Source organism: Halobacillus sp. H74, assembly GCF_052246715.1.
In the GTDB taxonomy this organism is placed as follows: Bacteria; Bacillota; Bacilli; order Bacillales; family Halobacillaceae; genus Halobacillus; species Halobacillus litoralis_A.
The window spans coordinates 573,106-615,347 of sequence record NZ_JBQQCI010000002.1 but is presented as its reverse complement, the minus strand read 5'-3'; the positions used below and the strand labels follow the sequence as shown (position 1 = coordinate 615,347).

At 42.8% G+C, this 42,242-nt stretch carries 51 protein-coding genes (1 of these 51 running past the window's edge); 38 read left to right on the top strand and 13 right to left on the bottom strand.

Annotated elements, in window-relative coordinates; all coding sequences use genetic code 11:
• Positions 1-356 precede the first annotated feature (356 nt).
• Positions 357-1,913 (bottom strand): ABC-F family ATP-binding cassette domain-containing protein, encoded by a 1,557-nt coding sequence (locus tag ACTWPX_RS06495; protein ID WP_443118988.1) that lies wholly within the window; start codon positions 1,911-1,913, stop codon positions 357-359.
• A gap of 248 nt (positions 1,914-2,161) precedes the next feature.
• Between ACTWPX_RS06495 and ACTWPX_RS06490 the strand changes: the two genes are divergently transcribed.
• The 6 genes from ACTWPX_RS06490 to ACTWPX_RS06465 all read left to right on the top strand — a co-directional run bounded on the left by ACTWPX_RS06490 (position 2,162) and on the right by ACTWPX_RS06465 (position 7,201).
• Complete coding sequence (locus ACTWPX_RS06490) at positions 2,162-3,067, top strand: NAD(P)/FAD-dependent oxidoreductase (protein ID WP_443118987.1); 906 nt, start codon at positions 2,162-2,164, stop codon at positions 3,065-3,067.
• 138 nt (positions 3,068-3,205) lie between these two features.
• Positions 3,206-4,720 (top strand): potassium/proton antiporter, encoded by a 1,515-nt coding sequence (locus tag ACTWPX_RS06485; protein ID WP_443118986.1) that lies wholly within the window; start codon positions 3,206-3,208, stop codon positions 4,718-4,720.
• 339 nt (positions 4,721-5,059) lie between these two features.
• The gene (locus ACTWPX_RS06480; protein ID WP_443118985.1) at positions 5,060-5,521 is read left to right on the top strand and encodes a tetratricopeptide repeat protein; all 462 of its coding nucleotides are present in this window, start codon (positions 5,060-5,062) and stop codon (positions 5,519-5,521) included.
• 70 nt (positions 5,522-5,591) lie between these two features.
• Positions 5,592-6,017 (top strand): DMT family transporter, encoded by a 426-nt coding sequence (locus tag ACTWPX_RS06475; RefSeq protein ID WP_443118984.1) that lies wholly within the window; start codon positions 5,592-5,594, stop codon positions 6,015-6,017.
• A 17-nt stretch (positions 6,018-6,034) separates the two neighbouring features.
• Positions 6,035-6,715 carry a Crp/Fnr family transcriptional regulator gene (locus ACTWPX_RS06470; protein WP_443118983.1) on the top strand — a complete coding sequence of 227 codons (681 nt, stop codon included), beginning with the start codon at positions 6,035-6,037 and terminating at the stop codon, positions 6,713-6,715.
• Between the two features lie 12 nt (positions 6,716-6,727).
• A complete protein-coding gene (locus ACTWPX_RS06465; protein ID WP_443118982.1) occupies positions 6,728-7,201 on the top strand; it encodes a DMT family transporter in 474 nt (157 codons plus the stop codon).
• A 121-nt stretch (positions 7,202-7,322) separates the two neighbouring features.
• Here ACTWPX_RS06465 and ACTWPX_RS06460 read toward each other — a convergent pair whose 3' ends face one another.
• Both ACTWPX_RS06460 and ACTWPX_RS06455 read right to left on the bottom strand, forming a co-directional pair.
• On the bottom strand, positions 7,323-7,544 hold the full coding sequence (locus tag ACTWPX_RS06460; RefSeq protein WP_443118981.1) for a YuzF family protein: 222 nt from the start codon (positions 7,542-7,544) through the stop codon (positions 7,323-7,325).
• Positions 7,545-7,669: 125 nt separating this feature from the next.
• Complete coding sequence (locus tag ACTWPX_RS06455) at positions 7,670-8,176, bottom strand: peroxiredoxin family protein (protein WP_443118980.1); 507 nt, start codon at positions 8,174-8,176, stop codon at positions 7,670-7,672.
• A 141-nt stretch (positions 8,177-8,317) separates the two neighbouring features.
• On the opposite strand from ACTWPX_RS06455, the gene ACTWPX_RS06450 reads away from it, so the two are divergent.
• From ACTWPX_RS06450 to ACTWPX_RS06435, 4 genes are all read left to right on the top strand, one after another.
• The gene (locus tag ACTWPX_RS06450; RefSeq protein ID WP_443118979.1) at positions 8,318-8,947 is read left to right on the top strand and encodes a flavodoxin family protein; all 630 of its coding nucleotides are present in this window, start codon (positions 8,318-8,320) and stop codon (positions 8,945-8,947) included.
• Between the two features lie 445 nt (positions 8,948-9,392).
• Positions 9,393-9,818 carry a hypothetical protein gene (locus ACTWPX_RS06445; RefSeq protein ID WP_443118978.1) on the top strand — a complete coding sequence of 142 codons (426 nt, stop codon included), beginning with the start codon at positions 9,393-9,395 and terminating at the stop codon, positions 9,816-9,818.
• Between the two features lie 14 nt (positions 9,819-9,832).
• Positions 9,833-10,012 carry a hypothetical protein gene (locus tag ACTWPX_RS06440; protein ID WP_443118977.1) on the top strand — a complete coding sequence of 60 codons (180 nt, stop codon included), beginning with the start codon at positions 9,833-9,835 and terminating at the stop codon, positions 10,010-10,012.
• 99 nt (positions 10,013-10,111) lie between these two features.
• The gene (locus ACTWPX_RS06435) at positions 10,112-10,552 is read left to right on the top strand and encodes a GNAT family N-acetyltransferase (protein ID WP_443118976.1); all 441 of its coding nucleotides are present in this window, start codon (positions 10,112-10,114) and stop codon (positions 10,550-10,552) included.
• Between the two features lie 188 nt (positions 10,553-10,740).
• On the opposite strand, the gene ACTWPX_RS06430 is transcribed toward ACTWPX_RS06435, so the two are convergent.
• Complete coding sequence (locus ACTWPX_RS06430; protein WP_128526617.1) at positions 10,741-11,103, bottom strand: VOC family protein; 363 nt, start codon at positions 11,101-11,103, stop codon at positions 10,741-10,743.
• Between the two features lie 345 nt (positions 11,104-11,448).
• Here ACTWPX_RS06430 and ACTWPX_RS06425 point away from each other — a divergent pair, with 345 nt between their 5' ends.
• The 3 genes from ACTWPX_RS06425 to ACTWPX_RS06415 all read left to right on the top strand — a co-directional run bounded on the left by ACTWPX_RS06425 (position 11,449) and on the right by ACTWPX_RS06415 (position 12,459).
• Complete coding sequence (locus ACTWPX_RS06425; protein WP_443118975.1) at positions 11,449-11,664, top strand: MerR family transcriptional regulator; 216 nt, start codon at positions 11,449-11,451, stop codon at positions 11,662-11,664.
• Positions 11,665-11,697: 33 nt separating this feature from the next.
• Complete coding sequence (locus ACTWPX_RS06420; RefSeq protein WP_443118974.1) at positions 11,698-12,147, top strand: SRPBCC family protein; 450 nt, start codon at positions 11,698-11,700, stop codon at positions 12,145-12,147.
• 117 nt (positions 12,148-12,264) lie between these two features.
• Positions 12,265-12,459: a hypothetical protein gene (locus ACTWPX_RS06415; protein ID WP_443118973.1), complete on the top strand. Its 195-nt coding sequence runs from the start codon at positions 12,265-12,267 to the stop codon at positions 12,457-12,459.
• A 342-nt stretch (positions 12,460-12,801) separates the two neighbouring features.
• Here the strand turns inward: ACTWPX_RS06415 and guaC are convergent, their stop codons facing one another.
• Positions 12,802-13,785: a GMP reductase gene (gene guaC, locus ACTWPX_RS06410; RefSeq protein ID WP_443118972.1), complete on the bottom strand. Its 984-nt coding sequence runs from the start codon at positions 13,783-13,785 to the stop codon at positions 12,802-12,804.
• Positions 13,786-13,919: 134 nt separating this feature from the next.
• Between guaC and ACTWPX_RS06405 the strand changes: the two genes are divergently transcribed.
• Positions 13,920-14,468: a GNAT family N-acetyltransferase gene (locus ACTWPX_RS06405; RefSeq protein ID WP_443118971.1), complete on the top strand. Its 549-nt coding sequence runs from the start codon at positions 13,920-13,922 to the stop codon at positions 14,466-14,468.
• A gap of 60 nt (positions 14,469-14,528) precedes the next feature.
• Here the strand turns inward: ACTWPX_RS06405 and ACTWPX_RS06400 are convergent, their stop codons facing one another.
• Complete coding sequence (locus tag ACTWPX_RS06400) at positions 14,529-15,167, bottom strand: FusB/FusC family EF-G-binding protein (RefSeq protein WP_443118970.1); 639 nt, start codon at positions 15,165-15,167, stop codon at positions 14,529-14,531.
• A 316-nt stretch (positions 15,168-15,483) separates the two neighbouring features.
• Between ACTWPX_RS06400 and ACTWPX_RS06395 the strand changes: the two genes are divergently transcribed.
• The 7 genes from ACTWPX_RS06395 to ACTWPX_RS06365 all read left to right on the top strand — a co-directional run bounded on the left by ACTWPX_RS06395 (position 15,484) and on the right by ACTWPX_RS06365 (position 20,041).
• Positions 15,484-16,320: an alpha/beta fold hydrolase gene (locus tag ACTWPX_RS06395; protein ID WP_443118969.1), complete on the top strand. Its 837-nt coding sequence runs from the start codon at positions 15,484-15,486 to the stop codon at positions 16,318-16,320.
• Positions 16,321-16,385: 65 nt separating this feature from the next.
• Positions 16,386-16,676, top strand: coding sequence for a hypothetical protein (locus ACTWPX_RS06390; protein WP_443118968.1), 291 nt, complete (start codon positions 16,386-16,388; stop codon positions 16,674-16,676).
• 241 nt (positions 16,677-16,917) lie between these two features.
• Positions 16,918-17,367, top strand: coding sequence for an NUDIX hydrolase (locus ACTWPX_RS06385; RefSeq protein WP_443118967.1), 450 nt, complete (start codon positions 16,918-16,920; stop codon positions 17,365-17,367).
• Positions 17,368-17,494: 127 nt separating this feature from the next.
• Positions 17,495-17,764 carry a hypothetical protein gene (locus ACTWPX_RS06380; RefSeq protein ID WP_443118966.1) on the top strand — a complete coding sequence of 90 codons (270 nt, stop codon included), beginning with the start codon at positions 17,495-17,497 and terminating at the stop codon, positions 17,762-17,764.
• Positions 17,765-17,887: 123 nt separating this feature from the next.
• A complete protein-coding gene (locus ACTWPX_RS06375) occupies positions 17,888-18,592 on the top strand; it encodes a DUF421 domain-containing protein (protein ID WP_443118965.1) in 705 nt (234 codons plus the stop codon).
• Positions 18,593-18,667: 75 nt separating this feature from the next.
• Entirely contained in the window at positions 18,668-19,516 is an 849-nt protein-coding gene (locus ACTWPX_RS06370; RefSeq protein WP_443119008.1) for a manganese catalase family protein, read from the top strand.
• An 18-nt stretch (positions 19,517-19,534) separates the two neighbouring features.
• Positions 19,535-20,041, top strand: coding sequence for a DUF3231 family protein (locus ACTWPX_RS06365; RefSeq protein WP_128526628.1), 507 nt, complete (start codon positions 19,535-19,537; stop codon positions 20,039-20,041).
• A 65-nt stretch (positions 20,042-20,106) separates the two neighbouring features.
• Here the strand turns inward: ACTWPX_RS06365 and ACTWPX_RS06360 are convergent, their stop codons facing one another.
• On the bottom strand, positions 20,107-20,415 hold the full coding sequence (locus ACTWPX_RS06360) for a DUF3243 domain-containing protein (protein ID WP_128526629.1): 309 nt from the start codon (positions 20,413-20,415) through the stop codon (positions 20,107-20,109).
• 279 nt (positions 20,416-20,694) lie between these two features.
• On the opposite strand from ACTWPX_RS06360, the gene ACTWPX_RS06355 reads away from it, so the two are divergent.
• The gene (locus ACTWPX_RS06355) at positions 20,695-21,396 is read left to right on the top strand and encodes a DUF5694 domain-containing protein (protein WP_443118964.1); all 702 of its coding nucleotides are present in this window, start codon (positions 20,695-20,697) and stop codon (positions 21,394-21,396) included.
• Between the two features lie 77 nt (positions 21,397-21,473).
• Complete coding sequence (gene uvsE, locus ACTWPX_RS06350; RefSeq protein WP_443118963.1) at positions 21,474-22,442, top strand: UV DNA damage repair endonuclease UvsE; 969 nt, start codon at positions 21,474-21,476, stop codon at positions 22,440-22,442.
• A gap of 65 nt (positions 22,443-22,507) precedes the next feature.
• On the opposite strand, the gene ACTWPX_RS06345 is transcribed toward uvsE, so the two are convergent.
• From ACTWPX_RS06345 to ACTWPX_RS06335, 3 genes are all read right to left on the bottom strand, one after another.
• Positions 22,508-22,660 carry a hypothetical protein gene (locus ACTWPX_RS06345; protein WP_443118962.1) on the bottom strand — a complete coding sequence of 51 codons (153 nt, stop codon included), beginning with the start codon at positions 22,658-22,660 and terminating at the stop codon, positions 22,508-22,510.
• A gap of 270 nt (positions 22,661-22,930) precedes the next feature.
• On the bottom strand, positions 22,931-24,124 hold the full coding sequence (locus ACTWPX_RS06340) for an acyl-CoA dehydrogenase family protein (protein WP_443118961.1): 1,194 nt from the start codon (positions 24,122-24,124) through the stop codon (positions 22,931-22,933).
• A gap of 11 nt (positions 24,125-24,135) precedes the next feature.
• Positions 24,136-25,323 carry a CaiB/BaiF CoA transferase family protein gene (locus ACTWPX_RS06335; protein WP_443119007.1) on the bottom strand — a complete coding sequence of 396 codons (1,188 nt, stop codon included), beginning with the start codon at positions 25,321-25,323 and terminating at the stop codon, positions 24,136-24,138.
• Positions 25,324-25,580: 257 nt separating this feature from the next.
• Between ACTWPX_RS06335 and ACTWPX_RS06330 the strand changes: the two genes are divergently transcribed.
• The 10 genes from ACTWPX_RS06330 to ACTWPX_RS06285 all read left to right on the top strand — a co-directional run bounded on the left by ACTWPX_RS06330 (position 25,581) and on the right by ACTWPX_RS06285 (position 36,249).
• On the top strand, positions 25,581-26,756 hold the full coding sequence (locus tag ACTWPX_RS06330) for an aminotransferase class I/II-fold pyridoxal phosphate-dependent enzyme (RefSeq protein WP_443118960.1): 1,176 nt from the start codon (positions 25,581-25,583) through the stop codon (positions 26,754-26,756).
• Positions 26,756-28,399 carry a thiamine pyrophosphate-dependent enzyme gene (locus tag ACTWPX_RS06325; RefSeq protein ID WP_443118959.1) on the top strand — a complete coding sequence of 548 codons (1,644 nt, stop codon included), beginning with the start codon at positions 26,756-26,758 and terminating at the stop codon, positions 28,397-28,399. Before ACTWPX_RS06330 ends, ACTWPX_RS06325 begins: the two co-directional genes overlap by 1 nt.
• A gap of 14 nt (positions 28,400-28,413) precedes the next feature.
• Complete coding sequence (locus ACTWPX_RS06320; protein WP_443118958.1) at positions 28,414-29,910, top strand: aldehyde dehydrogenase family protein; 1,497 nt, start codon at positions 28,414-28,416, stop codon at positions 29,908-29,910.
• Between the two features lie 25 nt (positions 29,911-29,935).
• Complete coding sequence (locus ACTWPX_RS06315; RefSeq protein WP_443119006.1) at positions 29,936-31,111, top strand: saccharopine dehydrogenase family protein; 1,176 nt, start codon at positions 29,936-29,938, stop codon at positions 31,109-31,111.
• Between the two features lie 251 nt (positions 31,112-31,362).
• On the top strand, positions 31,363-31,656 hold the full coding sequence (locus ACTWPX_RS06310) for a hypothetical protein (protein WP_443118957.1): 294 nt from the start codon (positions 31,363-31,365) through the stop codon (positions 31,654-31,656).
• Positions 31,657-32,271: 615 nt separating this feature from the next.
• Positions 32,272-32,754, top strand: a complete 483-nt coding sequence (locus tag ACTWPX_RS06305; protein ID WP_281975739.1) for a DUF2975 domain-containing protein — start codon at positions 32,272-32,274, stop codon at positions 32,752-32,754.
• Positions 32,755-32,763: 9 nt separating this feature from the next.
• Positions 32,764-32,979, top strand: a complete 216-nt coding sequence (locus ACTWPX_RS06300) for a helix-turn-helix domain-containing protein (RefSeq protein WP_128526636.1) — start codon at positions 32,764-32,766, stop codon at positions 32,977-32,979.
• A gap of 33 nt (positions 32,980-33,012) precedes the next feature.
• On the top strand, positions 33,013-33,783 hold the full coding sequence (locus tag ACTWPX_RS06295) for a DUF817 domain-containing protein (RefSeq protein WP_443118956.1): 771 nt from the start codon (positions 33,013-33,015) through the stop codon (positions 33,781-33,783).
• Between the two features lie 154 nt (positions 33,784-33,937).
• Positions 33,938-35,542: a DcuS/MalK family sensor histidine kinase gene (gene dcuS, locus ACTWPX_RS06290; protein ID WP_443118955.1), complete on the top strand. Its 1,605-nt coding sequence runs from the start codon at positions 33,938-33,940 to the stop codon at positions 35,540-35,542.
• Positions 35,539-36,249, top strand: coding sequence for a response regulator (locus tag ACTWPX_RS06285; RefSeq protein ID WP_443118954.1), 711 nt, complete (start codon positions 35,539-35,541; stop codon positions 36,247-36,249). Before dcuS ends, ACTWPX_RS06285 begins: the two co-directional genes overlap by 4 nt.
• A gap of 111 nt (positions 36,250-36,360) precedes the next feature.
• Here the strand turns inward: ACTWPX_RS06285 and ACTWPX_RS06280 are convergent, their stop codons facing one another.
• Positions 36,361-36,531: a hypothetical protein gene (locus tag ACTWPX_RS06280; RefSeq protein ID WP_443118953.1), complete on the bottom strand. Its 171-nt coding sequence runs from the start codon at positions 36,529-36,531 to the stop codon at positions 36,361-36,363.
• A 166-nt stretch (positions 36,532-36,697) separates the two neighbouring features.
• Between ACTWPX_RS06280 and ACTWPX_RS06275 the strand changes: the two genes are divergently transcribed.
• From ACTWPX_RS06275 to ACTWPX_RS06260, 4 genes are all read left to right on the top strand, one after another.
• Positions 36,698-37,879, top strand: coding sequence for an NAD(P)-dependent malic enzyme (locus tag ACTWPX_RS06275; protein WP_443118952.1), 1,182 nt, complete (start codon positions 36,698-36,700; stop codon positions 37,877-37,879).
• Between the two features lie 40 nt (positions 37,880-37,919).
• Entirely contained in the window at positions 37,920-39,248 is a 1,329-nt protein-coding gene (locus ACTWPX_RS06270) for a 2-hydroxycarboxylate transporter family protein (RefSeq protein ID WP_443118951.1), read from the top strand.
• Positions 39,249-39,459: 211 nt separating this feature from the next.
• The gene (locus ACTWPX_RS06265; RefSeq protein ID WP_443118950.1) at positions 39,460-39,897 is read left to right on the top strand and encodes a cell wall hydrolase; all 438 of its coding nucleotides are present in this window, start codon (positions 39,460-39,462) and stop codon (positions 39,895-39,897) included.
• A gap of 288 nt (positions 39,898-40,185) precedes the next feature.
• Positions 40,186-40,890 carry a DUF459 domain-containing protein gene (locus tag ACTWPX_RS06260; RefSeq protein WP_443118949.1) on the top strand — a complete coding sequence of 235 codons (705 nt, stop codon included), beginning with the start codon at positions 40,186-40,188 and terminating at the stop codon, positions 40,888-40,890.
• A gap of 191 nt (positions 40,891-41,081) precedes the next feature.
• Here ACTWPX_RS06260 and crcB (ACTWPX_RS06255) read toward each other — a convergent pair whose 3' ends face one another.
• Together crcB (ACTWPX_RS06255) and crcB (ACTWPX_RS06250) are read right to left on the bottom strand one after the other, a co-directional pair.
• Complete coding sequence (crcB, locus tag ACTWPX_RS06255; protein WP_443118948.1) at positions 41,082-41,453, bottom strand: fluoride efflux transporter CrcB; 372 nt, start codon at positions 41,451-41,453, stop codon at positions 41,082-41,084.
• Complete coding sequence (crcB, locus tag ACTWPX_RS06250; protein ID WP_443118947.1) at positions 41,447-41,830, bottom strand: fluoride efflux transporter CrcB; 384 nt, start codon at positions 41,828-41,830, stop codon at positions 41,447-41,449. Before crcB (ACTWPX_RS06250) ends, crcB (ACTWPX_RS06255) begins: the two co-directional genes overlap by 7 nt.
• Before the next feature lie 130 nt (positions 41,831-41,960).
• On the opposite strand from crcB (ACTWPX_RS06250), the gene ACTWPX_RS06245 reads away from it, so the two are divergent.
• On the top strand, positions 41,961-42,242 hold the 5' end (the start) of the coding sequence (locus tag ACTWPX_RS06245; protein ID WP_128526645.1) for an FtsW/RodA/SpoVE family cell cycle protein. 858 nt of this gene lie beyond the right edge of the window; the window shows 282 of its 1,140 coding nt (coding positions 1-282); the start codon lies at positions 41,961-41,963; the stop codon falls past the right edge of the window.

The following is a 42,242-nucleotide window of genomic DNA, read 5'->3' as shown; positions in this document are numbered from 1 at the left end:
TAAAATGTATTTTCTCCATGGTCAGGAAAAATACAAAGTACGATTACTCGTATGCGGTCTCTATGGACCAGTAATTATAGTTTACCATGAACGACCTACCTCAGTAAAAAAGTAAAACAACTGAGGTCTATTTCCTATGGAAAAAAATAAGAAGCAACTCCTTATCAGCCTATACTTGACTAATCGTAGGAAAGAGGATGGGTCAAAACTATAACAGCCACAGGAAAAGACAAACAATAGTGTAGAATAAATCAGATGTTGCCGGAGCGGCATAGGCTTTAATTTATTCATAAAGAAACCCGAACATATTGTTCGGGTTTTCTAGGGGGAATTCTTTTATCCAGCCTCTTCAACATTTAAAATACTTTCGTTGTCCAGTCCTCACAGTTCCAAACATCCGTAACGATCCCTTCGTAGAACTCAGGTTCGTGGGAAATGAGGAGGACGCTTCCTTTATATTCTTTCAATGCGCGTTTCAGTTCTGCTTTTGCATCAACATCCAAGTGGTTTGTCGGTTCATCCAATACGAGTAAGTTGGTTTCCCTGTTGATCAGCTTACATAGGCGTACCTTTGCTTTTTCTCCACCGCTCAGCACTTGTACTTTACTCTCGATGTGTTTACGGGTCAAACCACAGCGAGCAAGAGCTGCACGCACTTCATACTGAGTGAAATGCCGGAACTCTTCCCACACTTCCTCAATACAGGTGTGATTGCTGATTTCTTTCAATTCCTGCTCGAAATAACCGATATGAAGGTGATCACCTAGTTCAACGGAACCTGAAACAGGCTGGATTTCACCAAGGATACTCTTCAGTAATGTCGTTTTTCCGATTCCATTGGCTCCTGATAAGGCAACCTTTTGTCCCCGTTCCATAGACAAATTGAGAGGTCTGGATAATGGTTCGTCATAACCGATGACTAAGTCCTTCGTCTCAAACAAATACTTTCCTGGAGTACGCGCCTGTTTGAAGTTGAATTGAGGTTTAGGCTTTTCAGCATCAAGCTCGATGACATCCATTTTGTCGAGTTTTTTCTGACGGCTCATCGCCATTTTGCTTGTTGCTGCGTTCGCTTTGTTACGGGCAACAAAGTCTTTTAAATTAGCGATTTCTTTTTGCTGTTTTTTATAAGCGGATTCCAGTTGTTGTTTCTTCATATCATAAACGCGCAGGAATTCGTCATAATCACCAGGGTAACGAGTCAGTTCCTGATTTTCCATATGATAAATCAAGTTGACGACACTATTTAAAAACGGTATGTCGTGGGAGATGAGAACAAAAGCATTTTCATAATCAAGAAGGTAGGCTCTCAACCATTCAATATGCTCTACGTCAAGATAGTTAGTCGGCTCATCCAAAAGCAGAATATCCGGCTTTTCTAAAAGCAGTTTCGCAAGCAGTACTTTTGTACGCTGCCCGCCGCTTAAATCATGGACGTCGCGATCGAGACCGATTTCATCTAGTCCCAGGCCATTTGCGACTTCTTCGACTTTTGCATCAATGGTATAGAAGTCATTGTTTGTAAGAGCATCCTGCAGAACTCCTGTTTCTTCAAGCAATCTTTCCAACTCATCTGGCTCAACGCTTCCCATTGCAGCAAAAAGACCGTTCATTTCCTGCTCCATATCAAACAAATATTGAAAAGCGGTACGTAAAACATCGCGGATCGTCATGCCTTGTTTTAAATCTGCATGTTGATCCAAATATCCGATCCGGACACGTTTAGACCAGGTGAGACTGCCGGCATCGGGCTCCAATTTTCCTGTGATGATATTCATGAACGTTGACTTACCCTCGCCATTAGCTCCGATAAGTCCGATGTGTTCACCCTTTAACAAACGAAAAGACACGTCATCGAAAATCGCGCGATCTCCGAAACCGTGGCTCAAGTTCTTTACTGTAAGTAAGCTCATTTATTTAACACCTTTTCTTTCTGTATATTCATCTTCATTCATTATATAGGTCTTAAGCGTTAAGTGATAGGGATATACATAAAAAAAATGTAGCTTGTCCGGGGGAAGATATTTCATAGCACAATCCTCCCTGTGTCCATACCTGGTATGAAATGCACCAGGTCCCAGGTCATTTTCACAAAAGCAGGAGAAATGAGGGGTAAAACACCACAGAACAGGAGAAGGTAAGAGAAAAAGGAGCGGTGGGAATGACGATGGACTGTATCATTATCGGAGGCGGAATAGCCGGAATCCAAGCTAGCATTCAGTTAGGGCGTTATCACCGAAGTGTTTTAGTGATCGATGCGGGAGAAGGCAGATCCTCGCTTTGTCGTCAGTACAACAATATCCTCGGTTTTCCTGAGGGAGTAAGTGGTGAAGAATTACGTAAGGTAGGTTTCCAGCATGCAGAGAAGTTCGGTGTGAACAGAAGTACTCAAACAGTGATCCGGGTTCATAAAAGTAGAGATGTGTTCGTCGTTGAAACGGATCACGGGCAAATATATAAAAGCCTGACTCTCCTGGTAGCTACTGGGGTGAAGGATCATATCCCTGATATTCCTGGTATTAAACCGTGCCTCGGCCTCTCGCTGTATATTTGTCCCGATTGTGATGGATACGAAATTACTAATAAAAAAACCTTCGTGCTCGGCTCAGGGGATGCAGGTGCTCATATGGCAATCACCTTACTTTATTGGAGTGAAGATTTGACTTTTATCAACCATGGCAGAGGGGAAATATCACTTGAAATGCAAGGACAATTGCAGGAAAACCACATATCTGTGCAACAAATTGATGTCCATGAAGTGCTTCATAATGATGGGGTTTTTCAAGGCATCAAGACAGATAGTGGTCAGGTCCTCCAGGCTGATAAAGGGTTCTTGGCCTTTGGCGGGAATCAAGTACAGTCAGAGCTGGCTGATTCCTTAGGGGCCGAAACAAATGATAAAAACCATTTATTTACTGATTCTCGGACGAAAATGACCAATATTGATGGATTGTGGGCGGCCGGGGATGCCGCAGTGCATTCTGAACTGGTAACCGCTGCCATGGGAGAGGGAGCACAAGCGGCAATTTGGATTCATAAGTGGCTGATGAGAAAAGTACAAAAGTGACACACCTAACAGAGGTGCCAGCAAAGACGTCTGCTTTGATTTTATAGTTTTTTTACTATAATCTTAATGGTAGCAGTAATTTTCCTTCATCTTCCTCGTAAGGACTTATACAGAACTTTAAGGAGCATCCATATATCCATGTTTTCTGACGCTTTTGGTACAGATTCATTCTTATTACTTACAGCTTTATTATTATTCAGTGGCGTTTTTGTGGCTAAATTCTCAAGTCGCTGGGGCATCCCGGCGTTGATTCTATTTATTTTGGTTGGAATGCTTTTTGGTAGTGACGGGTTAGGGATCGTTTATTTCAGCGATGCCGGCACAGCTCAAACGATCGGGATATTCGCCCTTGTCATCATCTTATTTGAAGGTGGTTTACATACCAAATGGGATACCGTGCGTGCAGTAGCTGTCCCTTCCCTTTCATTAGCTACCTTTGGCGTTTTACTCACATCCCTGATGGTAGGTTTAGCTTCCTATCTTTTGTTTGATTTCACCCTTTTAGAAAGTCTTCTCTTTGGGGCAATCGTAGGTTCTACAGATGCAGCAGCAGTTTTTGCTGCATTGAAAGAGAGGAACATCAAAGCAAAAATGGGAGCGACTTTAGAGGCAGAGTCCGGAACCAATGATCCAATGGCAGTCTTTTTGACATTATCATTGATCGAACTGATCACTACAGAGGGTACTTCTGTCTGGTTCCTCATCCCCACTTTTTTCCTGCAAATGGGATTGGGAATCATAATAGGAATTATTTTAGGTAAAATCGCTTCCTTCTCAATTAACCGCATCAAGTTGGATTCAAGTGCTCTTTATCCTCTATTATCTGTGGCCTTTGCTCTTGCAACCTATGGAGTCACGGCTTTTGTAGGAGGTAGTGGTTTCCTTGGTGTGTATGTCGCCGCCCTTGTGATTGGAAATAGTGAATTGACTTATCGCTATTCCATTTTCCAATTTAATGAAGGTTTTGCCTGGATGGCGCAAATCCTCATGTTCGTCATTCTAGGTTTACTTGTTTTCCCTGGGGAGTTATTTTCCGCTCCTATCATGCTCAATGGTTTGCTCTTATCGATTGTTCTCATCGTTATTGCAAGGCCGATAGCAGTTTTCCTGTCGTTAATCAAAATGAATTACTCTGTGAAAGAAAAGTTATTCATATCCTGGGCAGGACTCCGGGGGGCTGTGCCGATCGTGTTAGCGACGTTTCCCATCGTTGAAGGTTTGGAAAACAGTCAGGCATTGTTCAACATTGTATTCTTTGTCGTGCTGACATCCGCTTTAGTACAAGGTTCTACAATATCCTTAGTAGCTAAGAAAATGAAACTTGTGGGTCCGAAAAAAGACGTCCCGCACCATTCGATTGAATTGATATCAATGGGAAATGCCAAAGCAGAAATGATTCAGTATCAAACCAACCAGGAATCAGCTGTCGTCGGGCAAAAATTACGTGATGTAAGCTTCCCGAACCGTGCTAACATCAGCGCTATCATTCGGGATAATGAAGTCATCACTCCGTATGGGGAAACTGAAATCCATGCTGGAGACTTCTTGTACATTCTTGTAGAAGATAAACATAAAGAAGATTTGAAAAAGACATTAGAAAAACGTGTAAAACGCAGTAAAGCAAAAAATAAGGAAAAAGGCGCTTATTTCTAGGAGGCTACTGAAGAACTGCAACATTAGAGTTATGCATCAAATAAAGAAGCCGAGTTGGACGATTTTATCGTCCATTCGGCTTCTTTTATCATTTTGATGAAACATTCGGGCCCCACTCCTCCATGAGTTTCTCTTTTTAGGTGACCCACTGTTGATTACACGGTGAGTGTTCAGGGGTGACGCCTGGGCAAGCACCCACCGACAAGCGATCCGTGAGAAGCGACAACAAACATTAACAGTTCCTCTGGATTGAGAAGGATTTTTCAGTGGTCCAGATTGCAGAGCATCTTTTTATTTTGCGGAAAAAAGATAAGGTATAGTAAGGAGGAGGTGATGAATATGGAACAAGCACGGCAGTTTAGGAAAGAGGGGAAAATGAGCGCTGCGCGGAACCGTTTTATAGAGCTGACAAAAACCTTTCCGAACGATGCTCTTCTCCATTTCGAGTGTGGACAGACGCATGATGCGATGGGAGATGAAGAGGAGGCTGTCGGTTATTATCAAAAAGCGATGGAACTCGGTTTACCTGATGAATACTTGAAAGATGCCTATGTATGTTTAGGAAGCACATACCAAGTCCTTGGAGAATATGAGCTTTCATTGGGAGTCTTTGAAATGGGCGAGCAACAGTTTCAGCAATATGCTCCTATCCAAGTATTTAAGTCATTGACCCTTTTTCATCAGGACCATCCTGAGCAAGCATACTCTGTCCTTCTGGATTTGTTGATTGAATGCTTGGAAGATAAAGACTTACATAAGTACAAACGTGCCCTAACGCACTACGCAAAAGAATTGAAGTAGGTTAGGACATATGTCCTTTCGTGGTCGGCGCTTATCCTTTTTAATAAGAGAAGGAATAGGAGGATAAGAGATGAAAGGTGCTTTATTTTCACTGCTTGGAGGACTGTGTATCACGATGCAGGGGATCTTCAATGCCAGAATGAGTGATGAAATCGGAGGCTGGCATACGACATCAATCGTCCACTTGGTCGCTTTTTCGATCTCATTTCTTATTTATATGAAAGTCAGAGACAAGAAAGGGAAAAGTTTTAAATCAGTACCTTTTCTTTATTTAATCGGGGGCACATTCGGAGTAGTCGTTGTATTCTCTGAATTGACAGCCATTCACATGATCGGTCCTGCCTCGGCGATAGCAATATTACTGGTTGCTCAAATCGGAACGGCTTTCGTAATTGAATCCAAAGGTTTATTCGGCGAAAAGAAAGTGCCGGTCACTTTTCAGCAAGGACTTGGTATTACAATGATGCTTCTTGGCGTCATTCTTTTCCAATTGTAACGAAGGAGTAAGTAAAAATGAAAGAAATACGGCAATACTTGCAAGAATATGAACTGGAGTATCTATTTCCGCCCAACTTCAAAGACCGGTTGAAGATGTATCGGTTTAGCAAAGGGGAGACTATTTGTACAATCGGGGATAAACTGGATGAGATGTTCTTTCTTGTTGAAGGTAAAATTAAAATTTATACGACATCTCCTGAAGGGAAGTCATTAATCAATCGCTTCAAACGTCCCCTCGCAGTCATCGGTGATGTCGAGTATGTGAAAGGGAGTGCCGTGCTCAACTCTGTTGAAGCCGTCGCGGATGGGGTGATGCTTGCAATTTCTTTTGAAGAATTGCAAGAGATTGAAAAAGTACATCCCCCATACATCCGTTTTTTACTTGAAACAGTAGCTCAGAAGTTTTATGCCGAATCCCATATCACGAGCATGCATATGCTTTACCCCGTGGAAGTCCGTTTAGCAAGCTATCTTCTCTCGATTTCCTCTGACGGGAAAGGAACCGTTTTTCATGAAGAGATGCGGACAGAGAATTTAACAGAACTTGCCGAATGGATCGGAACGAGCTATCGGCATTTGAATCGAGTACTTAAGAAAATGGCAGCAGATGGAATCATAGACAGAGCGAATGGTTCTATAAAAATCAAGCATTTAGCAGATTTGCGTGTATTGGCAAATGGAAACATTTATGAATGAGGAGGTGGCTCTATGACCGGCGCTTTATTTTCTATCGTGGCGGGGATTTTAATCAGTTTGCAAAACGTTTTTAACGCGAGGGTAAGTGAGAAGACAGGCGCATGGGCGACGACAACTCTTGTGCTTGGTCTCGGATTGATTTGTTCTTTGCCTATTTTTTATTCAGTTGAACAAACGAGCTTGTTTCAGTTCGGAGATGTAAACAAAATCTTTTTATTCAGCGGGGTGTTCGGTGTCGGCATCGTATTCTGCTTAATGCGGGGAGTAACTTTGATCGGCCCGGCTTATGCCATATCCATTGCTCTCATTTCTCAAATAGTGATCGCCTTCGTAATTAATACAATCGGGTTGTTCGGTTTTGAGTCTGCTCCGCTTTCTCTGAACAAACTCCTCGGGATTGCCTTCCTGATTGCCGGGGTACTCGTGTATAAATTAGAAAAACACCCGTCCGAAGAAAAGAAGAATGAACTTGCCAAAGAAGCGTGACCTCAATAAGGAGGCCACGCTTCGTTTGATGAATGGAGTAATGAAGAAGAGGAGAAACCTCGTGCACGATAGCTTTTCCTCCGCTTAATGAGAACTCTTCCATAATCATCTTTGAACCATACTATCTTTGATCAGGAAACGCCCAGATGATCTGATCAGTCCGTACATAAAAAGGAGTGCCCGTTACTTCGACTACTATATGGTCCGGCATCACCGTTTTTAATAATCCTCTCACAGAACCTTGTGTCGTTTGCACGACAGCAGAGCTTCCGTGGATCGAGATGAGTGTTTGGTACACATACGGATCGATAGCTGAGTTCTTCCAAGTGTTATGAGAGTTCATTCGGTCAGCTCCTCCACTGGTAATCTACTAAATATATATGTATAGAATTCGAAATAATGATGAATCAATTCTATTAATTTCAGGAAAAAAGAGCGAGTTTCCAATAAAGGAAACCCGCTGGGCAGCTATTTCAGGTTCTTTTTAATATATTGAATGATTTTGCGTATTTCATTTGGATGAGGACGACCGAACGGGCTTGTCTGCCTTTGTTGATAAAGAAGTTTTCCTTTCTCATCTGTCAAAAAGTAAGCAGGTTCCGCATGTGTGCCGTGGTCCTCATAAGGTGCTTGCTGATCATGGTAATGGACACCATAGCTGGATGTGAATTCAAGCTGATCATCCAGCAGTACAGGAAAGGTGAAATCATGCTTCTCCATCATTTTTTCTAAATCTTCTTTGTTCTCATGGGTCACGGTGATCAAGCGAACGTTTTGTTTCTCAAAATAACTCATACTTTCATTGAATTCATCCAGTTCGCTCATACAAGCGGGACACCAGGAGCCACGGAAGTAAACGATCAAATTCCATTTATCCCCGCCTTCTTCCAGGATGTCAGTAAAGCTGAATATCTCACCAGCTACAGTCGGCAGTTTGAAATCTGGAGCATCTTGATTCAATTTGAATGTCGTCATCAATCAACACTTCCTTTTTTTGTTTATGACATCCCATACCCTCTTTCTCGACAAATTAAATATTTTTCTAAGCTGACTTCCTTTTAAGTGAGATTGAAAGCAAAAGAAAATGGGAATGTTTTCATCAAAGGAGGTACAAACATGTCAGCAGTAAAAGCATTAGTTTTGAACGCATCCTTGAAGAATTCCGGGGAAACATCCAATACAGAAGGACTTGCAGAAAAAGTTGTGGAGATTTTCCAAAAAGAGGGCGCTGAAACGGAAATCATCCGTCTCTCCGATTATCATATCCCATATGGAATCAGTGCAGACCTTGGAGAAGGGGATGAATGGCCGGGGATTTTTGAAAAGGTGAAAGCAGCGGATATTGTGCTTATTGGTACTCCCCTCTGGTTAGGAGAAAAGAGTAGTCTCTCATCAATCGCAATTGAACGGTTATACGGAAGCAGCAGTGAAACAAATGAGAAAGGGCAGTCGATTTTTTATAATAAAGTAGGCGGCGTCATTATCACAGGAAATGAAGATGGGGCGAAACATGCCGCAGCCTCTGTCCTGTACGGCATGTCCAATATTGGTTTCGTCATCCCGCCAAACGCAGATGCCTACTGGGTTGGAGAAGCAGGTCCCGGCCCTTCCTATTTGGAGCAGGAAGGAGAAGAAAATGAATTTACTCAGAAGCATATCAAAATGCTTGCCTATAATACGTTGCATTTAGCCAGATTTTTCAAAGAAAATCCTATTCCGGCAGTTGGAAATACGATAAATGAATAAGAATTTTAAAAAGCGGGTCAATGTTTGGCCCGCTTTTTAAAATTTCTTCAGGTAAAATGAGCCTGGAGAACAATAGACGAGTCACAATCCATGCGTTATAAAAATTGTCTTCTTTTTGGAAGATTACCAGAATGATCAACCAAATTTTGGTATAGTGGTAGGAAGAAGTAAGCAATCCATCAAAAGGATATACATGGGGATTGAAGGATGTCTGGAGTCATGATTTTTTGCTATAGATATCACTCACCCAGTATGGCAGAAGAAGTTGGTCGAACATACATATATACAGCGAAAATTTCATTCCATTCAAGCCTTTAAACGTGAAATTGGAGCGGGAGATGAAGGAAGGGCAGAGGGACTTATCGAATTTATGTAAAGAAGCAGAAAGCGTTGTCAGAGCAAAAGGAGCGATCGGAATTGAAACGAATGGCTTAGGAGGAATTCTATGAAGAAGTTCGGCTTACTTTTGCTGCTTATTTTTCTGGTTGCTTGTCAAAACGCCCCACTGAATCAAGAGGATAAGGGAACAGTAGATGGAACTTTTGAGGCAGGTTCTTACAAGATGCTTGGAGACAAAGGGCGAATCGGGTTTATAGAATCCACCTTCTACGCAGGAAAGGACCAAAAATATATGTGGCATTTTTGGGGCGAATCAAGTGAACTGGATGGTTCGTTATTGGTGAAAGCCACTCACGAAAAAACAGGGCAGGAAAAAAAGGTTCTTCAGGTCGATGCATTAAGCGGTCCGAACAATACAGCGGATGCTCACATACCATCATTAATGAGTCTGCCTGAGAGTGGCATATGGCTGCTGGATGCCTACATTGGCGGCGATTACTTTGGGACAGTGACTGTAAAAGTGTACGAGTGAATAGGAGGAATCATATGAATCCATTGATTATCCTTATCATCATCCTTATCAGTGTAACCCTTGATTACCTTTGGTTCGATGTTGACCGGAAGCGTTGGGGTTGGATGAAGAAATGGCCCCGCTTTCAGAAGGGGCTGTTCCTGACTAGCTTCGTTATCGCAGCAGTGGTGATTTATATTGGTATCGCTCTTTAATGTTTTTATAGAGGAAAGCTGTAATTCAACTCGAAATGCACTTAACTTTTTTGTCCGATTGAATGGCTCAAAAAATGTTTGAGGAAGCAGGTGAAGTAAATGAAGATGGAAGTGAAAGAATTAACCACAGAAGAGGATGTTCTTTCGGCGTTTCCAATTATGAATGAATTGCGTACGCATTTGACGGAAGAGGAGTATGAATGTCTGGTGCTGGAAGCCATGACTAAAGATCGCTATCAAATGTTTGCCCTGTTTGTAGAGGAAGAAATTGTAGCAGTTACAGGTTTTAAACCGATGATCACCTTATATTACGGGCGTTACGTTTGGATTTGTGACCTTGTCACAAGTTCTGATCAGCGTTCGAAAGGTTATGGAGAAAAGTTGATCAGTCATGTAGAAAGGTGGGCGGCGGACCAGGGCTATGGAAGTGTAGCACTTTCTTCAGGGTTGTCCCGTACGGAGGCTCATCGTTTCTATGAAGAAAAAATGGATTATGACAAAGTAAGTTATGTATTCCGAAAGACCTGGGGCAGCACATGATACAATATTGGAGTGATAGAAAAGAAGGAAAAGAGGGGGGAGCGCCTCCCCTCCCTTAAGGTCTTGGTCCCGGGACGGTGTGGGGCAGTTCGGAGTTGCAATAGGTTCGCTTGTCCCTTTTCTTTAAAAATACGGTGAGTGGGGTCTTAAGCTTGCAGGGGTGAACAAGATGTTTGCGCTTTTATGCTTTAACCATTGCAGACCATCACGATATTACCATCCGGATCTTTGATATTGAAAAAAGCGATGTCGTCATATTTTTCCATATCTCTTACAATCTCGTAACCGAGGTCATGCACGTAACGGTAAGCTTCATCGATGTCTTCAGCATGAAAGTTGAATAGTGGATTTGGTGATGGTATGACATATTCAAGGCCGCTATCAAGGAGTACACCCGTATGTTGATTCATAGGCAGGTTGTAGATAGGTGGGGTGACTTTCTCCAAATCATACTCTTTTCCTAACAACTTTGAATACCATTTTACAGCTCTTTTTAAATCACTCACTGGTACGAATGTCGTGTTCAACTCGTTCAGGATAGGGCTATGCAACAGAATTCACTCCTTTGTAATGTTCCCTATATCTACCATACCATGGAAAAGTAGTCATTGTATGAAAATTCATACTTTTACAATGAAAAGTATGTAAAATGCATGGTTACGTGTATAGATGGCGAGATTACATAAGCCAAATACGAAAAGTATGTCAGGGGTAACCAGAGAGCTGAGGATTGTACGATTAAAGATATGTGTTTACGTTGGACTTCCTGAGTCCATTTCTTTTTGTCCTAAATTATGAGGGGCCGACTGAAAGCGAATGTGCTGCTTTTATGAGCAATATCCAGGTTGACTCTGTGGTGCACCCCAAGGTTTATTATAGAACTGGGAGGAAGGGCCATGTACAAAATCAGCGAATTTGCAGAACTGACCGGGTTGAGTAAAGAAACTCTGCGTTACTATGCGGAAGTTGAATTACTGGAGCCGGCCTATATTAATCCGGATAATCATTACCGCTATTATGATGATGGCAGCTTCTTCCTGGCACTTTTGTTAGGGAAACTGCGGGATTTCGGTTTCACAATCCATGAGATGATCTCGAATGGGAGAAATTGATGAGTTTTTGAAATCAGGGAAGGAGGACGTAGAATGATTCATTGGGAAGAGGAAAAAATCATAGATGCGAATATTGAACAGGTTTGGGAACTTTTTGCAGACCGGAACATTCAACGGATCATGCCGAAAGTTGAGGAACATGTACTGATTGAAAAGAGTGAGACCGAAGTCGGTGCATTACACAGACAAACATACCGGGAGGGAAAACGGCTTGAAACGTATACAGTGGAAACCCTTGCCTATGAAGACTCACCCGAAAAGAAACAAAAAACAATCACCTTCATCATTGGGAAAGCGTTCCAAGTCACAGCTTCATTCACTTTAGAAAAAGTAGATGAAAACCGCACGAAGCTGATTTATTCCGGTCAAAACAAAGGTGTGAATTTTGTGGGGAAAGCGATGATGAAGCTTGCGAATAAAAAAGGCAATGAAAAAGTGGTCCAGGAATTTCTGAATCGTGTCGATCAGGAAGCTAAAATATAAAAAGTATCTGACTGCAAGTTTTTATGAAACGTTGCTTGTTTGAACTTAATCACTTGCCGTACTATTTCTTATCAGGTTACTTATTGGGAAAAGTCTGATCTTACAACGGGGGCTCCAATGAAAAAATGGTTATGGCTTGTCGCCTTCATGTTTTTGTGTGCGTGCGCGAGCAGTAAAGATGACGTGGCGAAATATTATCCAGAGCTTATACCAGAGGAAACGGGGCATTATACACTCGTATCCATAGGCGATAATGTGGTATGGGGGGGATTTGGAAGAAAAGGGAGCTCGCAATGTGAATCCAATCATTAATAGGGATTCAGTGGAAGGTTTCAATAAAGCCTATCCACAAATAGAAGTAAAATCGGCCCCTGCTTATTTACTGTTCAACCAAGAAGGGCTCGCTCTTAAAACAACCTCTTTTGAGGAGGTCGTCAAGTTTCTGAATAATGAGGGAAAGTGACGGCTCTCAAGCTTCACCTTATACTCACTTCTATAAAGAACCAGCTCTCTTCACAGGCAGTGCTGTATATGAAGTTGAACAGGATAATATTTCAAGTATATTCTTCTTTATCTGAGACAAAAAGGGAGCCACCCGGGTTACGAGGTCGGCTCCTTTTTTTCAATAAAACAAGGCGTTTACGCATTTGTTCATTAGTAAACTTTGTCCCCATTGAATATGGAATTCTTTACGACTACATAGTCTACGTGACGAATGGCATCAAGCTCGGCGCCGCCTGCATAACTGATAGCTGACTGCAGGTCTTGCTCCATTTCACTCAAGGTATCTTTTAAGGAGCCTTTGTGTTCGACATACATTTTCTTACCTTCTACATTCTTCTTTTCACCTTTTTGAAATTCAGAAGCAGAGCCGAAATATTCTTTAACTAACTTTCCTTCTTTTTCAACGGTTTCCCCAGGTGATTCTTCGTGACCGGCAAAGAGGGATCCGATCATAACCATTGATGCACCGAAACGAATCGATTTCGCTACATCACCATGGGTTCGGATGCCACCATCGGCAATTATCGGCTTGGTTGCTGCCTTCGCACACCAGCGTAAAGCGGCTAGCTGCCAGCCACCGGTACCGAAACCTGTTTTGATTTTCGTGATGCATACTTTACCTGGGCCGATTCCCACTTTCGTAGCGTCTGCTCCGGCGTTTTCCAATTCACGTACAGCTTCAGGTGTGCCGACATTTCCAGCGATAACGAATGTTTCCGGCAAGGATTTTTTGATATGTTGGACCATTTCAATTACCGCCTGCGAGTGTCCGTGAGCAATATCTATTGTGATGAATTCAGGCTTTAAATCTTTCTCGGCAAGCTGTTGAATGAAATCGTATTCTTCCGGTTTGACCCCGACACTGATCGAGGATATTAATTGACGTGCTTTCATGTTTTGAATAAAATGCTGACGTGTTTCCGGGTGAAAACGATGCATTACATAAAAATAACCGTTTTCGGCAAGGTCTATGGCAATTGACTCATCAATAATGGTTTGCATATTAGCTGGGACAACTGGAAGTTTAAATGTGTGCCCACCTAAAGTGACAGACGGATCACACTGAGACCGGCTGCTTACGACACATTTTGCAGGAATTAACTGTATATCTTCGTAATCAAATACATTTTCCATATGATACACCCCTAAATACGAATGATTAATTTGTGTTTTGTTTGAAATGTTCGTACATTAGTAATCTACACTAATTTTACCTAAGTGTCAAAATAAGATGGTAAAATGAAAGGTGAATAGAAGGGGGAGATAAGATGTTTCTACATAAAATTGATGATGAATTGTCTTTGAAGCTGCCAGAAGAAAAGGATGCTGCTGCTCTTTTTTCATTGACAGACAACTCACGATTAACCTTAAGGGAATGGCTGCCATGGGTGGATGGTACGAAAACTCTGGAGGATACAAAGTCTTTCATAAATTTTGGCAGGAAAGGATTTACCGAAAACAAAAGTTTGACTGCATTGATTCTTTTTAAGGAAGAAATAGCAGGGACCGCAGGCTTTAACGAACTGGATCATACGAACAATGTTGCTAAAATCGGCTATTGGCTGGGGGCGGAATTTCAAGGGAAAGGGATTATGACACGTACAGTTACAGCGTTAGTGGAGTATGCTATTTCAGAGATGGAGATGAACCGTGTGGAAATACGAGCTGCTGAGGAGAACGAAAAAAGTCGTGCTATCCCCGAACGTCTAGGTTTCACAGAGGAAGGTCGGATTAGACAAGGAGAATGGTTGTACGATCATTATGTCGATCATATCGTGTACGGAATGTTAGCTTCTGAATGGAAAGAACAAAAGTGAAGCGTTGCTTTTATACAATCAATTAAAAAACCATCCGCTCTGGTAAGCGGATGGTTTAATTTATCCTTGCATGTGCCGGACGAATTTTTTAAGGTTAATTTTTGACTTCAGGTTCTGATTACACTTATTGCTGTCATGGCATATATAGTTACCTCGAGAGATAGTTTCTTCGTTTAAGCGGCCACTAATGGTAGAAGTGAACAAACCGACTTTTTCGTAATCATGACAAATCGTGCAAATGCTTTTCTGCCGCGATGGGTGATAGTGACCGATGATACCTTCAAGTTTACCATCGATATAAGCCACAATGTACTTACGGTTGGCACCAAGGTCATTCCAGCTGATGTAAGAGGTTTCAGACCAATCTATGTCAGCAAGGGACGGGACGATGAGTTTTTTTATTTTGGGGAAAAGTTCTTTTATATGGTCTTCAGTTAATTCAGGAAATGGAACGACATATTGTTTTAATCGTGAAAAATAGAGGATGGCGTCTGTTTCATCATGCACTTGTTGGACCTGGGAGATGAGCTGATCTTGTTCATTAGTAAGCTCTGTGAAAAGGTCGAGAACCTTTTCGTAGGTAATCGACTTCAAAGCTTGCGTCACGGCAGAGTCGTTTGTCGTCATGTGTCCATTCAACAGGTTATGAGCTTGATCTTTTATAAAATGATATTGATCCACACGGATGAATGCATCCATTTATATACCTCCGTTCTTGTAGTTTGTAATTCTATTATTCCAGAGCTTCTGATACCTATCAACTCTTTAGAATCCATCCTCAGTCACTAATGATTTTTTCCATGAACCATAAGCTTGAGGATTATCTTCAACCAATTGTGGAAGCATTTAAATAAACCATAGTTACAGAAAAAATGGAATGAGCGAAACGGGTATATTCCGTTATCATTATGGAGGCTTGATGAAACGTTTGGAAGAAATCAGACGTAAAGAAGGCATGGAAGATACTGATTCGCTTTATTATGACTGTTTAAATGGATAGGAAGGAGTAGGTTGGATGTCGTGGACACAGCAGCTTATTCATACAGAACGTGGGAAATTTGAAGTGTTCGTGAAAGGGCAGGGGCCGCCCCTCGCCGTCACTCATCTTTATTCAGAGTTTAACGAGACAGGTGATTATTTCGCTGATTGTTTCACAAGTACTTACAAGGTTTATTTAATCAACTTGAGAGAATGTGGCGAATCTGAACAAGCGCATTCCCCCCATCAATTAAGCCTTCTTGAAACAGTTTTAGACCTTGAGGCGATCCGTCAAACGACCGGTTTAGAGCGGTGGAGTTTTGCTGGCCATTCGACTGGTGGAATATTGGGAGTGGTTTACTCGATTTACTTCTCGGAAAGCATAGATGCTCAGTTCATCGTCAGTGCTGCAGGAAGGGAATATATGACTTTCTCACCGCAATGTATATATAATGAAAATCACCCCGATTTCAAAACCATGCAGGATTTAATAGAAAAATTGAAAAAATCGGATTTATCACATAAAAAAAGGAAAACACTGACTATAGAAAGAACGAAACTTTCTTTATATAGACCTGATCTCTACAAAGAAATATTCAACAAAAATATTGAAAAAACAATGTCAGCCACTCGCATGAGTTTCTTTGCGCGGGAATTGCATTTATTCGATGTAACGAGGAAGCTGCAGTTGATTGATGTTCCGACAAGAATTGTATGTGGACAGCATGATGTCCAATGTCCACTCCCATACTCGATAGAAATGGCAGAATATATTCCACGTGCTGAGTTGATCGTATTCGAGCACAGCAATCATTATCCTCACTTGGAAGAGCCAGCTCATTTCAAAGCCATAATAGCCCGTGCTTTTGACTAGTATTATATGGGAGTGGTAAAGTAACGTTGATATGCAAGCGTTTTATTTTGAAAGGGGTCAAAGACATGCAGCAAGATTCAAAGCAGCCAGGGCCAAAGAGTAATTTCTCGAAATTCAAGGAACTGTGGTTCCTCCTTTTTATGCTTTTATTTACAGTGATCCATAATGTAATGGACCATTTGTTGGGAGATAGTTGGAATTACCTTGGTTATGGGGTTGTGTTTCTCGTCATTTACATCCTGTTCCGGTATATGAGGTTATCGCTTCCTATTTTGAGAAAACAACTTTCATGGGGTTCCTTGATAGGATTTTATGTAGCGGGTGTTTTTTTACTTGGCTTCATCATGCTTCCTTGATTCAGGAGGGAGGAGGCATGGGCAAGCTTGTATGCTTTATCCTCTTCAAGTGGAAAATCAGTTTTCATGGCAAGAAATCGCTTTTCAACGATATTGTGTTTCTTTACGCTGGAATGTTCGAATTCTGAAGCGTTGGAAAGGCAAATGTATCTCTTTACAGGCGGAAGGATGGATTTCCTCTTCTGTTACATCGCTTAGGCGAAGGCGAACATGACACAAAGAGAATGAGAGAAGGCTAAACATGGATTATGTTAGAGAATTAAGAAGGCTCGTCGGCCACCGTCCTTTGATATTGCCTGGCGCTGTCGTTATCATAATCAATGAAAACGGTGAAATTCTATTGCAACATCGTACTGATGGCGGGTGGGGACTGCCGGGTGGTCTGATGGAGCTTGGTGAGAGTCTTGAACAAACGGCGAGAAGAGAAGTATCAGAAGAAACAGGTCTCAGGATCGGTTCTTTGCAGCTGCTTGATATATTTTCGGGCGAAGTTTACCACTTTAAAGTGGATAATGGTGATGAACTATACTCTGTAACAGCGGTATATATGACAAAAGAAATTGATGGGGAGCTTTCCCCAGACCCCAAAGAATCTATTGGACTATCATTTTTCCCTGCTTACCGTCTCCCTTCCAATTTGAAAAAGGAGTACCAAGATTACATAGCCCCTTACCTTTACCTTCAGAGGTAGGAACAATAAAGATGGCTAGACGTGTAAATCAGCTTTCGTTTTATGGATGTCTGCTCCTAAACGTCAGTTTGTATATGAAAAGTGATAATTGGATATCGATCATATTTTTTCGAAAGGTGGGAGAGCATTGCTTGAAGTGTTAATGATCATCACAACTGTTGCACTAGTTGGAGGTTATTTTTATATTCTGATGAAGAGAAGGAAGAATCAGGATAATCCCCATGGATGGAAAGGTTATGTGACACCAACCGTATTTTTGCTTGCACCTGTTTTGGCATTAGCTTCATATTTATTTGAGTTCGGGGGCATGGTCACCTGGTTCATCCTGGGCTTCGCATTTTTGTCAGGTGCTTACTTTACAAAATATTTACCTCAACCAGAAGAAAGCCATTCATGAGCTTTCTTCTTTTTTGTGGTGCCAGAAATTCTTATGAATATCCTGCACGTACAAGACTCTAATGGATAATCCCACATGTCAGGCAAAAGATAAGTTCACCTGACTTTTGTGGAGGAGAATCCTATGAGTTACTTAGAGGTTTTAAGCCGAGGCTTAGTATTATTCAGTACGTTATATTTTTTGGCGCGAGTATTAAATAAGAAATTGATTTCCCAAATGACGTTTTTTGATTTTGTGGCTGGGATCACTCTTGGTTCGATGACAGCTACCCTGACATTTTCAGTGAATGTATCTCTGGGAAAAGGAGTTTTCGGGCTTATTCTATTTGCACTTCTTGTGTTCCTCATAGATGTTTTGTGTTTGAAAAATTTTCATCTGAGAAAGGTCTTCAATAGTGAACCGACCGTTTTAATGGACAATGGAAAAGTTTTAGAAAATGGCATGAAAAAAGTGCGGTTTACTGTCGATGAATTGTTGATTCAATTGAGGAAGAAAAATGTCTTTCATTTTTCTGATGTGGAGAGTGCAGTGTTGGAGACGGATGGTTCGGTGAGTGTCCTGAAGAAGGCCGGCCGACAGACTATCACTCAACAGGACTTGAATATAATCAAAAAAACTGCGGGTCTACCTCAAATTGTGATGATAGAAGGGAACGTCCTCCCGTACAGTCTCAAGTCTATGGGAAAAGATGAGTCATGGCTGAAGAATCAATTGAAGCAGCGCGGGATAAGTGATTTGACAGACGTCATTGTAGCACAATTGTCTGCGACTGATGAATTATACATCGATACCAAAAAGGACAAGATTGATTTTTCGTCTGACGAATAAAGTGTTAAATAATTTTCTTTCATTTGGTCACAATAATTCATGTGCTTAAAAATGATGAAAAGGGAGGTTATAACACTGTTCTTCCATGTGAAAGAACTTCAGTACAATGCGAAGCCTTCAAAACCCGATCCTGTGTATGCAAAGAAACTACAAGAAATCCTCGGGGGACAGTATGGGGAAATGTCAGTTATGATGCAGTACCTTTTTCAGGGCTGGAACTGTCGTGGAAATGAAAAATATCGCGATATGCTGCTGGACATTGGGACCGAAGAGATTGCCCATGTTGAAATGATTGCGACAATGATTGCGCAATTATTAGATGGTGCCCCTGTAAATGATCAGGAAGAAGCGGCCATGGACCCTGCAATCGGTGCTGTTCTAGGGGGGATGAACCCACAGCATGCCATTGTTAATGGACTGGGTGCGCAGCCTAATGATAGTGCTGGCTACCCGTGGAATGCCCGCTACACAATTGCGAGTGGCAACTTACTTGCTGATTTCCGAGCGAATTTGAATGCAGAAACTCAAGGCAGGCTCCAGGTTGTCCGTCTATATGAAATGACCACAGATCCCGGCGTGAGAGATATGCTTTCTTTTCTTATTGCAAGAGATAAGATGCATCAGAATCAATGGATGGCAGCAATCGAGGAACTTGAAGAGAGTCAAGGTGCAGTTGTCCCTTCAAGCTTCAGTCCTGAACATGAAATTTCAGATGTAGCCTACTCGTTTATGAATTTCTCTCAGGGAGAAGAAAGCAAGACAGGTAGATGGGCTCGTGGATCTTCGATGGATGGGAAAGCGAATTTCAATTATGTCCAGCAGCCTGAAGCTAACGGGCAGAAACCACAGCTGAATCCATCACCACCATATATGCATGGCACGCCGCCCATCAGTGACGGTGGACCTGCTGAAATGAATCACTAAAAACAGGAGATGATAAAAATGGGTATTATGTCTGGAAGTCAACAAAAAGAACCATTACACTACGGTGAAGTCTTTAGTTTATGGAGTTATTTAAGTGTTTCCAAAGGCGCACATGCACGTTACCAAACGTTTTATAATCATGCTGGGGATCAGGAGTTGAAACGTCTCCTTGAAGAATTGGCTCGTGGGATTGAACAGGAAACAAAAGAAGTAGCAGAAATCCTAAAAGCTAATGGTGTGGTATTACCCCCTTCTCCGCCAGAGCGTTCTGTAGCTGATGTAGAGGATATTCCTGTAGGAGCTCGTTTGAATGATCCGGAGATCAGTGCCATTATTTCCAGTGATATAGCTCAAGGCTTAGTCGCCTGCAGCCAGGCAATGGGCGGAGCGCTCCGTGAAGATATCGCTATCCTATTCGGGCAGTTCCATATGAACAAAGCTCAAGCAGGGGCCAAAGTTTTGCGTCTGAATAAGGAAAAAGGCTGGGTTGTTTTACCTCCAATGCACAAATCCAAAAAAGATTGAATACTGGCCAAAAATAGGAATAAAAACAGGGTCCATGCATTTATAAAAAGCAGGACCCTGGATTATTATTTATTGGTTTCGTCTGTCAATTTAACCAGAACATGAGCAATGTGCTTGCGCTCTTCTTCATTAGCAACGTTCCACAGTTCATTGAGAACTTTTTCCTCACGGTTTCGAGGTTCCTCATGATCGGCCAGATAGTCGCCGACTCGCTTGGCGCCTTTAGTTAAACCTTCTTCTCCTAAACCGAGTTTTTCCCCTTTATGGACTTTGTCACCCAGATAATCTTTGAATGATGAAAAACTGTTAAGAATATCGTCTTTTTTATCTTCGCTCAATTGAGCGGCAAAGTTCTTTGGATCGTGAGTACTCATTATTTTCCTCCTATATCTTTATTGATGATGATTGCCATATAATACATGTATCACTTGATGTAAGTTATCAAACGTTTTCAATACATGTTTTTGAATGATTGGTCGTATTTCACTAAAATCCCCTCTACATGCCCTGTTCTATTTCGAATGAAAAATATGTGATATGCTTGAAATGTAAAAAATTCCAAAAAAGTTCGGAAAGCACCCTTTCAGTGGAAATAAAAAAGGGAGCATTTGTGTATGCCAAAGCCGTAAGTAATGATAGTAGGGACATTTCATATGAGGCACACCACGGATTTAGTAGCTCCGGATGCAGGAAATGTATTTTCGGCTGCAAAACAAAGGGAAATCAAAAAGGTCATCGATTCGCTCGAACAATTCAAACCGAATCGTATCGCTGTTGAAGTCATCAAAGAAAATAATCAAATGCTGAATGAAGAATATCAAAAGTACATACATGCGGATCTGGAAGCTGAAGTTAATGAAGTGCAACAGATCGGTTTTCCATTGGCTAAGCAGCTTGGGCACTCTGAAGTTTATACTGTGGATTGGATGGGCACAGTGGGAAATAGAGGAATAGGAAATGTACTTAAATGGGCTGAATTCAATCAACCGGATTTATATGAATACATAGAAGAAGCCTATCTAACAAAGGAGAAAACTGAACTAAAGGATAAGAGAATCGATCGTCACATATATGATTGTAATAGAGAGGAGAGTGTGAAAAAGGAACATGAGTTGAATTTGGCTATCACCAGGATCGGTAAGGACAAAGAATATATAGGGATCGACTGGGTAAGATGCTGGTATCAAAGGAATTTAATCATATATTCGAATATAGCAGAGATAACAAAACAACCAACAGATCGTACATTGATGATTGTCGGCTGCCATGAGCATGTTCATATATTATCGCAACTTTTGAAGGAAAGCGGATGCTTTGATGTTCTCCCAGCTACCGATTATTTACAAAAAACATAAATCCAACTTCGAGATGTTAGTACATAACTCTCGGCGTATCGCCAACACTAAGAAAAAATGTACGGGGGGATGAGAACATGACGTTGTTTCGGCTTGGGTATGTAGCAATGAGTGTCAACCTGCAAAACGCTTCCCCATCTCAAACATTGACGTATAAGAAATTCGAACAAATTCAGGATCGGGAGGCAGCCCTTAGAAAGCTGGAAAGAATCGCTAAATCCAATATTCAGAACTGTGTGCGTTTACTGAAGCATAATAAAGCTTATGATATCAATTTTTTTCGATTGAGTTCGCGTTTAATTCCCCTTGCTACCCACGAAGAGCTGGAGGACTGGAACTATCTTGCTGCTATTAAAGAGGATTTGCGGGAATTAGGCACCTTTGCAAGGGAAAATGAGATGCGACTTGATTTTCACCCTGATCATTTTGTCGTCCTCAATTCTCCAAATAAAAATATATTCAAAACATCAATGGCTGTCTTGAAATACCATTACCTTCTGCTCCATCATATGGGAATCGACCCGACCCATCGCTGTGTTTTTCATTTGGGGGGACGCTATCAAAATACAGAGAAATCACTCGAACGATTCATAGATAATTGGTCGCTCGTTCCTCAAGGCATTCAAAAAATGGTGATGATTGAAAATGATGATACCTCTTACACGTTGGGAAATGGTCTGTATGTATGTGAAAAACTGAATATTCCGCTCGTATTCGATCTTCATCACCATCTAGCGAACGATGGAGGGGAAGACTGGACCACTTCCTGGAGTCGCGTCGTCTCTACATGGTCACACTCACCTTTGCCGCTGAAAATGCACATATCAAGTCCGAAGAATGAAAGTGAATTTAAAAGCCATGCAGACTATGTTGACCTTGAAATGTTTTTGGATTTTGTAAGAAATGCCAATGGATCGACAGAGCAAATCGATTGTATGATTGAAGCGAAGAAAAAGGATGGAGCCTTGTTTCAGTTAGTCGGAAAGCTGCGAGAGCACCCAAACATAGAAATGCGCTCTGACAGCTCATTTATCTGGAAGAATTAATTTCGAGATGTTGGATAAGTGTACCGGGTCGTCGGGGAATGAGTGAGGCCACTGAAAAACACCTCTCAATCCAGAGGAGCTGTTGATGTTTGATGTTGCTTCTCACGAAATGCTTGTCGGTGGATGCTTGCCGCGGGCACGGCCTCAGCTAACTTGGTCAATAAGATCACTTGACCAAGTGGATCTTCGGCTCGTGCTGTTCCCGCAGGCGTCACCACCGAACGCTCATCGTGGAATCAAAAGTGGTCCATTAAAAGAAGCCGAGTTGGACGATAAAAGCGTCCAACTCGGCTTCTTTATTTGATGCCTAACTCAAAAAGATGCAGTTCTTCAGTGACCTCGGAATGAGTCGCTTTCCGCGGGAGCGCAGTGAGCTTCCTCAGGCTTTCGCTAAAGTACCTGAGGAGGCTCAGCGTACTCCCGCGAAAAGCGAGTCATTCCCTGCAGCCCCGGTTCTCTTTTAAGACTCGAAACTAAGTCTCCCTCAATTAAGGGCTCGATTTCCATGCAGGAAGCATCCGGTCCAAGGGCTTATCTTTTCTGTAACCAAGCACATATTCCGCTTGCATGATCGTATGGATTTCTCTTGTACCTTCATAGATGACAGGGGCTTTCGAGTTCCGTAAATAACGCTCTACGGGATATTCATTCGAATAACCATAAGCTCCATGAATTTGGACAGCATCGTCGGCAGCCTGGTTTGCGAAGTCACATGCCTGCCATTTTGCGAGAGAAGTTTCCCTGGTGTTGCGTATGCCTTTATTTTTTAAATCCCCAGCACGATAAACGAGCAGCCGACTCATCTGTAAACCTGCTTCCATTTTTGCAATCATCTGCTGGACAAGCTGATGTCTGCCTATTTCTTTGCCGAAGGTTTTTCTCTCATGGCAATACTCGATGCTTGCTTCTAAACAAGCCATAATTTGTCCGCATGCACCAGCGGCCACAGTGAAGCGGCCGTTATCCAGAGATGCCATGGCAATTTTGAATCCATCTCCTTCATTCCCCAGCAGGTTCTCTTTAGGGACTCTCACATGATCGAAGAACAATTCTCCGGTATTTCCCGCCCGGATACCGAGTTTCCCCTTAGTCGCTTTTGAAGAAAAGCCTTCCCACCTCCGTTCAACGATGAATGCGGAGATGCCATGGTGTTTCTTGCTTTTATCGGTATAGGCGAACACCAGAAAATGATCAGCAGTGTCACATAAGGAAATCCACGTTTTCTGCCCGTTCAATATATAATGATTCCCGTCTGGTTTTGCGGTCGACTGTAAAGCAGCTACGTCAGAACCTGCTCCTGGTTCGGTCAGCCCGAAGGCTCCGGTTTTTTCTCCTTTGGCCTGGGGAACAAGGTATTTTTGCTTTTGTGCCTCTGTGCCCCATTGAAGTATGCTCATACTGTTCAGACCTGTGTGGACAGAAACTGCGGTGCGAAAGGCTGTATCTCCACGCTCAAGTTCTTCACAAACAATCGCTAATGAATTGTAATCCATGCCGCTCCCGCCGTATTTTTCCGGTATACAAACCCCCATTAATCCTAACTGCGCAAGCTTTTGTAAGGTCGCCTTATCAAAATGGCCGTTGGCGTCCCAGCCACCGATATATGGCATCACCTCTTTGTCCACAAAATCCCGGACTGTCTTTCTTAGCATGTTTTGTTCATCGCTCAATTCGAAATTCATCGTATCACTCCTCAAATCGTGTTCGTTTTCCTTAAACGATCAATCTCTGTTCGTGAATAACCTAAAACCAGCAAAATTTCATCTGTATGTTCACTCGGCTCAGGAGGATGAGTTTTCATTTGTACTGGGGTCCGAGATAATTTTAACGGGCTTCCTATCATGCCGATTTCGCCTGCTTTCGGATGGTGGGCAGTGACAAACATGTCGCGTGCCTGTAACTGCTCGTCCGATCTTAATTCATCCAAATGCTGAATCGGTCCGAAGGGTATGCTGCTCTTCTGGCATTTCTTCTTCCACATCGCCGTTGTCTCTTTATTGAAAGCTTCTTGCAAAAGGGAAGAAAGTTCCTTGCGGTTCGCCACTCGTCCTGAATTTGATTGAAACCGGGGCTCATGGGCTAACTCAGGCTGACCTATGATCTCACACAGAGAAGCAAACTGTTTGTCATTGCCGACTGCGATGACCATCTCGCCATCTTTTGTTTGGAATGTTTGATAGGGAACGATGTTGGCGTGATGGTTTCCGAGACGTTCTGGCACTTTACCTGTCATCAAGTAATTGCTGCCGATATTGATCAGAGAACTCACAGCTGAGTCATAAAGGGACAAATCGATTTTCTGTCCGGTTCCGGAAAAGGATCTCTCGAGCAATGCCGCTTGAATTCCTATGCAGGCATATAATCCAGTTAACACATCCGTAATCGCGATACCTGATTTCTGCGGACCTGATTTTTCATCACCGGTTATGCTCATCAAACCGCTCATTGCCTGGATGATGAAGTCATAACCCGGAAGGTGGCGGTAAGGGCCTGTCTCACCAAAGCCGGTAATGGAACAATAGACAATCCCAGGATTGATCTTTTTCAGTTCAGGATAAGCTAATCCGAGTCGTTCCATAGTGCCGGTTTTAAAGTTGTGAAGGACAACATCACTCTGTCTGATTAGTTTTTTAATGATTTCTTTGCCTGCTTCTGTTTTCAAATTCACGGTAAGGCTTTTTTTATTGCGGTTAGCGCACAAGTAATAGGCGCTCACTTCTTCTTGAAACGGAGGTCCCCAGTTCCTCGTTTCGTCACTTCCGCCAGGAGCTTCCACTTTAATTACTTCAGCACCAAGATCCCCTAAGATCATCGAACAATAAGGACCGGCAAGTACACGGGTCAAATCGAGCACACGGATTCCTTTTAATGCGGCCGTCAACATCGCTCACATCCTTCCTCTATATAAAAAGCCAGAAGAACCCATACGATGTATGAATCCGACTGGCTTGGGAACAACGATCATAATCGGGTGCAGGAGAGGGATGTCCTCTTTGGGCTACATCACATCTTATGCGGCATCAGGAGGAGATATGATCCTGAAAATCCTCTATCATAGATTCATTTTTCCAGGAATAGGATAGATCAGTGGGACAATCTAGCGAGTAAGCGATCATGTTATGGCTGGGGGTTTGTAGAATGTCTAAAGGTTCGAAACAGGTCAGTAGTTTACCCGCCTATCTGTTTTCGGTTTTTCATAAAAAGAAAGTTGCGTTAGAAGCACAAGGAGTAGACGTCATAGATTTAGGAATCGGTGCCCCGGACTTGCCTACACCATCTTTCATCATCAATCGGTTGGCAAAGGAAGCGAGGGATCCTGAAAATCATAGATATTCGCCATATGGAGGTTGTCGGGAGTTCAAACTGGCTGTCGTTGATTTTTACCAAAAGCATTATCGAGTGGAGTTGGATGCAGATTCCGAGGTTCTCGCTCTGATTGGATCTAAAGAGGGGATCGCGCATTTGATCAGTGCTGTTATAGACCCTGGCGATGGTGTTCTCACTCCGGACCCGGGATATCCTGTCTATCAATCAGCAATCCATCTCGCTCATGGTACAGGCGTGAAGTTTCCTTTAGATGAAGCGAATGGGTATACCCCTCGGTTAGAAAAGATTTCGGAAAGAGACATAAGGCGCTCTAAACTCATGTTGTTGAATTACCCGAACAATCCGACAGGGGCCACTGTAGACCTGGATACCTTTGAAAAGGCGGTCTTATTTTCGAAGACTCACCACCTTTCTCTTGTCCACGACGCCGCCTACGACCTTGTAACATTCAGAGATTATCAAGCTCCGAGTCTATTGCAAGTACCGGGAGCGAAAGATGTGGCCGTCGAGTTCGGGTCTTTATCCAAAAGTTTCAATATGACCGGCTGGCGCATTGGATATGTTGTCGGTAATAAAGACTTGATCAAAGCGTTATCGATTGTGAAAAGCAATATGGACACAAGTCAGTTTCTACCAATTCAAAAAGCAGCTGCAACAGCTTTGAACAGCGACTTCGTGGCAGTGAAAGAAAACAACCGTGTCTACGAAGATCGGTTGGATATGATGATGAAGGCTCTACAGGAAATGAATATTGAAGCGGACAAGCCGCGAGGTACATTCTTCATCTGGGCGAAGGTCCCGGGTGGCCATACATCTCAAGCATTTGCTGAAAAGATGCTTAGCGAAGCTGGTGTGATCATCACTCCCGGCAATGCATTTGGGTCGAAGGGAGAAGGGTATTTCAGAATCAGTTTGTCTGTACCTAAAGAGCGATTGCATGAAGCTGTGATTCGTATGAAAAAAGTGATGATGGGAGGGACATTGTAATGGAAGGGAAAATGATGACAACTGCACAGGCGATTGTGGAGTGCATAAGGCGGGAGGGGATTCCGAACGTATTCTGTGTGCCGGGCGAAAGCTATTTGCCGGTTATGGATGCAATTTTAGATGAACCGACAATAGAATTGATCTCTGCGCGTCATGAAGGCGGTGCAGCATTTATGGCTGAGGGGTATGCAAAAGCGAGTGGAAAAACTGGCGTAGTCATGGGCACACGAGGCGTAGGGGCATCGAATTTAACGATTGGTGTTCACACAGCTTATCAAGATTCCACCCCTCTCGTTGTTTTGCTGGGACAAGTACATTCGAGCTTCAGTGGACGCGAAGGATTTCAAGAAGTGGACCTTGAAGCATTTTTCCGTCCGATTGCTAAATGGGTAGCTGAGATTCGCGAGCCACCGCGCGTCCCGGAAATCCTCCAACGGGCATTCCGTATTGCGCAAACTGGACGTCCGGGTCCTGTGGTCCTTTCCTTACCAGAGGATTTATTGAAAAAACAAGCCCCTATGACGTTCGGACCTGCCTTGACCAAGCCAGCTCCCCGGCCAAATCTCAGGGAATTGGAAGGTTTGGAAAAGTTTCTTCAACATTCGGACCGGCCCTTAATCATTGCCGGTGGAGGTGTGAAGGGGGCGGGAGCGGAAAAAGCGCTTAAAGTTTTTGCGGAGAAATTCGAAATCCCGGTAATGTGCGCGTTCCGCCGTCACGATGCGTTTCCTAATGATGATGCACGTTATGTCGGCCATCTAGGACTCGGAGTGCATCCGAACATTATAGAAACAGTAAGAGAAGCAGATACAATTCTTGCGATTGGAACACGCCTCTCCGAAGTGACCACACAGGACTACACCCTTTTGCAAGCCAATCAGAATTTGATTCATATCGATGTCGATTACGAAACACTCGGGAAAGTGTATGCCCCGAATATCGGAATCATCGCTGATGCAAATGAAACTTTGCGGTCTATGATGGATTTTGAGATGGCTTTGAGATGGAAAGAGTGGGGGGCAACTCGAAGGCGAGCGTATGAAGCAACTCTTCAAGTTCCTGGGAAAGCGACGATGAACGGAAGGATTATAAGTATGATGCAGAAGCACTTGCCCTCAGATACGGTCTTCACGAATGATGCCGGGAATTTTGCAGGGTGGCTTCATTCATTTTTTCAATTCAGACAAAAGCAGACCTATGTCGGTCCAACATCCGGTGCCATGGGCTACGGTATGCCGGCAGCATTGGGTGTGAAACTGGCTCACCCTGATAAAACGGTAGTTTCATTGTCTGGTGACGGTGGTTTCATGATGACGATGCAAGAATTCGAAACGGCGGTCCGTTATCAAATCCCGGTCATCAGCATCGTTTTTAACAACCGGATGTATGGAACGATCCGTATGCATCAGGAAATCCATTATCCTTACAAAAAGATCGGAACGGACTTAGGAGAGGTTCCTTTTTCCAAATTAGCTGAAGATTTAGGGGCGGCTGGTTTTCATGTGAAGACCCCCGAGCAATTTGAAGAAGCACTTGCTGCTGCTCTAAAAGAAAAAAAACCTGTCTTGATCGAAGTGGAAAGTGAAAGGGATCAGATATCCGTCTCTTCCACGATTCAACAAATGAGACAACGTACCAAATGAAGGAGGAATACTAGGTGAGTTTAATTCAGGAAAAAGCACTGCGGAATTTCATAAATGGGGAATGGGTGGAACCAACGACAGGGAAGACGACAGCGGTCGTCAATCCAGCTACCTCTGAGACGATTGTACAGGTTCCTTTATCAGGAAGTGAAGACGTGGAGGAAGCGACAGAAGCAGCAAAAGCGGCACAAAAAAGCTGGGCGCTTGTACCAGCTCCGCAGCGGGCGGAAGTGCTTTATAGTGTCGGGATGATCATGAAGGAAAGAAAAGAAAAGCTTTCCCAGCTGCTGACAATGGAAAATGGGAAGGTGATCGAAGAAGCGCGCGGAGAGGTGCAAGAAGGTATTGATATGGCTTTTTACATGGCTGGAGAAGGAAGGCGGCTTTTCGGTCAGACGACACCTTCAGAGCTGAAAGATAAATTCGCGATGAGCGTCCGCGCCCCCGTTGGAGTTGTCGGGATTATCACGCCCTGGAATTTTCCGATCGCCATCGCAACGTGGAAGTCATTTCCTGCAATCGTAGCCGGTAATGCGGTGGTATGGAAACCGGCGACGGAAACTCCGATCATGGCGTATGAACTAGCGAAAATATTTGAAGAAGCAGGTCTCCCCCGAGGGGTCATCAATGTAGTGTTCGGCTCTGGTTCGACGGTTGGTGAAGCGATGATCGATCAAGATGACATCCGTGTCATTTCATTTACAGGTTCCAATGAAGTTGGTCGGACGATCGCAGGTAAGTGCGGCCAAAGGTTGAAAAAAGTTTCGCTTGAGATGGGCGGAAAGAATGCCGTAATCGTGATGGACGATGCGGATCTTTCCTTAGCCGTCGAAGGGATCTTATGGAGTGCATATGGAACGAGCGGTCAACGCTGTACGGCATGCAGCCGTGTAATGGTCCATGAAAGTGTCAAAGATGAACTCGAAGAACGCCTGCAAAAAGAAATCGCAAAGCTGTCGATCGGAAATGGATTGGATGAGTCAATCAAAGTCGGCCCGATTATAAATCGAGCTGGTTTAGAGAAAGTCAAAAGCTATATGAGCGTTGGAAAAGACGAAGGAGCAAGACTTTTGACTGGTGGTTACGTTATGGAAAATGGAGAGCACAAGAAGGGGAATTACTTTGCCCCGACGTTGTTCACAGACGTGAAACCGGATATGAGAATTGCACAAGAAGAAATCTTCGGCCCTGTGGTGTCCCTCATCCCTGTGAAAAGTTTTGAGGAAGCTATCGAGATTAACAACAGTGTTGAATTCGGCTTGTCGAGTTCAATTTTCACAAGAGATGTAAACAAAGCTTTCGCTGCCCAGCGTGATTTGGACACCGGGATCGTTTATGTGAATGCAGGTACGACAGGTGCAGAAATCCACTTGCCATTCGGTGGTACAAAAGGGACAGGGAACGGCCATCGTGATTCGGGTGTCGCTGCTCTTGACGTATTCACAGAATGGAAAGCCGTGTATGTTGATTTCAGTGGCAAACTGCAACGTGCTCAAATAGATGTGGAGTAGGCGGGGGAAGAATGATGAAAGATAAATAGAGAAAAAGGGAGTGCAGACGATGAAAGTAGCTGTGTTAGGGTCTGGACTAATGGGGAAAGAAGCGGCACGAGATTTAGTGCAAAGCGGCGGAGTTGAAAAGGTCGGTCTCGCAGACATCGATGTGAAACGAGCAGCTGAGGTTTGTGATTCACTGGGTTCATCGAAAATCGAAGCTTTCAAGATCGATGCTGGAAACACTGAAGAGCTTGCGAATTTCTTGAAAAATTATGATGTCGTTATCAATGCTTTGTTCTATTCTTTTAATGAGATTGTAGCCAGGACAGCCATCGAAGTCGGTGTCCACTCTGTCGACTTAGGTGGTCACATCGGCCATATCACCGATAAAGTATTGGAGCTTGATGACAAAGCGAAAAATTCAGGTGTGACGGTGATTCCGGATTTAGGGGTCGCTCCAGGTATGATCAATATATTAGCAGGCTTCGGCGCGAGTAAACTGGACCACCTAGAGTCGATTCGCCTCTTTGTAGGCGGCATCCCTGTCCAGCCGGAACCTCCGCTTGAATACAACCATGTCTTTTCCATGGAAGGATTGTTGGATCATTACTCAGATCCATCTACAATCATTCGTGGAGGGAAACTGCAGGAAGTAGAATCTCTGACAGAACTGGAGAAAATCTACTTTGAACGGTTCGGACCGTTAGAAGCCTTCCACACCTCTGGCGGAACGTCGACGTTGTTAAAATCCTTTCCGGCTATTGAAACATTAGAATATAAAACCATCCGCTATCCAGGGCACGCAGAAAAAATGAAACTGCTTGTAGACTTGAACTTGACCGGCAGCAGTCATGTCGTCGATGTGGGTGGGGTCAAAGTGAAAACGCGTGATGTTTTATTAAAATCGATCGATCCGATTTTGGATCTGAAAGATAAAGACGATGCTGTATTACTGCGAGTGATGGTCGGCGGCAGGAAAGCAGAAAAAGAGAAGCATTACCAATACGAGATGGTCACATATAAAGATCGGACGAGTAAGGTGACAGCAATGGCGCGCGCGACAGCCAATACGATATCGGTCGTCGCGCAAATGATCGGTAATGATAAAATCAGCAAGCGCGGAGTTTGTCCACCAGAGACGATCGTACCAGGCGATTTATACATTAAAGAAATGTCTGAACGAGGCGTCGTGATTCAGGAGAAAACCGAAGGCTGAGATAAAATGGTTTAAAAGTTTTACCAGGAAATACCCTTGCTCCCTGGGCAAGGGTGTTTTCCAGTTCGTTCAGATTTGGCTGATCAGTGGAGATATTATACAATTTATATAAACTTTACATATTCAAGCATTGCACATCAAAGAAACTATGTATGTTAGTGGGAGGGCATGGCAGTTTTTCATGAGGGTATGAAATGAGAGCCAGGTTTCATTCACCATAAGGATAGGTACCTAATAGAATTAAGTGAGGAGTGCATAATTTGTATTTGAAAGAAGTGAACAATCTCCAATTCCATAGTCAGCTATCTTTGAAGCAAGTAGAAGATCGCCTTCTCATTACGGCGGAGTTCCCTGACGAATTTTTAAAAGAAGTCGAAATGAAAGACCCATTCCTCTATGTCACATTGTTAGTGAGAGGTGGAGCGAGGATAAAGATCATTGATGAAGACAGTGCAAAGCTCCATATTCCTGCCAAAAAAGATTTTGAACAGAAAACCTATCACAAGATCATTGAATTTGCGAAAGAGCATGCAAAACAATTCTGATCACCGGAAGCTGCTTTAACGTTCGGACACTTATGGGTAGTTTCTTGATTTTTACAGACAAAATCGCAAAATGATTTTGTCTATATATTTTTATCAAACGCAAGCATAACGATTTCGAGCTACATGATTGGCTGAGGGGCGGAGGAGGCTCAGCGCACGCCACAAGGAAAGCGATCCGTTTGAGACCACTGAAGAACTGCATCTTTTTGAGTTATGCATCAAATAAAGAAGCCGAGTTGGACGATTTTATCGTTCAACTCGGCTTCTTTCAATGGATAAAAATTCACTCTTTTTTAGATGGGCCACTGTTGATTCCACGATGAGTGTTCGGTGGTGACGCCCGCGGCAAGCATCCACCGACAAGCGATGCGTGAGAAGCAACTACAAACATTAACAGCTCCTTCAGATTGAGAAGGGTTTTTCAGGGGCCACATTCGTTTCCTGTAGCCCCTAACTCACACGAACATCTCGGAATCGTGTCTTCAAGATTAAGCATTTTTTTAAGGTATGTTCTTTTTTACACCTAATATAATATCTTTAACAATAATAATTTATTGATAAACGATAAAATATGTGTTAGATTAAATTTACATAAACTAAAGTGAGGTGCTTTTTGTGAAACATGGAACAACATTATTTTTGAAATTGGCAGTCATTCTTATCGGGATGCCCGTTCTTGCTTTGTGTATATTTTTTGTACCTGGCATTGCGGATTATGCAGGAGAAGTCTTCCCTGATATTGCATTTATGAAATATCTTGTTTTCGTATATTTATATGTGACAGCGATCCCTTTTTATTTTGCTCTTTATCAAGCTTTCAAACTATTGAACTATATCGATAACAATAAAGCTTTCTCGGATTTATCTGTAAAAGCTTTGAAGGTCATCAAACACTGTGCGATTACGATAAGTGTTTTATACGTCATCTTTATGCCGCTCTTATATATTATAGCGGAGGCCGATGATGCCCCGGGTCTCATAGTAATTGGTATGGTCATCATCTTTGCTTCTACGGTTATCTCAGTCTTTGCGGCCGTCCTCCAAAGACTTTTGCAAGATGCGATTCATATAAAATCAGAAAATGATTTAACGGTCTGAGGTGAAAAAATGACAATAATAATCAATATTGATGTGATGTTGGCGAAGAGGAAAATGAGCGTAACAGAGCTTTCGGAGAAGGTTGGAATTACGATGGCGAATCTATCTATATTGAAAAATGGAAAAGCGAAGGCCGTCCGTTTCTCAACATTAGAGGGGATATGTAAGGCATTGGATTGTCAGCCTGGAGATATATTGGAATACAAGAGTGAAAATGATCATTAGTTCCAGTGATAAAGGCTGTGGGAGGTATGATTGATGAGACCTTTAAAACAGCTCATCCGTTTCGGTCGGGAACAAGCCCTGTCCTGTTTGTTTCCTGTCGTTATCTTTGCTTCTCTGGCTCTTACAAAAACAGTTCCACTCCCCATTCTGCCTAGATATGACTGGCTCCTGATCATCAGTCTCCTCATACAGTGGATGATGGTGCGTTCAGGACTTGAAACACGAGATGAACTGAAGGTGATTTCGTTATTTCACCTCATAGGGCTTGCACTTGAGTTATTTAAAGTGCATATGGGCTCTTGGTCTTACCCAGAAGAAGGATATTCCAAGTTTTTTGGAGTGCCATTGTACAGTGGATTCATGTATGCAAGTGTAGCGAGTTATCTTTGCCAAGCATGGAGACGGTTGAAAGTCGATCTTATTAAATGGCCGCCATTTTGGATGGTCGTCCCTCTTGCAGCAGCAATCTATTTGAATTTTTTCACCCACCATTATTGGATAGACATTCGCTGGTGGTTATCCAGCCTTGTCGTCGTTGTTTTTTGGCCGTCATGGGTCATATACGAGGTTGGCGGGACTCGCTACCGTATGCCAATCGCCCTGTCTTTTGTTCTCATCGGATTTTTCATATGGATAGCTGAAAATATCGCTACATACTTCGGTGCCTGGGAATATCCAAACCAGGCTGATGCATGGAGTCTTGTCCATATAGGGAAGATGAGTTCATGGCTTTTATTAGTCATCGTCAGCTTTTTGATCGTTGCCACGTTAAAGCGGGTAAAAGCGAAGGATCCGATAGTATAGCCAATTGATTTTGTATGGATGGACGTTAAGCCATTCTTTGCCACGCCGTTAGGGATAGCGACGTGGTCTCAGGCTATGAAATGAAAAAATACTCCTCTGGTCAAATCTACATTGTGATAAACTTGAGAAAACAATCTCAATGAGGAGAAATAGCATGAACAAAGCACGATTTAAACTGAGTACCATGATAATTTTCTATGTACTTTTGGTGGTCTTGTTTTCATTATTAATCACAGATCTTCTAATCACGGAGAGTACAAGCAATAATATACGGGAGCAGCTTGAAGAGAAGGCACTGATCGTTTCCCGAATGGTAGCGGAATCAGAAATCGTTCAAGATGAATTACAAAGCTCTTCAGAGAATCGAAACGTTCAGGATTATGCTATGAGAATACAAGAAGCTTCAGATGTTATGTTTGTAGTCATTATGAATATGGAAGGAGTTCGTCAGTCTCATCCCAATCCTCAATTGATCGGCAAGCAATTTGTCGGAGGTGACGAGTCGAGGGTCTTAAACGGTGAAGAGTACATATCTGTATCGGAAGGAACGTTAGGGCAATCCGTTCGTGCCTTTACACCAATTATCGCAGACAACGGGGAACAGGTCGGGGCAGTTTCAATAGGGATCTCACTCGATGCACTTGAAGCATCGCAGCAAAGCAGCCATCGGAATATACTGATCGGCTCCTTAGTCGGGGCGCTTGTAGGTGTAATCGGGGCATATCTGTTGGCGCGGTATATTAAGAAAAACATGTTCGGACTTGAACCTGTAGCGATTGCGCGAATCCATGAGGAGCGAAACCGTATGCTTCACTCTGTCCGTGAGGGGATAATTGCCGTAGATGCCGATGCCAAAATTACCCTTGTCAATAAATCAGCACGGGACATTTTTAAAAAAGCAGGACTTGAAGGTGAAGACCCGATCGGGCTTGAGGTTTCCGAGTACCTGCCACATTCTATGCTCCAGAGAGTACTGCAGACAGGCGAGGCAGAAACCGATGAAGAGCAGACCATTAACGGGTCATCCATTATCGTGAACCGGGTGCCTCTGGTTGTAAACGATGAAGTGGTCGGTGCGATCTCAACATTCCGAGATAAAACCGAAGTCAACCAACTGGCTGAGCAGCTGACAGGTGTAAGATTATATGCCGAATCGCTTCGTGCTCAATCCCATGAATTTAAGAATAAGCTGCATGTCCTGCTGGGTATGGCTGAATTGGAATCATTTGATGAGGTGAAGTCCTATATCAAACGGCTGGTTGATCACCAAATCCATGAAGCGGATATCATCACGAATAAAATGAAGGATCCTGTTCTCGCTGGATTTATGATTGGCAAGCTCAGCTATGCTCGTGAACAAAACATCCGGTTATCTGTGAATTGTGAAACCGTTATTCCAGCAGCAAGTGATGACTCGGTGACTCATGAATTAGTCACGATTATAGGAAACCTGCTGGATAATGCAATTGAAAGTCTGGAAGGAAGGGAAGAGAAGCGCATTTCTCTTGTCCTATCTTATGTAGATGAATTACTGGAAATTGATGTGAGTGACACAGGAAGCGGAATTCAAGAAGTGCCACAGCAGGAGATCTTTCAAAAAGGAGTGTCGACGAAAGGAAATGACAGGGGTTATGGGTTGTATCTTGTGAAATCGAGTGTAGAATCCCTCGGCGGCTCCCTGGAGATTGAATCCGAAGCAAATAAAGGAACGGATTTCAGCGTCATCATTCCTTATGAAGCGGAGGTGGAACAGGCATGATTCATGTGCTGATTGTAGAAGATGATCCGATGGTCGCTGACTTGAATAAAAAATATGTGGAGCAAGTAGGTGGGTTTCACCTTGCAGCTATGGCAGCCAATGTTGAAGAAGCTCTCAGATATTTAGATGAATGTGATGTAGATTTAATCCTTCTTGACGTTTATATGCCAGGAAGGAACGGGTTGCAATTGCTTAAAGGTCTTCGGGAAAAAGATGAACGAGTCGATGTTATTCTAATCACGGCTGCTTCGGAAAAAGAACAAATTCAAAAATCGCTGAGACTTGGCGTGGTTGATTATTTAATCAAACCTTTTGAGTTCGAGCGTCTTCAAGGAGCATTGATTAAATATAAAGAGAATTATGCCGTTTTTCAAGATAAAGATAACGTAGGTCAGGAGGAGATTGATCGAATTTTCACCGCACAGGAGAATCGTCAAGAGAAAAACCGTATTCAGGTGCCGAAAGGTTTGACACAAAATACACTGGAACTGATCATACGTATCATCCGAAAGAAAGAGAATAGGGCGTTTTCAACCGATGAAATTGCGCAGGATACAGAGGTTTCACGAGTCTCTGTACGGAAATATTTAAAGTTTTTAAAGGAGATAGATTTTCTGGAGGAGACACTGGTCTATGGAGTAGGTAGACCTGTTTATCAATATCAAATTAAAAATACGGATGATTTGGACCTCGAGTTCTATCATTAAAAAAGCGGCTGTTCCTGTGGCCACTGAAGAACTGCAACTTTTTGAGTTATGTATCAAATAAAGAAGCCGAATCGGACGATTTTATCGTCCGATTCGGCTTCTTTTATAATTTCAATGAGAGATTTGTGCACTTATGACCTCGCCAAGACTATGTGTATAGTCCAATTCTGCCTCGAGAGTATCTTTCATGCCTTCATTTACTGTGTAAAAAGATTCTGACCGGTTGCGCGGCCCTTCTTCACACCCACCGACAAGCGAATCGCGAGAAGAAACAACAAACATTAACAGCTCCTCTAGATTGAAAGTGTTTTTCGGCAGCTTTCCATACCAGGCTGGTTTTTTTAATTACAATAAAATCTTTACTTTCATATGATGGGCGGTTAAAGCGTTTTCATTTATGGTGAAGTTATTACAGATGATTGAATTTTCTGGATTGGAGGTTCAGCAAATGAGCAGAGAAAATCTTAGTGAAGAAACCATCAATTTACATCGTGCGTTTAGAGGTAAAATCGAGGTGGCTAGTAAAGTGCCTGTCAATACAGCAACAGATTTGAGTTTGATCTATACTCCAGGAGTTGCGGATATTTGTAAGGCAATTGCCGAGAACCCAAATGAAGCAGATGAGCTTACATCCAAAGGGAATATGGTAGCCATAGTGACCGATGGGACAGCCGTATTAGGATTAGGTGATATCGGTCCGAAAGCAGCAATGCCAGTTATGGAAGGAAAAAGTCTTCTTTTTAAGAAATTCGCTGGAATTGATGCTTTCCCTTTATGCCTGGATACCCAAAATACAGAAGAAATAATTTCTACTATAAAAGCATTAGCACCGACGTTTTCAGGTATAAACCTTGAGGACATCTCCGCTCCAAGATGCTTTGAAATTGAAGAAAGACTAAAAAAGGAACTCGATATCCCTGTCTTTCACGACGATCAACATGGTACAGCTATTGTCGTTTTAGCTGCTCTAATGAACGCATTAAAAATCGTCAACAAACAAAAGTATAATACAAAGGTTGTGATCAACGGAGCAGGTGCTGCTGGTATCGCAATTGCAGATTTGTTATTGTACGCAGGCTTCGTGGATGTGAACCTTGTAAGTCTGGAAGGCGTGTTGAGGAAGGGAGAATCCTGGATGAATCCAAGACAAGCTTCTATGGCGGAAAAGACCAATTTGAACGGGATCCGCGGTGGATTGGAAGAGGTCGTTACTGGAGCAGATATTTTTATCGGCGTGTCCGCACCAGGTGTGCTGAGTAGAGAGCAGGTGAAAATGATGAGAAAAGATGCGATTATTTTCGCTATGGCAAACCCGGTACCGGAAATTTATCCGGAAGAGGCATTGGAGGCAGGAGCGGTAGTAGTCGGGACTGGGCGTTCGGATTATCCTAACCAGATCAATAATCTGTTAGCTTTTCCCGGGATTTTTAAGGGGGCCATTCATAGTAGAGTGAGAGACATTACGATTGATATGAAGATAGCAGCGGCTGAAGGAATCGCCAAAGTCGTCTCTGAGGAAGAATTATCTCCAGAGTACGTAATACCTAGTGCACTTAATCAAAAGGTTGCACAGACAGTAGCCGATGCCATTGAACAAACAGTCAATGAAAAAGAAGAGTGCTTAGTTTAACGCTGAGCATTCTCTATCTATTATAAAAAGGAGAGATTATATGTCCAGTTCAGCAGAGAGAGTTCACACAGAACAGTCCGCAGAGCAAAACATCACATTAATTTCCAACGAAAAGAAAGCGATTACAATATTTGGTCTTCCTCTCATGTGGTTTTTAGGGATTACAGCTCTTACATTAGTGAGTATGTACACAGGAAACTTACCTGGTGGCATGCTTGGCAGTCTTCTCGTTATGATGGTTCTCGGTGAGCTCTTTGGATGGATTGGAGATCACACACCTTTATTAAAGACCTATCTGGGAGGTGGTGCCATTCTCGCCATCTTTGGAGCTGCGTATATGGTGTATGCTGGTTTAATTCCGGGTGAAACGGTTACAATGGTCAATGATTTCATGAAGGATGGGGCATTTTTGAATTTCTATATTGCCGCTTTAATTACAGGAAGCATTTTAGGGATGAATAAGAAGATTTTAGTTAAAGTCGGTCTCAAATACTTCTTACCGATTTTCGGTGCGGTAATTGGTGCTATGGCTGTTGCTGCCTTATTTGGTGCGATCGTCGGGTTTTCTCTAAGAGACGCCGTCCTGGTTATTACCATGCCTATTATGGGCGGCGGAATGGGGGCAGGTGCCGTACCTATGAGTCAGATTTATAGTGAGTTAATGGGGAACGACCCGAGTTACTATATTTCAATGCTCGTTCCAGCGTTAGCTCTGGGTAATGTTTTTGCAATTATTATTGCAAGCATGCTCAATATCCTCGGAAAAAAAGTACCTTCCTTAACCGGGAATGGTCAACTACTGAAAGGTTTTGAATACAAAGAAGAGAAACCATCCTTTGACATTGGAAAGATGGGAATCGGTTTAATGGTTGCGATTCTGTTCTTTACCATCGGAACATTATTAGCTGGGTTTATCCCGCTTCATGCTTATGCTCTGATGATCATAATCGTAGCTGCTGCTAAAATTGCTGGTGTTATACCTGAAAGTGTCTTAGATGGAGCGAATCAGTGGTATAAATTTGTAGCAAAAAACTGGACGCTCGCTCTCCTGTTCGGAATCGGGATTGCTTACACTGACTTAGGTACAGTCCTTGAAGCCTTAACAGTTCAATACATTGTAACTGTTCTCGGTGTAGTGGTGGGAGCGGTGCTCGGAGCGGGGCTGCTCGGTAAGCTGGTCGGCTTTTACCCAATCGAATCAGCCATTACAGCAGGTCTGTGTATGGCCAACATGGGTGGTACAGGAGATGTAGCTGTGCTATCATCCTCAAGAAGAATGGAGCTTATGCCGTTTGCTCAAATTTCCTCCCGTTTAGGAGGAGCTATCATCCTGCTCCTGGCAGGGTTGCTTATCCCGTTCCTGATATAAAGAAACAAAAGGTCCATCTTCAAGGTTTGAGGATGGACCTTTTGCGTATGTATACTCGATAAATTCAGTTTCTGCTCCTCCTTCGTTATTGCCTCAGTGACGGGGGATCAGGAATGGTGAAAGTCAAAACAGACATTCAGGGAGCAAAAGAATGGTCAAATCATGACATCAAAGCAGGCTTTTTTCATACAATATTTTTGGGGTGAAAATTATGGCAAGAGTAAAGTACACAGATTCAGATGTTGCCTTGATGGCAAGGATGATGAGAGCAGAAGCCGAGGGTGAAGGAAAACTGGGCATGTTGTTTGTCGGGAATATCATTGTTAACCGCGCTAGTGCAGATTGTTTAGACTTTAGAGATATAAGGACCATTTCTGATGTTATTTATCAAGTGCAGGGAGGAAATTATTCCTTTGAAGCAGTTCAGAAAGGGAATCTTTTCTATAACAGAGCGAGATCTGTTGAAAAAAGATTAGCAGAGAAAAATCTAAAATATTGGAGACAGCACCCGGCTAAATATGGTTTATGGTATTTTAATCCATCTGGTTCATGTCCTCCGACTTGGTATGGGCAGACATTCTCTGGTCAATATAAGAATCATTGTTATTATGAACCCGCAGCTGGCACGTGTGCCAGTGTTTACACCTGAGGATGGTTTTTCGAGTTTGAGTGGGGGATTCCGGCGGCGGAATGGCCCTTTTACATATTTAAACAGAAATCTACTTAAAATACAGAGATGATTAAGCATATAGAAAAAGTCCTCCGCATCTCAACATTGAATGATTGTCAGGATGCGGAGGTCTTCATATATTTCATAAGAATATATCAACATTCTATCATGTCATAAACAGGTGTTTCTTCCATATTTGACCCCACTGAAAAAGGTTTGATTAAGGGGGTGGGAGGGAAAGGAAGCTCATAGTCGGAGGTGCAACTTATGAGAAAACAGAAAAAATGGTCGATCGCTGCAATCATCATCATAACCATCGCCATCGGTCTTTTCAGTTTCCAATCCACGATGTTCAGTCAAAAAGAAGAACGAATCGTGGCGTTAGGTGACTCGCTTACGTTTGGAGTAGGTGACCAAAGTGGCAATGGCTATGTCGAGAATCTCGATCAATGGCTGGACGAGCATCATGAGAGGAAAGTAACAGTAGATAATTACGCCATCCCTGATCAACAGACAGATGGCATGTTAGGTCAAATGAATGAGGCAGCCGTTTTGAAATCTATTGAAAAAGCGGACTATATATTATTATTTATAGGGACCAATGATGTAATAAAGAGTAATGGTGGAGATTTGGCAGAAATTCATAAAGACCAGATCGCCAAAGGAGAGCAGGATTATGAGAAGAATCTGAAAAAAATCATGGATACCGTACGTCAAGAGAATCCTGAGGCGCCGATATTGTTCCTGGGACTATACAGCCCTTATCCAAATCATGAAAAAATCAATACGATCATCAACAATTGGAACGAGAACAGTCGTAAATTGATCGATGGATATGACAATGTCCACTATATAAAAACAAAGGATCTTTTCGAAGAAAAATCAAGGAAGCACTTCAGTGATGCGCTTCACTTGAATGAGCAAGGTTATGAGCGATTGACGAAAAGGATTCTTAATGAATATGACTTTTAGTGACTCATGGTTCGATTTTCCGGAAGCCCACGAAGCAGTTCAGCAGGTGTGTGGGATGAAGTAATAAAACTTTCATGTGGAGAGGCGGGTGGAAAGCGGAATAACTTCCTCCCCCTCTCCTTTATTGATGAATCAGGGAAATGGTGGAGGCTTCAAATATTATTCATTGAAGATATAAAAAAACGGGCTGTTCATAGCATGAACCAGCGCCCGAATTTAAATCCTGTATAAGCAAGACAGATTCCAAAGAAATAGCTTGCCAGAACATAATAGGTAAAGCTTTTCCGATGTTTATTAATATGTAATTGAATAGCTTCAAGTTTGAATGTGGAAAATGTCGTGAAAGCACCGAGAATTCCTGTCCCACATAGGAGAAACCACGTTTTGGTGAGGTCCAACCCGAGAAGTACACCTAATAAGAACGATCCCGCTATATTGATGAATAAAGTGGCGGTCGGGAGTGTGGAGGATGTGCGATTTTCTATCCACCGACTGACGGCATACCGAAGAATGGCCCCACAGAAACCGCCCAGGCCGACGAGCAGAAGTTTGATGATCAGCATGCAGCAGCATTCCTCCTTTTACCGAAATGGAAGCCGAGCAATGATAGTACTAAGCCGCCGCCAATACTTATGAATACATATAGCAAGCTGAGGAAGAGGTCACCTTTTTCATAAAGTAAAACAGCATCCATGCTGAGGGTAGAAAAAGTGGTATAAGATCCGACAAGTCCTGTTCCAAGAGCTGCTTTCCATTCAGCTGAAAGTGCATATCTCTCTACCAGACCAATGGTGAACCAGGCAAGAATGAAGCTGCCGCTCAAGTTTACTGCAAGAGTGGAATAGGGAAACCATTGATCGGGACCAGTCAATAAGACACCCACCAAATATCTAAGTGATGCCCCGATGAATCCACCGATTCCGACATACAGATAAATCATTCCAAAAACCTCCTACGTATCTAATCGATATTATAATGACTTTTGAAGTAATTTGAAAGGAATGCTTTTTTTACGTGGCAAGAAGCCTTATAATTTACATAACAAGCAACATAATGAAAGAGGGTTACGAATGGTTGTCAAGATTTTAAAAAACATGGATTTCTCAATTTTATTCGCGGTTTTGGCCCTGTCCGCTTTCGGTACTGTCATGGTGTACAGTGCAAGTATGGTCAGTGGCGTCATGGTCTATGATGTAACCCCTGAATACTTTTTCAAAAAGCAACTCTTTTCTTGGGCACTCGGACTAGTGGCATTGTTTGCCGGGATTATCATACCTTACAAAAATTATCGAAAATTATTCAAACTGATTTTGCTCGTAACCGTCATTTTATTGATTCTTGTATTTGTCATT

What these genes read in the sequence shown, in the direction of transcription:
- crcB (WP_443118948.1), bottom strand. Translation starts at nt 41,453, where the DNA reads ATGCTGATCATCAAACTTCTGCTCGTCGGCCTGGGCGGTTTCTGTGGG.
- uvsE (WP_443118963.1), top strand. Translation starts at nt 21,474, where the DNA reads ATGACGTTGTTTCGGCTTGGGTATGTAGCAATGAGTGTCAACCTGCAA.
- ACTWPX_RS06330 (WP_443118960.1), top strand. Translation starts at nt 25,581, where the DNA reads ATGTCTAAAGGTTCGAAACAGGTCAGTAGTTTACCCGCCTATCTGTTT.
- ACTWPX_RS06470 (WP_443118983.1), top strand. Translation starts at nt 6,035, where the DNA reads ATGAAAGAAATACGGCAATACTTGCAAGAATATGAACTGGAGTATCTA.
- ACTWPX_RS06455 (WP_443118980.1), bottom strand. Translation starts at nt 8,176, where the DNA reads ATGACGACATTCAAATTGAATCAAGATGCTCCAGATTTCAAACTGCCG.
- ACTWPX_RS06260 (WP_443118949.1), top strand. Translation starts at nt 40,186, where the DNA reads ATGAGAAAACAGAAAAAATGGTCGATCGCTGCAATCATCATCATAACC.
- ACTWPX_RS06355 (WP_443118964.1), top strand. Translation starts at nt 20,695, where the DNA reads ATGAGGCACACCACGGATTTAGTAGCTCCGGATGCAGGAAATGTATTT.
- ACTWPX_RS06475 (WP_443118984.1), top strand. Translation starts at nt 5,592, where the DNA reads ATGAAAGGTGCTTTATTTTCACTGCTTGGAGGACTGTGTATCACGATG.
- ACTWPX_RS06270 (WP_443118951.1), top strand. Translation starts at nt 37,920, where the DNA reads ATGTCCAGTTCAGCAGAGAGAGTTCACACAGAACAGTCCGCAGAGCAA.
- dcuS (WP_443118955.1), top strand. Translation starts at nt 33,938, where the DNA reads ATGAACAAAGCACGATTTAAACTGAGTACCATGATAATTTTCTATGTA.
- ACTWPX_RS06365 (WP_128526628.1), top strand. Translation starts at nt 19,535, where the DNA reads ATGGGTATTATGTCTGGAAGTCAACAAAAAGAACCATTACACTACGGT.
- crcB (WP_443118947.1), bottom strand. Translation starts at nt 41,830, where the DNA reads ATGATTTATCTGTATGTCGGAATCGGTGGATTCATCGGGGCATCACTT.
- ACTWPX_RS06295 (WP_443118956.1), top strand. Translation starts at nt 33,013, where the DNA reads ATGAGACCTTTAAAACAGCTCATCCGTTTCGGTCGGGAACAAGCCCTG.
- guaC (WP_443118972.1), bottom strand. Translation starts at nt 13,785, where the DNA reads ATGGAAAATGTATTTGATTACGAAGATATACAGTTAATTCCTGCAAAA.
- ACTWPX_RS06285 (WP_443118954.1), top strand. Translation starts at nt 35,539, where the DNA reads ATGATTCATGTGCTGATTGTAGAAGATGATCCGATGGTCGCTGACTTG.
- ACTWPX_RS06385 (WP_443118967.1), top strand. Translation starts at nt 16,918, where the DNA reads ATGGATTATGTTAGAGAATTAAGAAGGCTCGTCGGCCACCGTCCTTTG.
- ACTWPX_RS06325 (WP_443118959.1), top strand. Translation starts at nt 26,756, where the DNA reads ATGGAAGGGAAAATGATGACAACTGCACAGGCGATTGTGGAGTGCATA.
- ACTWPX_RS06340 (WP_443118961.1), bottom strand. Translation starts at nt 24,124, where the DNA reads ATGAATTTCGAATTGAGCGATGAACAAAACATGCTAAGAAAGACAGTC.
- ACTWPX_RS06420 (WP_443118974.1), top strand. Translation starts at nt 11,698, where the DNA reads ATGATTCATTGGGAAGAGGAAAAAATCATAGATGCGAATATTGAACAG.
- ACTWPX_RS06280 (WP_443118953.1), bottom strand. Translation starts at nt 36,531, where the DNA reads ATGTTTGTTGTTTCTTCTCGCGATTCGCTTGTCGGTGGGTGTGAAGAA.
- ACTWPX_RS06460 (WP_443118981.1), bottom strand. Translation starts at nt 7,544, where the DNA reads ATGAACTCTCATAACACTTGGAAGAACTCAGCTATCGATCCGTATGTG.
- ACTWPX_RS06375 (WP_443118965.1), top strand. Translation starts at nt 17,888, where the DNA reads ATGAGTTACTTAGAGGTTTTAAGCCGAGGCTTAGTATTATTCAGTACG.
- ACTWPX_RS06480 (WP_443118985.1), top strand. Translation starts at nt 5,060, where the DNA reads ATGGAACAAGCACGGCAGTTTAGGAAAGAGGGGAAAATGAGCGCTGCG.
- ACTWPX_RS06450 (WP_443118979.1), top strand. Translation starts at nt 8,318, where the DNA reads ATGTCAGCAGTAAAAGCATTAGTTTTGAACGCATCCTTGAAGAATTCC.
- ACTWPX_RS06360 (WP_128526629.1), bottom strand. Translation starts at nt 20,415, where the DNA reads ATGAGTACTCACGATCCAAAGAACTTTGCCGCTCAATTGAGCGAAGAT.
- ACTWPX_RS06400 (WP_443118970.1), bottom strand. Translation starts at nt 15,167, where the DNA reads ATGGATGCATTCATCCGTGTGGATCAATATCATTTTATAAAAGATCAA.
- ACTWPX_RS06465 (WP_443118982.1), top strand. Translation starts at nt 6,728, where the DNA reads ATGACCGGCGCTTTATTTTCTATCGTGGCGGGGATTTTAATCAGTTTG.
- ACTWPX_RS06300 (WP_128526636.1), top strand. Translation starts at nt 32,764, where the DNA reads ATGACAATAATAATCAATATTGATGTGATGTTGGCGAAGAGGAAAATG.
- ACTWPX_RS06390 (WP_443118968.1), top strand. Translation starts at nt 16,386, where the DNA reads ATGCAGCAAGATTCAAAGCAGCCAGGGCCAAAGAGTAATTTCTCGAAA.
- ACTWPX_RS06495 (WP_443118988.1), bottom strand. Translation starts at nt 1,913, where the DNA reads ATGAGCTTACTTACAGTAAAGAACTTGAGCCACGGTTTCGGAGATCGC.
- ACTWPX_RS06445 (WP_443118978.1), top strand. Translation starts at nt 9,393, where the DNA reads ATGAAGAAGTTCGGCTTACTTTTGCTGCTTATTTTTCTGGTTGCTTGT.
- ACTWPX_RS06415 (WP_443118973.1), top strand. Translation starts at nt 12,265, where the DNA reads ATGAAAAAATGGTTATGGCTTGTCGCCTTCATGTTTTTGTGTGCGTGC.
- ACTWPX_RS06425 (WP_443118975.1), top strand. Translation starts at nt 11,449, where the DNA reads ATGTACAAAATCAGCGAATTTGCAGAACTGACCGGGTTGAGTAAAGAA.
- ACTWPX_RS06490 (WP_443118987.1), top strand. Translation starts at nt 2,162, where the DNA reads ATGACGATGGACTGTATCATTATCGGAGGCGGAATAGCCGGAATCCAA.
- ACTWPX_RS06485 (WP_443118986.1), top strand. Translation starts at nt 3,206, where the DNA reads ATGTTTTCTGACGCTTTTGGTACAGATTCATTCTTATTACTTACAGCT.
- ACTWPX_RS06275 (WP_443118952.1), top strand. Translation starts at nt 36,698, where the DNA reads ATGAGCAGAGAAAATCTTAGTGAAGAAACCATCAATTTACATCGTGCG.
- ACTWPX_RS06395 (WP_443118969.1), top strand. Translation starts at nt 15,484, where the DNA reads ATGTCGTGGACACAGCAGCTTATTCATACAGAACGTGGGAAATTTGAA.
- ACTWPX_RS06265 (WP_443118950.1), top strand. Translation starts at nt 39,460, where the DNA reads ATGGCAAGAGTAAAGTACACAGATTCAGATGTTGCCTTGATGGCAAGG.
- ACTWPX_RS06440 (WP_443118977.1), top strand. Translation starts at nt 9,833, where the DNA reads ATGAATCCATTGATTATCCTTATCATCATCCTTATCAGTGTAACCCTT.
- ACTWPX_RS06405 (WP_443118971.1), top strand. Translation starts at nt 13,920, where the DNA reads ATGTTTCTACATAAAATTGATGATGAATTGTCTTTGAAGCTGCCAGAA.
- ACTWPX_RS06435 (WP_443118976.1), top strand. Translation starts at nt 10,112, where the DNA reads ATGAAGATGGAAGTGAAAGAATTAACCACAGAAGAGGATGTTCTTTCG.